The organism is Trichocoleus sp. Lan (genome assembly GCF_039961855.1).
In the GTDB taxonomy this organism is placed as follows: Bacteria; Cyanobacteriota; Cyanobacteriia; order Cyanobacteriales; family FACHB-T130; genus FACHB-T130.
This window is the reverse complement of the sequence record NZ_JAMPKA010000030.1, coordinates 1-57,671: the sequence shown is the minus strand read 5'-3', so window position 1 is coordinate 57,671 and position 57,671 is coordinate 1. Positions and strand designations below refer to the sequence as shown.

Genomic DNA, 57,671 nt, shown 5'->3' with positions numbered 1-57,671 from the left:
TCAGTGGCAGCTAAAGTAATAGTCGCAGTAGTTATAAAGTTTGAGAAAGTGCAGCCCAATAAAAGAGTAGAGGAACAACCTGCGATCGCTTTCAGCAACCGGATACACAAGAAGAACTGCTCGAAAAAACTTTAATCTTCAACGGCTATGAACGATATTGAACAATAGAGCTAGCCGTTGAAAGGCTAAAAAGTGAATTGCACTTGTATGTAAATGAAGGAGAATTATCACAATGTCTACCGAATCCAACAAAGCAATCGTTCGGCGCTTCTACGAAGAAGTTTTCAATCAGCGCAACGTCGATCTTATTGATGAGCTAGTTTCGCCCGAATTCAACAATAACGATCCGACTCCGGTTGCTTCTCGCGATCCTGAATCGATGAAACAGTTTATTCATACGATCACAATGGCATTCCCCGATCATCACCATCAGATTGAAGATTTGATTGCCGAGGGCGATCGCGTCGTTATGCGCTGCACTCTAACCGCCACTCACAAAGGCCGATTTCCAGGATTTCTAGAAATGCCACCAACGGGAAACTCAATTTGTCAGAGACAAATTCATATTTTGCGAGTGCAAAATCATCAGATTGTAGAGCATTGGGTGGTACGAGACGACATGGCGATGATGCAGCAGCTTGGTGTTCTTCCAACAGGTATATCTGTTTAGCAACATAACCTCATAAAGATTTGCCCCTGGTCAAATGAGAACAGCTTGAAATAAAGAGAAACCCACGATGATTCATCATCTTTTGATCGCCGCTCAAAACCCAAAACAGGTTGCTTATGTTTTAGCAGAGCTGTTTCAGGGAGAAGCCTTTCCGTTTCCTGATGCTCGATATCCTGACAGCTACGTTGCCCTGACTTTTGATATGCATGGAACCGTTGTTGACGTGCATCCCTTCACGACTGAACTCATTCCTGGCTCTCAAGATGACACGATGTTTCAGCGTAGACAAAATCCTGATGCATCTCCCTATACCGCTACCCATGCAGCAAATTCAGTCCCAGCTAGCGAAGAGCAAGTTCGGGCGATCGCTGCTCGTGAAAATTGGCAGCTAAGGCATCGCCGTGGTTTGTTTGAAGTCATTGAATTCTGGATCGAAAATCGCGTTTTGATTGAACTGTTGCCGCCTACGATCGCTTCTGGCTACCTTGCTTTTATGGAACCCCATACATTAAAGCAATTCTTTGCCGCGAAAGCTGCATCCACTGAGCAAAAAACTTCCCACTAATCAGCTATCGGGAGAGTTGTCAATGAAAACTAAACTATTTGAAGACGTACTTCAGTTCTGGTTTCCGCAGTCATTCGACCAGGATCAAGCAACATTAGTTCGTCAGTTTTACTGGTGGTTTCGCGGAGGTGGAAATGCCGATATTATCCAGTGCTTTTCGCCTTTGCTAGAACGGGCAATACGAGGTGAACTAGATGACTGGTCGCACGAACCGCGATCGCGTCTAGCGTTAATCATTGTCCTGGATCAGTTTTCGCGAGTCATTCATCAGGGAACGGCTCAAGCATTCGCTCAAGATTCAAAAGCTTGCTCATTGGCATTAGAAGGAATCGAGATCAATCATTACGCAGCACTTGAGACTCCCTGGGAGAAAACCTTCTTCTTTCTGCCGCTAGGACACTCTGAAGATCTCAGGAATTTGGAACTCGTAACCAAACTGGGAGATAACCTCATGCAGGAAGCCTCGCCGAACGATCGAGCCTTGCTAGAATTCTCAGCAGAACAAGCGCACCGACATCGGGAGGTGATTGCTCGATTTGGTCGCCATCCCCATCGCAATGAAGTTTTAGGGAGATTATCCACTCCCACTGAGCTTGAGTATCTGGCTACAGGTCAACTGGTGCATACGCGATCGTTTCCGCCTCACCTACAGCAGCTACTTTAAAGCAGATGTCTGTACTTGAGTATAGAAATAAGCAACCTGAGTTCGGGATAAGTTGAAACCCGAATTCTACCGTCATAGAATTCAGCCGGTTTTTACGTAGCTCAGTCATTTCAAGCAATCATTAACCCTTGAGCGTCCTTAACCAGAACTGACAGCTTGGGAAAGCTGAAATCCCCTTTATGGCTTAGTTTTAGCAACGGACAAAAAAATGGTCGTCAAGGCTGAAAAGCTTGCTAGCCAAAGCTTCTGTCGAGCAGGCAGTTTAGATACTTGGTGCCTCAAACTGCCCCATTTTGAGCCATTAATGGGACAGTCTAAATTGCAAAGAACGATTTTGTGCCATTTCAGGTTTCTACTGCTCAATTAGGCAATCACCGAAAATGGGACAATTACCTTTGGTGCTTCACTAACGATCAGAATTTTTCCGCTACTAATATCAAGCCTTTATGACCAACGACAATAACGCGAGCGCGATTTTGAGGCACATAAAAATCAACGGCATTTAATAACTTAACTTCGACTACATATCTAAAGACTGAAGTTCTTGAGTCACTTCATCCAAGTACCATTTGTTTCAATAAAGAAGACCACGAACATTCTCAAACAGCTAAATGTCTGGACAAAGTTTTTTAACAGCACTGATAAAAACAGGAAAGCCATCCCGTGAGTCTTTCAGACCTTGTTGTTTATCTCTCACACTAAACGGACGAAATATAGCGAAGCTGTAACAAGGGGAAATCGAGTACAAAATTACGATGTCGGAAGTGACATCGCTTGCCCACTTTAATTTGCCCAGAAGTCCTTAAAGCGCCCTAGAGGCAACTCAGTGTAGCGAACCGTATGCTGAATGTTCTTATGTCCCAAATAAGCTTGAATCACTCTAGTGTCATGCCCTTTGGAAGCGAGATAGAATCCACAGGCGTGGCGTAGCATGTGTAGATGAACTGGGAAGGGTAATCCAGCTTTTTCCCCAGCTATATCATCATCCTCGGCTTTCCCGACTGGCGATCGCGTTCTTCGCAGCGGTTTAAGCATTCTTATCAAGAAAACCAGAATCCTCGATTGGAGTTGAGAGAGGATTTTCTTTCAGGCCTGAATCTCTAGGTCGTACCACCAGGAAGGGCGATCGCACAGCTGTTAGAGCAAGCTAATTTTAACCGCTCCGAATTGATAAAAGTGTTGGTGAAAAGACAACAGATGCGAGAGTAGAGTGACTTTGCTAAATATTTATGAGTTGTATAACTACTTGTACAGTGCCGAATTAAATGACATCGAGACAATTTCGTGTTACTGAGCAAAACTTTCCCGATTGCAGAATTACAGAGAAAGTTTGCTCAACAATCTATCATCTTACTATCAGCATTGCCAAGCTTGCTTAAGCCAAAAAAGCAAGCTTGGTTTAGTTTTGCCTCTTTAACGACACTAATATGTCTCCATGTCAAATAAAAAGTCCCTGTACAGCTTAACTAACGATCGCATTATTGTAGCCCAAGTTGAACTGTCACTGTTAAACCCCGCTATCAACGGTAATAACTCGTTTTCGCGGAAACCTTGAATGTTGTAATCCAAATCAATTCCGTTGACCTGAATTACTGACACAGCTAGCTCTCCTAAAATTCTTGTTGAGCATTACTACCTTTGTAGGACATAGAGTTTTACTTTGATAAAAGCAACTCTTGAGGATTCTCCACTGTTTGACTTGAGGCAGATAACCTTGCTGGTGGAACATTCCGCAGTGATGTAGACAATTGCACTTGGGTTAAAACAGCAGTGAGTAACTCGCTTGAACTATCAAGTATTGTTAATGGCTCTCCGTTATAAATTGGCACGTTGGCTATCCTGACAGTAACCATATCTTGATTACTTTGAACGTACCAATTGCAGACTGGAGATTGGATATATTTGAGTGAATCATCCGTTATCACTCCCGCTTCAACTAAGCCGTCATCAATGTACTTAGTCGCAGCGGCAATGTTGTTATTGTCGCGAGCTAAATTCTTCACTCGCCATACATACTCCAACCAAATTTTTCCTTGAAACTGATACGCTCCCTTACAGTAAGAGGTAATTAGTTCTGTCCACTCCCGCTTTTCTTTAGCCGAAGCTTGCCAACCGCCTCTAGCAGTGCGAATCATCTCGTTGAGCGTTGGAGGTAGAGGAAACTCAAAGGTTTCGATTCGATATTCCTAAGGAGAGCTAACAGGTATTGAGTGTTCATGTCGGGGAGTAACATCAGGTACTGACGGGTTTAACGAGGGGACGGGGAACGCTTCGCGACTCACCGTTTCCCGTTCCTCATTTCCTGCCTCCTTCTGGGTTGATTGTTGTTCTTGCTGATATTTCAACTCAATTCGGTTGAAATATTCCCGTTCAGTTGGAGTCAAAGTTACGCAACGCTCTAGCGACTGTAAAATGTATCGGTCAAATGGGTCTAGACCTACGATTTGGTACAACGCTTCTATACGCGAGTTGATTTCGAGAAGGGACGGCACTTCTGATAAGGGGAGAGGAGTCAAATTGGCATGGGGAAAGCTGCGTAGTTCCATCTCCATCGTCTCAACATTTCGCTTCCACACCTTACACCGCTTCTCATCCACCGATTCTATACGGGCAGGGCGCTGATGCCAGTCAGAAAGTTTTGGTGCGTAAATCTCTACAAGACCTCCTGGCTTTAGGGTGAGATGATGTGAAAGCAAGTTGGACAAGTCATGCTCGCCTTGTGGAGGAAAAAGGAGCGAGCGCTCTTTTAACCGTTGCCGATTCTTTAGCAACGACTGGGCTTGCTTGCTCGTGCGAACCTCTCCGCTAGCAATTAATTCTAAAATCGGGTCGCTCTGGGCAACGGGCTTTTGAGTCAGCTTGAACGCCCTGTCTACATTCTCGTAATTCAAAACACTTCGCAATGCTACGGCACGAGCAAGGTGTCCGTTTTTAAGGGCTTTATCAATCTCTTCAACCACTTTAACGGCTTTGGAGTATGTTTTCCCCGAACCTAACTTCACACGTTTTGCCACACGATCGCGAGATTGCCCAAACTGCTCGCAACATCCAGGAAAATTTTCCTGGATGTCTCGACGGGTTCCCTGTCGAAGTTTTGCACTTTCTTGCTCGATTTCCTTCCATAAAGCGCCTTCCCGCACTTTCTGCTCAATTGTTTTTTCCCTGGTAGCATTCCCCAGCAGCAGCGCTTCTAGCTCGGTGAGAGCGTCCTTGAATTCTTCAACAATCACGGGAATGCTCAACCACCCTAACTCAAGGGCTGCTTTCCAGCGCCGATGACCGCTAATAATCGTGAAATCAGGAGTAATTATTAGCGGCGTGAGCCAATTGGAGTTGCCAATCAATTCCACCAAGTCCGAAACACTTTCATCCTCGCCATAGACAGAAGCGTTGCGTGGGTGGGGCTTGAGGAGTTTGGGGTCTAGTTGATGTTCACCTGGAGCAAGCTTTTGAGTGGGCGATATGTCTGCGATCGCGCTCACCGCAGTGCCAAAGACAATCGCCGGGGTTAAAGTGGCTGTCTCAGAAGCTGTTGCACCCTCTATTTGTACCAAACATTGATAAATGGCTTTCCCCACCGCCAGCGCCAATAGCGGTGGCACGGCATTCCCAACTTGTCTCATACCCCGCCAAATCGTCCAGTGAAAACGGAACCAATCCGGGAAAGAGGACAAGCGAGCGGCCTCGCGGACTGTGAGTACTCTGGCATAGGTGGGGTGAATCGGACGGGCCGCGGTGTGCCGTCCCTTGTCGCTTCCCGTTCCGGCTCTCAAAGTTCGGGCAACTCCGTCCCACTTAGGGCGATAGAAACGGCTATTAGGCTCTGTCGTTCCCGGTGCGGTAGCCTCGAATCGTTCAACAACTGATGGTGTATGACGGGTGAGACAACAGCCTGTGAACAGATGAGGATTAGTTGTGGGTGGTGAAGGGAATACCTGTTCGAGCTTGAGTATGTACTCGGAAGGTTGGGCTTCCAGAGTTAGTTGCTTGTCGTCTAGTTGCAATTCATCAGTATCGAAGAGTTGCGGAAACGCTTCTTCTGATAGAAATATTAAGTCTCCAATCGCCTCCCTAACGGTAACGACTTGAGATACTTTTGCTGGTAACAAAGGACAAACTTGGTGGCGAAGCCCTCCAACAAAGACCCGTTTTCGACTTTGAGGGACTCCGTATTCTTTAGCATTAAGTGTCCACCTCCAGGTGTTGTACCCTACCTGTTGTAGCTGTTCCAGGGAAGGTTCAATTAAACGGGCGTATTTGGACAGCAGCAAGTCGGGGACGTTTTCCAGAACAAAAGCAACGGGTTGAAGTTCTTCGACCAGGCGACAGAAATGGGCAATTAGTTGATTGCGGGGGTCGTCCACATCCCGTTTGCCAATTCGGGATAAACCCTGACAGGGAGGCCCACCAAAGACTAGACCAATTTTTCCATCCCACTCTAACCCTTGTTGGCGCTGGGACAGCTCCAGGAGACGGCGAATCTCAAGTCCCGTCAGCTCTTGCACATCAGCACATAGGACGGACGTTTTGGGAAAGTTTTGAGAGTAGGTAGCGAGAGTCTGTTCGTCTTTTTCAATCGCTAACGCAACATCTATCCCAGCCGCTTTCACGCCGAGGGAGAACCCGCCTACTCCCGCAAATAGCTCCACAGCAAGGGGGGCATTTGGCGAAGCTTTTTGGTGAGTGGTGATGACCCTTTCTGTCATGGTTTAACGCTAGTAGGAGGAGAGAGTAACGTCCATTGAAATTACTAAAGTCATTATATGACAATAGTTATTTTTAAATCTCTCGATTTTCTTGGAACAGAAGGAACAGAGAAAATCGTTCCCTAAGATTTGGCACAATGCTTTTTGAGGATAAAGACATAAAAATCCCCTCCTCTGGTATCGGGAAGGGATGATTAACCAGATTTTTTGGAGGAGAAGTGTGGGGAGCAAATGCTTTCGCAAGCTCTTCAATTCCGAGTTGTTGTTCTATTTATCAATTCATGAGTCCCAAAACAAACTCTTCTTCCATCCAGACTTCTCATCAAGCTCAAGAAAAAACTGTACGAGTTCCACGCCGTTCTCATAAACCCAGCTATGGGTTGACGGATGCTGAAATTACGCCAGAGTTAGGGCGGGAGTTGGCTGAGTTTTACAGGTTTATGACCTCAGGTGCTTTAACATCACCTTCTGTGAAGCCCATCACAGCGGTGACGGCTAAAAACTATCTAATTCAGGTGCGGCAGTTTCTAGGGTGGATGCACCGTCATCGCACTCCGGTTGTACCGCTTTCACAGTTAAGACTAAGCGAACTGTTTTCTACAAGCGGTTTGAGAGCAGAGGAGGCTTTTGGGGAGAAGGCAACCCCCTTACGAATAGCAAATATTGAGGATTATCTGCGATGGCTCAGGCTCGAACGGGAAGTCGCTCCGAGTTACGAATTGCAGGTAGTGAAAGCGTTTATCTGGATAGTAAGGTTTCTTGAACCTGTTTCTACGCATCAGGTTTTAAAGCGCTATTCCCGTGAGCGAACTTCAAGACGGGAGGAAGGCGTGCTCAAGGGACTGCGATCGCTCATGAGGGATATCCAGATACGGGCGAAAACAACTCAAAGGGTAGTAGATGAGGCTTCAAAGCGGATAGACTGGCTGGAGTTTCTCGATTGTGTGAAACAACTGAAGGCGGAGTGTACGCTCATTGGGAAGAGCAATCAACAGCGCTCCAAAAGCGCGATCGCTACTTCTATTCAACGATATTTAATCTTTGCCTTTTTTAGTGCAATTCCGGAGCGCCCCCGCACGGTAAGAGAATTGGAACTCGGACGCACGCTGGTAAAGCGGGATGAGCTGTGGTATTTGGAATTGGGGCCAGAGGATTTTAAAACGGGTAAGACTTACTTAAAACTAGGAGAAAAGCATGTTATACCCATTCCACAGTGGTATTACCCGGAGTTAGAGGCTTGGTTATTTGGCTATGAAGATGAGGCAAAAAATTGGCAGGGTTATGTAGATGAAAAGGGTAATCGCTGTGGTTGGCGGCAGGTTTTTGAACCAACGCACAATTTCGTATTTTTTCAGAAAAATGGCAACCCTTTTACCTCAGTAACGTTCTCAGGTTTTTTTAAGCAGGTAGCTTACCGCTTGACTGGGAAAGCTTGTAGCCCGCAATTGATTCGGTTTATGGCGATCGCTCATATGAGGAATTCCGGGGCGAGTGTGGAAGTAATGGAGTCTTTGGCTAGCTTGATGGGTCATAGCCCACAAATGCAACAGAAAATCTACTCTCGTCATGCTCAAACCCAAAAAAGTACTCTTGCCCTCGATGCACTCGCGACGATTTCATCAGAGGTTCTGGAGTAATCCTCATTTAGAAGGGATAGGCGAAAAATTGATGAACGGAGTGCCATAGACTCAAGCAAAATGTATGGCATCTTGTCAGTTTTCGCCAATTATAAAGATTGATCCCTCCACTCATTCTCACGCTGGAATCTTAACTACAATGCTATGGTTGTCACTCCCACCAGTCGTCCACGATGTCTTCTATCACCTCATACTCTGATGTAATTTGAGCCGCATACTCATCACCCATTTCCTTTGAGTGCCCAAGCAAAGTTCCGAATTGATGGGCAATATTTGATTTCCCGATTTGGCGGATATGTTTCTCCGCAATGTGCCGCAAAGCATGAGGATTCGTCCATCGAGCTTCTCCGAATAAAGCGAGTGTAGCTGTAGCGATCGCTCGACTGACCATGCGCCAGATGCTGGCAACATAATGAGGTTTGCCGAAACTATTCGGGTCTCCCTTACCAGTAATGAAAAATAAGTAATTATGGCTCTCAAAGTTTGTCTTCGCTACTTCCCAAGCAGCAACGCGATTTTCCGCTCCTTGTAGCCTTGCTTCTTCCTGCTCAATGTATTTATCAATCGAAGCTTCTACCTTTTCAGCGACAATTCCTTGTCGAGCCGCTTCTACTCTGGCCCGAATTCGTTCTACTTTGTCAGCACCATAACCCCAAAACTCTGTCCATCCTGACAAAGTATTGACCGACTCGGCAATCAGAGGTCGCCACTTGTACACCCACAAATCAAGGTCTTCGGTCAGAATCGCAGGTAGCTTATATTCACGAGGTTTGTGGGTTCTCGAAGAGAGTTTATGCTCCTTAAGCTTCACCACATAATAAGGAATGCCCTGGTCATCCTCTTGGCGAAACAAAGTTTCTCCAAATTTTAAATGTCTTACCTCCTCTTGACGAACGGGGCAGTAAACCAAAAGCTTCAGAATTAGGTAAGTCTGCCACGCTCTAGCAACGGCGGATTGTGGTCGAGTCCCGTGACTGAGAAACTCTCCAGTTTGTTGATGATGTCTTCCATAATTTGGAGCGCACAGGCTTTGGACGTATTGAACAACCTGTCGAGCTTCCTCATGGGTTAGCTGCTTCTGCTTCCATTTCTTCTGTGTAAGTCCCTGCTTTTCCTGTTGATAAATCTCTGAATATTCGCTTTGTAAGTCCTGTAGTTGGAGAACAATCGGGACATCTGTCCAGTTACGTCGCTGTGATTTATCGTAATTGAGCCACTTAGCGATCGCAATTCCTGTGCCAACCATGTGTTCGCCCGTTGAATGGCTGACTCCACGAGTTTGTGTAGCCCAGTAAGTGTAGTCATCAAGCAGATTTACATCCGTTAACAGCTCCAAGCTCAGTTCAGAGTCAGGATACTCTTGGGCATACCAGCCTAGAAACCGGAGTACGGCTTGTTCATCATGTTGGAATGTAGATGGTTTAACCGGATCGACTTTGGGCTTGCGAACTCTTTCAAATTCCCGACGTTCCCGGAGAGAACGCGCAGTGCGGCGTAGGTTCGGACCTCCCGTTAACCGAAACTCCTTAAATTACTGCATCTGCTGAACAACATTGGGTGGCAATTGACTCGATGTCAATCCATAGGATGCCAACTTTCCCCGCGTCGGTTTTGGCTCTAGCGAGACTCGAAAAGGAGCGACATCCTCTCTTGTAACTGGAACTGGAAATAACTCGCGCCACCAAACTTGTCTCTCCATCCACTCCAAAAATCGCTTGAGAGTAGAACGGTAATTATCTTTGGTGCCTTCAGAAATTTGCCCGTTCTCTATCGCAATTTCCGTCTGCTGATTGAAGATTTCTAAAGCACTTTTGAGTCTGGCAGCTGGGAATTCATCGCAGTACGCGGCAAACTGTCTAGGTTTCAAATTTTCAACTTGAGGATCTAGTTCAGGAATGACATAAAACCTCAAAGCGATGCTGAGGTATTTCTCAAAATCATTGGCAACAAGTTTTGCTTCCTTGGACTTACGCCATAAATTTAGCACATGACTGAGAGAGTAACTTTTCATACATTTTTCTACCTAAGAATAGTACATATATACCATAAAATTTCACTTACTTAACCACAATCCCACGGAGCAGATTCCCGAAGCATGCTTCGGGAATCTTGCTAAAATGCTTTATGGAAAAGGACTTTAGTAACTTTCTTTAGAGTACGCATTCATACAAAAAACGTATGAGCGCATACCTATAGTACTATTGTTCTAGTTACTGAGTAGCTCGTGCCCTTTGGCAGGCCCATCAGCTCAGGGCTTTTTTCGAGAATTCAAATCCATTGGATTATTTATTACCCTTGCGGTCACATGGAACAATACACTCTTGGTCGTGCCCTAAAACTCTGGGAAACCTCTATCGATGCCAAGAATGTTGGCATTAACTTTGATAAGTACCTGAGCATTGCTCTAAGGCAATACGTCTTTCCGGAATTAGAGCCGGTTGCACAAAATTTGAAGGTCGAGGAATTTGCTTCCTTTTGCCATCGATTACCCGTTGCCCAACTCAACGGAGCCTTGGATATTTTCGACCGGCAATTTGAAAAAGCTGTTGAGAAAGGAAGAACATCTCGAAGTACTGGGAGAAACTATCGTTCCACTCTTCGGCAATTCATACAGTGGCTAGAGAAGCAGGCTTGGTGGCATTGTCTATTTCCCGATCCGGTTGCAACAGTTTCTCCGTTTCGAGAAAAGAGTCCTGAATTACCAAAAACTAGAGAACGACATTCACCCTACGGCTTATCTAAAGAGAATCTGCCCAGTCATATTCTTAAGCAAGTTGCAGAGTTCAAAGAATTTCGCCTAACCGGAGGCAGAAGTATACGCCGAACTGCATCCAATCCAAAACAGTCTAGAGAGGATGGAGAAGCCCGTAGACCAAAAATAGACGCTATCCAGCTATCAACATTTAAGAATGATGAGGACAAGATACTAGCATTCTTAGGCTGGTACGCCCAAGAGTATCCTAACTCCAAACTCAAATTGGAGCTGCTGACTGATGTAGACCTACTGGACAAATATACATATTGGGCAATTGAAACACGAGGAGTTTGTCATTCCACAGGTGTAAGTATGGCTAAAACAGCGATTGCGATCGCTAAGTGGTTGAACTATGACAAATCTATTCGCCGCAATTGGTCGGATATTCCACTGATTTTAGATTTACAAGACTTGCGAAATGAGTACGCCCAAGAGTATGCCAAGGAGAAAGAACAGCTTGAGGCAGAAAAAGGCTCCAGCAAAAAGTTAACCCATCCAGAAGCCCGACAAGTAGTTCAATACCTGAGGAATTTATGTGCTCCCTACAATACTTCTCGTGACAAAAAGACAGGAGAACCCAGTAAATATTCTCAAAGACGCAAAACTTCAGCGGTTGCCCGTTCCTGGCAGACTTATTTAATTGTCAAAATTTTAGTTTACTGTCCCGTTCGGCAGGAGGAAATTAGAAAATTGGCTCTTAACGAAACCCTATTCCGTCGAGAGGACGATGAGGGCAATCCCTATTATGAAGCTTACTTTGAGGAACACAAACGCGCTACCCAACACTCCTCTCACAGTAAGCCTCGGCATTATCGATTGCCCGCTATCTTGACCCCTGATTTAGATATGTGGGTGTACAAGTGGCGACCCCTGATTGAGGAATTAGTTAGGACACCAGAGGGATGGATGGAACTTTGGGGCTACAAGCTTGATAAGGTAGAACGCACTCACCAAAAAATCAAAGCTGCCCAACAAGGAATTCTTCCAAAACTTGTGAAAAGCTCAGCAGAAGAATATATCCAGTATCAAGAATGGCGACTGTCGGGAGCTGAGCGACGGATTAATGCTTGGAAAATTGCCAAGAGTAATTTTGAAGCCAATAACCGTTTGTTCTTTATGTTCGGCAAGCACGAAACGGAAGCCTTTGGTAAGCCTTTTGAGGTAGACACCTTCTGGGAAACGGTTCGTCGGGCTTTTGCAATTGCAACACAAAGCTTATTCGGAGAAGCTCGCTGGATTAACCCTCATGCTCTGAGGCATATTGCAGAAAAGCATATTCGCCAACCTGGCCGGAAAGATATTACTGAGTCATTTGGAACACTGATTGGACATTCAAAGAAGATGGGTGATGAATATGCGGCTCAAATTACTTCTGAATATGAATTGATCGCAGAACTTGCAGATGACTGGTGGATAGAGAATATGTAACGATTCCACTTTCCCAATTTTGGTTTCCCTGCCACCTGAGAAGAAAATCTCCTGCACTTCGGATATTTAGTATCGGTGGCTGCGGCAGATGGGTCACTCATTCTCTAACCCTAGCAGCTGCCGCAGTTCCTTTTCGGATGCGATCGCTCCCCCCTTTCACTTGTCTGCATGAAGAGTTATGAGGGATTGGGTAGAGTTTCCTCCAATTGGGACATCATCTTTCCGAAGATCGCGCTCCACGTAAAACTTTTTTCTAGTTACGACCGTTTTTTAAGTTGTTAGCAGAATTTCGCAAGGGCGAATCAACGAGTCAGCCCTAGATTTACGGGGCACTGGTTCATATCAATTAAAACACGATGGCTAGGGAGCGATCGCTAAAGTACCATCCTTGCTGAGATAAAAGGCAAAAGTTTGACGTAGCTTTACTGCTCTCTCAACGTCCCATTGGATCGTCCATATATCGCCCTCACAATATCCTGTCAATAAACACGCTTGTCGAGCTTTTTGTCTTTCGATGCCCTCAACAGATGCGTAGCAATCCAGACATTTATCAAGCGTATCTAGTGCTAAGTAATCATTCCCAAAATTACACACCCATTCGGGTCTACGTGCATCTGGTCTACTTTTGTTGGGTTTTCCATAGCTCGGATCTAGCTGCTTTCGTCGCTTCGCCTCACCCATTACAAATTCCATCCCATTCAATCAATCGCAACTCTGAAACTTTGTACCACTCTGCCTCAAGCCCTGGCTTACCTTCCCGCTCAGCCCAACGAACCAGAACCTTGCCAGGTTGAACCTCTTGAACATACCCATGCATTGCATAGTTTGCGTTGTATGACTCACGCCCAGCCACCGTGTCAAATATCTGAAACTCAACGACTTCAACTAGGGGCTTTTCGGCCTCTACACCTAGTGACAGTTGAGTGGATGATTCTACCTCCTCAACAGCGCACTCTACATCCCCTCCTTCGATCTCATCTTGTCCAACCTCCTGAGCCTCATTTTGAGGTTGGACATCAGGTTGGACACTAGGTTGGACACCTTCAAAACCATTACTCTCTATAGCTTCTGATTCGCACTGTCCGACCTGTCCGACCACAATGGTGGAAACACCTTCTGTTTGTGCGGATTGATTGAAAATATCTTTCTGGGGGGTAGCTTCTTTTTGAGAAAAGTTTTGAGAAAAAGGTTGGACAGGTTGGACAGCAAAGTCTGAAAACATTGGGGTAGCGTCATTTGAGGGTTGTCCAACCTCATTATCTAAGGTCGGACAAGGTCGGACAGGTTGGACAGTAGAGCAAGTGGGTACCCAGCCGTTAAGTCTGCTTCCTTGCCAGTTCATTTTTCTTCTCTCCCAACCCCAGCGCTTCATAATGACGCCGACCCGCATCTGGCTAGGCTTGTCTTGGCGGGATTTGTCCAAGTCCAATGCATTTTGCAGTATTTCAGCGGTCGTGACTTGGGGTAAGTTGCGAACATAATCAAGCACGTACTTCTCCCAAGCATCTGACATATGGAATTCGCTATTAGCTATAGCTGAGAGCGCTTGTTCCTCATCACTTAAATGCCATTGTTCACCCGCTTTGTATGCTGCGACGGCAGAAGCCCAAACCCGATCGCGTTCAGATTCAATCTGCTCTGAGTCGATGCGTCTTTCAATCTTGATAGTCCAGAAACGGCGATCGCCTGAATCATCGCTTAGAAATTCATCACGATTTGTTGTTCCCACGATGACTGACTGCCTTAATTTCGTGATGGGTTCACGTCCATAAGGGGGTCGGTACGTGTCACTTTTGCTGGTCAAGAATGCTTTGACTACATCATCGCCTCGGCGAAGTACCCTTTCTAATTCACTCCACTCTAGGCACCAAAACCGATGCAGTTTGTCGCGCTCATCCTTGTTTGAGACATCAGACATCGTGTCGTCAAACCAGGTTTCATGCGACTCGCGGACTTTAGAGCCTTGGTGCAAGACTCTGAAGAAAGTGGATTTCTTAAAGCCTTGCTTGCCCTGCAAAATGAGCGATGTGTCATTCTGACAACCGGGCTGATAAATCCGCGCTACAGCCCCAATTAGGTAGCGTTTGAGGTAGATATTTGATAGGTCATCGCTTGTACCAAACCAGCGGGTGGCTAGGTTGTCGATGTCAATCGGGGCGTGTTTCCGAAGGCAATTTTCCAGGTAATCTTTAACAGGGTTGTAAGAGTTAGCTTTGGCAATGACGGTACAAATTGCGATCGCTTGTTCCTTGGGGATATCTTCATCCAATTCAATCCCCAATTGGATTGCGATTGTATCCAGTTCTAGAGGCTTCCCGTCAAGTTCGATAATGTTTTTCAGCTCATTTAGCCTTAGATGGTTCCCCCAATGTCGTTCAATAACTGAGTGGCGGTACTTAGTCTTACTTTTTGACTGAGGAATGTCTGGGTCGATGAATTCATCCGGTACTTTCCATTGCTCTTCAAGCTTTTTGCGGAACGTTTTGGTATCCATATCCAAGGCTTTAGCGATCACACTCCAGAAAAATAACTCCACGTTTGGATCATCTTTCAGGTTACGCGCAAAGCACCGGGATTGATTCAAAATGTCTTCTTTGCCTTTATCACTGGACAGGTCGCCACTGGCGATGATTTGTTCTGCTGTCCAGGTGAAAGCGTGTTTTGCTTCTGCTATGTGTGCATTCCAACCTTCTATTCCGTACTTGAGAATAAATTCATCCGGGTCTAAACCGTCAGAGAGCTGAGGAGCAACGTATGGACTAATGCCTACATCCAATAAGCGTTTGATACAAGAACCAATTCCAGCTTTTCCAGCTTCATCAGGGTCTAACGCAATAATTACTCGTTCTATTTTCTGCCGCATCAGCGTTTGTACTTGCTCCTTGGAGAGCATTGCCGCAGCGCAGGCGACAACCCTGGTGTCACCCTGCTGATGAGCTATCGCAGCATCCGTAATGCCTTCAACTAAAATTAATTCCTTGTGGCGAGCGCGAATTGCTCTGTTTAGCAGGTAAGGTGACTCTTTGGTATGTAACCATTCTCCACTTTTATCTTTGGGATTAAACAGAGCATACTTCTTGGGATTCCCTGTTGCGTCAGCCCATGTCTTACTTTGATGCCCGTAGATGGTCAGTGGTTGACCATAAGAATTCGCCCAAGGAAAGGTGATGTAACCTTCCCACTTTTTGGACAACACGCCGATTTGCTGAGCAAGTTCCAGGTCTAATCCCTTCGCTTGCAAGACTTCCTTGATTTCTTTGGTTGAGGTATACACACCGATTCCAAGGTCTTTTAGTCCTGCTTCAGTGAATCCTCTTTCCTCAATTAGATGCTTTCTTTGTGCATCGCCTCTGGGTGTCCACAGAATATCGGCACAATAGTCCTCAACGGCTTTGAGAATGGCTTGACGTGTCTCGCGCCGCTGTGCTTGTTTGATTTGGGCGGGGTTCCATTCACGTTCAGGGAACGGGACACCAGCTAAACTAAACAGCTCTTTGACTGTATCAATCCAATCTTGACCTCTAGGATTTTCATAGCGCCTAACCTTCTGGCTGTAAAGATATTTGATTGGATCTCCTGATTCTTTACCGTTGTGAGAATCCAGAAAGTGCAAATCCTCAAAGACTGCAAAGCTCGTACCTGATTTGCTGTCACCCCACGGTGGATTACCCCGTAAGCAGTTGCTACCCCGTTGGAAATTGTGACCCCCCCAACTGTAAATCTTTTCTGGCGACAAGCGTGGGTAAACTTCGCTCTCTAAAATTTGAACTAAATCAATAGACTGAGCGGATTTAGTTTTTGGATGTTCTTTCGCTGCCCCTTTCCTCTGGTTGTCGGGGGAGACGGGTGCGGACTTGATTCTGACGGTTGTTGATGGTGATTTCGACATGAACGGGTTCCTCACTTTTGATGAGGCAGTCACCCGCCAAAAATTTTTAATCCAATAGAAAAGTTCCGGCGTCTACCGGCGTTCTTCATCAACCACTCCCCGAATTTCACTTGAATTTGGTTTAGCTAATTTGGGATAGGCAGTAGGATCTTTGGGAACTACCCCTACACTTCATGGACAATTACCGGGAGTCAGGGTACCATGAGTGTATTGAAAAACATATGTTTGGGTTGGTGAGTTATTTTTTGCCGATAACTTCGGTTCTTTCAAATGAACCAAGTTTTAGCGAGTAACTTACCTCCTTTTTTTTGCTGATTTTTGGGCTGATTTTTCAGTCATTTAAATGACTGAAACAAATATCCACTAAGGGATACATTCTTGAACTTGATACAAAGGTACGATCGTCTTTATACTACGCCTTAGCTTTATTTGTAAAGGTCGAATAATTTGCGACGTTAATGTCTGTTGCCATTATTGCGGGTTGAAAGTAGATATTCCCAGATGCGTCTGATTTCAACTTGATTTTCAACTATCACTGCTCTGTCTCTATCGGCGTTCACTTGCGACACCCTCAATGCTTGTTGATGCAGTCGGGCAATATCTAGCAGTTCAGACGTTACGCGCTGTAAGTCTGTAACTGTGGCAGTGTTCGTCTGTTGTTGATTTCTCAACTGAGCGATCGCTTCTGCATGAGCTTCAAGCCTCTGGTCAATTTCGTCTAATTTTTCTGGTGTCATAGGTTTTGGCGTGTTCGCTGATTATTCCCCTTTGCTAACAGTCGGTGAAGGGGTTGCTTTTGGATGCTGGTGTTCAACCTCCTCTAATCGCTCTTGTAAAAGGATTCTGACCTTTTTGGATAGCGATAATTCTTTCCATGCAGAATCAGAGCGTGCATGTTCTATGCGCTCTCTTAAGCCTTCTAAGTTAACTGGGACACGGTTTGCCATGTCCATAAGTTTAGCCTCTCTGATACATAGAGAGTTCGCTTGAATTTAGTTTTTTTGAATTGAGTTAAAATGATTCACCTTAATTTACTTATGCTATCGTAGCAGACGTTGTAAGGATAACTATTTCGGCGCACCGAAATGTTTACTTTTCCGTCTGTTGCTGAGAGTGCCATCTGGTTCCAGCATGATAACGATCGCATGAGGCAGCGTCTACTGCTACATCTGCTGCCTGACGACACCCGAAACTTCCAGCATTACCGTGGGAATTGGCACCAGTCGCCCTACGGTGGTGTAGCGACTGTTTCCTACAGGGGTTGTCGTTGAGCGTTCCCGAAACCGATTCATGGTGATGCGAAACCAGTCTCGCGTTTTGGGCATTGGCAATTTATATAGAAGCCGAGTGTTCACGAAATAGTAAAACAGCCAGTCTGCCTCAGTGTACAGGAAACAGCCGAGAGTTCCTTTTTCTAGATTGCTGTGGGTTTCAAAGAAGAAGTTGTTGGTCCTATTCCAGCGATCACCTTTGACTTCCACCAAAACTTCACCCTTTTGGGTTGTCCAAATCAAGTCAATATCTCGACTCTGAAAAGCTGGATCATCCTCAACGTTGATGACGCTAATGGTTCCTGGTTGAGCGCATAGCCAAGCATCTATGTCAGCAGCAGCTTGTTTTGCCACTTCCAACCCATCGTTCATGCTGTAGCTCATCGCTTTATCTCTTGTACTAGGCAAAGCATATTGGATGACTGCTGCATTTCAACCCTAGCACTGGTGTTGTTGTTGAAGACATCGACTAGATGAGCTGTGCCTACACTCAGAAAACTTGTACCAATTAGCACACTTGTGGCAGGTCACGATACTCTTGCAACTACATCTGTGGGTCTACTCGTTGATTGGGTACTTCAGGACAACGCTCAACCCGTTCTAGTTGGTAGCCTTGCTTTTCTAGCTGTTCCACAAATTCATTCGGGTCAGAGTTAGTTTCTGGTTGTGGTGATGGCTGTGCTGAGTGCCTGACTTGCTTGAGTTTAGCTTTCCGTCCCATTGGCTTGTTCTGTTTGTAGCTGTGCAATCAATTTTTCCAGCGCTTTTTACGTTGGCTTTTATCTGGGTGTCTGCTTCTCTAACTTTAGTACAAAGGATGCGATCTCTCACTTCTCCACTACTGGTTCATCAAAATTACGTTTTTCCCCGCAGACCTCTTCAATCGCACCGATCACCTCTGACCACTCTGGCTCGGTTTCTGGTGGTTTATCCTGTAAAAGCCCCACCAATCGCGTCAGTTTCAAGGCTTGGAATGGCTCTTCTCCTGCCTCCAAGAGTTGGCGTTCTAAAGTTGGATTGTAGTTTTTGGCTGTCAGGGCAGCATACTCGGTGTCAGTAATGCCGAGGTCGTAGATGGGTGGCTCTGTCATCGTTTGGGGTTATTTATGTAAAACATCCTTTGACTGTAACCAAATTCCTCGATGCTCAGAACGGGCAATTTCTTCAGCTTGAATGATTCCTGCTCGATTTAAACAACCAGATGAATAGGGGCTGTAGTGGTAAGCCAGTCCAGCCATCACCATTTCTTCATTGAGAAACTTCTCTTCGTCTGGGTTGCTTGCATTAGCACTGACAAATACCTCACCAATCATTCGATTCGAGCGATCGCGTCCGGTGGGGATGACAATTACTGCGCCTTCGGCTTGCTCAACGAGTCCCTTGAGATAGTTTCGGGATTCGACGGCTAGGGAGTCCGGTACATCAATCCCGCATAAACGTAGTTTCTCCTTCTTCCAGCCAGCGGTGACAATCATGCTTTCACCCGTTAAAACCTGTTGAACTTTCCAATTCTCGGATTGGGGTAAGGATGGGTTGCGGTTGGCTGTAATCTTGGCAGGATAACGAGGTGGGGCTGCATCAGCGCTGTCGTAATCGGGTCGGGCTTGAAGCGTTTGTTGCCATTGCTGGTAGACAATCAACCCAATCATGGCGGCGATCGCCATAAAAGGCAGGGCATGAATCAGGTGTTGAGCTTTGAAGGGTTGCATAGCCTTACTATATCCATCGCGCTTTCTTTCTTTAGGCATCCAGCTACTTTCTTCCAGGTATATTGAGGGGTAATCAAGTTACTGTCCTTTGCAATTGCGCTCCCAAACCGAGTTTCGGGACTATTCCACCACAGATGCTTTGCGGCTGTTTCTCCTTGGTAGCAAGCTGGCTCACTTCCGCTGCCAAGTGGTTGTAAAACCGAGGATATCTGTATCCCGCTGACTTGTTGATGTATATATTTATTCACAAATACAAAAGTGAAACTACAACTAAAACTTGATGAATGTAGAACAACAAGTTAACTCTGCTTATCCAGAAAATTTATTTGTAAATATTTTTTACCTACACTGAAGTTCTGCATAAAAGTCAAGAAAAAGCCTGACTAATATTTGTAAGCTTTAAATTGAGGAAGTTTAAAATGGCTAATATCAATATTCCTGATTTACATCCTGTTAATTCCGAAATGTTTGCTGAGCTGTTGTCTGAAGAACAAGCTGCTATTGTTGGAGGTGGTCTTTTGGGAAAAATAGCTGGGGGAATTCTCGGAGCTGCGGCAGGAGCTGCGGCAGGTTGGCCTAGTGGTCCTGGTGTAGTAGGGGGAATTATTGTTGGAGCTGGTGTTGGAGCTGGAATTGGAGATGGAATTGAAAAATCCATAAAAAATTAGTGGACTGAAATTACAGCTAGGCTCTAATAGGAAAAATCAATAGCATCCCAAGTAGTTAATTGCATATTTCAGAGATGAACCGTTAACCTCGCCAGCCACAGGGCGAGGTTTGTTGTTGTATTTGGTATGAAATTGAGACAGGTGAGTAGCAACCGAGCCAAAACATACGCTAAGCCTAACTTTGCCGCCAAAGAAAGTGGATTAGTAGTTGTGGAAATACTTCAACCCTTGAGAACCCCGTAGACGAAACTATCTAACATTGCTGAATTAAGAACATTTTCGGCAAAGTAACCGATTTTAAAAACTTATCATTTTGGCGTTTTAATGGGTCTGGGTTTCTCAGAATTGTTTGACTTTGCCTCTAGTAGGATTAACCCTGGTTTTCTCCCGTTCATTTCAGAGTTGCGAAACACGTATACCCCTAAGAACTTAGGTAGTCCTAAAGATGTAAGGATAAGAAGGTAGAGTTACTGCTGTTGTTCGATGTCCAATCCCCATCCTACTTGTCCTGCTTGTGAGTCTACTCATACCGTGAAAAATGGGAAAATTCACAACGGCAAACAGAACTTCAAGTGCCGTGAGTGTGGCAGACAATTTGTGCAAGACCCGCAGAACAAGATCATTGACCAAACTACTAAAACCCTGATTGACAAACTGCTGTTGGAGAAGATTCCTGCTTCTGGAATTGCTAGAGTGACGGGTGTTTCAGAACCCTGGCTCCAGAGCTATGTCAATGGGAAATACGAAGCGATTCCCCGACAAGTCGAGGTATCGGCTAAAAAAAGGGGCGCTTGACGATTCAATGCGACGAGATGTGGTCATTTGTGGCTAATAAGGGCAACAAGCAATGGATTTGGTTAGCATTACATGTCAATACCCGAGAAATTGTCGGCGTGTACGTCGGCGAACTGACAAGTCAGCGCTTCGCTATCGCTCTCGTGAGGGTGCCCAAGGATTATGGGACAGCTTGCCAGGGGTGTATCGACAGTGTGCCGTCTCCTATACCGATTTCTGGTCTGCCTACAATGAGGTTTTCCCCAGCCAACGACATTGCTAGTGTGGGCAAGGACAGTGGTCAAACAAGCTTAATTGAGCGCTTCAATTGCACCTTACGGCAGCGAGTATCCCGGTTAGTGAGAAAGACGTTGTCGTTTTCCAAGAAGTTAGAGAATCATGTTGGTGCAGTGTGGCACTTTGTCCACTACTACAATGCATCCTTACATCTTTAGGACTACCAGAACTTAATAGCAGCGCTCAATGTTAATTTTTTTTACTTCACATAATTTCTTAACTTTTTTTCCTGAGTAATTAGTAGATGTGGCTGACATGGCAAATATGAAACTTAGTCATTTACTCTCTTTTAGCTCACTTATATCAGGACTACTGATTGCTCAATCTCCTGCAATAGCTGTTCCGGGCTGGGCACAGACATCGAGACATTTAAATGTACATCCTAGCTCATGTACGAGTTACGTTAAAGACGCCATCCTAAAGGTGACAGGCAGCACAGCTACTTTCGATGCCATCTCCAATACTACCTTTTTGATGACAGCATACCCGCAAGGAACAACGGGAGTTTTCATGTACTGCGTCAGCAATCCAAAACCAGTTTGCAAAGGCCCAACATCAACCTTGTTGGTCGTCGCTTTCAGCGATAATGGTTCGGGAGAAGCTGAAATTTGGAGAGATGCATTAAACAACGCAGTTGGCGACCCTGTCTACATCGACTGCGGAACCAATACCATTGAAGTTCCCTAAAAAATCTGGTTATAGCTTTTCAGTTTTTTAGAAAAAGGCGTTGTCATGACATGCTTTCAGTTGCCATCTATTTTTTGTAGTGTTGCAATTGTTGCCTTACCTGGAATTGCTTCTGCTGGGCCAATGGAATCTATGTATCCTTTAGTGGCAAAAAATTCTAATCCCGTTTGTTATGTGCAACTAGATAATGGAAGCACTTTGGACTTGTCTAGAATTTGTGGCTTTGAAGAAAACTATTACAGTTCTGTCAATAGCCCCTTAAACATTTCAGGCGGTAGCTTAAGTGTTTCTAGCAGTTCTAGTCTGTGCATGAATCCGGAAGATAGAGCTACCAATGGTTCGCGTTGTGGAGCTAGCTCCCCTAGTGTTGGACTAAGGGAAAACCCAGGGAATATAGTTAATAGTTCTAGTGGAAGTTTAGGAGTGAGTTCTAGTGGAGGCCGAAAATCGAGAAATTGATTAGGTAAAAAAAACTCAACTCAAAACTGAGCGGTAGTTTATGAGGTGAAATGAACAGTAGATACTATTGGCGAAGTCAAAACAATCGCCTAACCGCCTCGATATCTTGTAGCCGAATTCAACTAAATTTGAAGATTTCAGGAATTTTCCAACATATTGGATACTACTCACCCCTCTACATTGCGGATTTTTTCTAGGAAGTGTAATTCCCAAAAAAAATGTGTCAATCGACATTTCTAAAGCGGTTGCGGCTTCTGATGTTGATTTAGGGTGCAATATTGCCGATAAATTGTCTGAATATTGCACCCTAAACTTTTAGGGTGCAATAATCAAGGTTATGGCTGATTATTTGCACCCTAAATGCCATGCCGAGAAAAAACCCCTCTGACTTCTCCCCCAAAGAAGGCAAAATGGAACCGGGATGAACTCGAAGAGATGAAAGCGATTATCGACGGGTTACTACAGGCAATGGAACCGATACCGGAGCCGATTGAGGAGGCAGCGTTCCCTAATCAGGGTCGGGGACGTAACGGCAGTATTGGTTACTTGGAAGAAAAGATAATTAATGGCTGTGGTCCCTATCGATATCTACGCTATTGGAGAGCAGGGAAGCGAAAGTCTGTTTATGTAGGCAAGGTAGAGAGTCCGTGCAATTAATTAGAAAAGCCTTGATGTAAAAATCGGACTTTTTTGGGGCGTCCTCTTTATGGGCATTTAATCTTGATACAAACATTGAAGCCTTTCGCCTTGACAAGTTTTTGAGGCATTTTACACTTATGATGAATCTGGCTCGGTTGAAAACTTTAGCAGCTACGTTTGTTTTAGTCTTATTGCTTCAGGGATGCCCGATTCAGGAGCCATCTTCAACAACACAAAGACCAACGCCGCCAGCCCCAACCGCCACTCCCAAACCATCACCTTCCTCAACGAGCATTCATCTCAAATTAGGCAATCCGAGTAACGCCATCAGCAGCGTTGCGAATCCTGATAACTACCTGATGGTGAAGCCTCAATATGTGTTGTCTTATAACAGAAGCAAGGGAACTGCAAACTGGGCTAGCTGGCAGCTGAACCAATCGTGGCTAGGGAACACCGACCGCCAAGACAACTTTCGCCCTGACCTAACACTCCCCACGGGTTGGGAGAAGGTGACGCCAACGATGTATTCGGGATCTGGATATGACCGGGGGCATATCGTCCCATCCGCTGACCGCACTCGGAGTGTAGAGGATAACGCCGCCACATTTTTAATGGTAAATATGATGCCCCAGACACCTGATAACAATCGAAACACCTGGGGCGACCTAGAAGAATATAGCCGGGAGCTAGTGAGGCAAGGCAAGGAACTTTATATCATCGCGGGACCATTCGGCACTCAAAAGCAACCGCTTAAAGGTAAGGTCGTGATTCCCTCATCAACTTGGAAGATTATTGTGGTGCTGGATCGCCCGGGCGCTGGCATCAACAACATTACTGCTAACACTCGCCTGATTGGGGTGAATATCCCTAATCAAGATGCAATCGATAATGATTGGAGAAGATACAGAGTCAGTGTTGATGTCATCGAAAAATTGACGGGTTACAACTTCCTTTCTAACGTGAACCCTTCTATTCAAAAGGTGATTGAGTCTAAGGTAGATAGTGAAACTATCAGCGTGAATTCTGAACCGACACCTCAAAGACAACTCAATTCAGAATCTCCCACTCCCACAATCACAGCACAAGCGGCAGTGTAGTCCGGCTTATCCTGATGTCTGTATTCCACCTCCACCCCCAGACTTGAATTGTGGCGATGTTGAATTCAAAAACTTTAAGGTATTGCCACCAGACCCACACAACGCCTGATGGAGGAGACAATGATGGCTTTGGGTGTGAGCGCTAAACAGTTTTAAGTTTCTATCACCTTAGTAGACAACCCTGCTAAAGCACCCGCGGGAGTTTGACCCACAATATAAACATCAATCTCTATTTCACCCAGGCGATATACTTCTGGGTTACTCAGAATTTGTTTGAGGGTTTGCACGAGAGCTTGGTACTTCTGGAGCGTAGCTTTTTCCTCTTTAGAGTACCAATCTTGTTCAGTCGTTGCCACCCTAAAGAAATTATCAACAGTTGAGACTTCGATAGGCGTAGTTTGAGGATGACCTGTCTGTTGCAGAATCTTTTGTGTTGTCAGCGGTTGTAGTTCTGAGGATTCCCACAAGAAAATCTCAAAGGGATAGTCAGACTCACTCATATATAGCAAGCCATTGGATGCTGATTTTAGTTGGTCAACGATTTCTGAATTGTTCATGGAATTGCCAAGTGCGATCGCTTACACACTATCATCCACCCATCTACAGTGTGGGCAATCCCAATGCACCGGGGGCGTTTTCTTCATATCAAACGGCATCTCGCACTGCGGACACCTACCCGTAAACATTGGGTGATAGTCCAGCATCTCCAACTGTTGTAGGGGTGTCCAACGCGGTTTCGGTTGCTTCATTAACTCGCCATTGTAATAACTGGCTCCCTCCGGCTCCCACAATTCTTCTGGTTCGGCGTTAGGGTCTGGAATGAAGTTTGGGCAGGTGTCATTTTCTACCCCAGACGGGTGAACAGCACAAATAAAGTATGGATTGTGGGCGTATAGCAAACAGCGATCGCACTCGGGAATTTTTGGCATAGCACTAAAGCAGTTTATTCAAGTTTCCCCTAGAACTAAGGGCGAGCGCACCTTGCATCTGTCACTTTTTTTCTAGGGGATTTATCATTAGCTGGTTAGTACGAGCAAGAAACTCCATTGGAACCTAATCAGCTTGAACTGTTCTCGGCAGCGCAGCCCCCTTCCACTCGGAAGAACAGACCCAATATGCTGCTAATGGACGCTGATGCTCTAGTGAGGTGGAAAGGACAGATTGCTGCTCACCAGCAACGCGCTAGGGACAGTAAGCCAGCACAACAGGTTACATTATTAGATTTCGCAGAGCTTGACTTTCCACCAGCGCATTGCGAGCCAGACCGAATAGATCCCTTCAGCCTCCGCCTGTGTCCGACATTGTTCTATCGGTTGCCAGTGGATGGAGCGGGAGAGGCGTGCATTTATTTTGTTCTGGATAACGCTGCTGGACTTATCCTCTACATCGGTGAGACGTGCCAGTCTTCCAAGCGCTGGAAAGGCACCCATGACTGTAAGCGGTACATTGAAAAGTACCAGGATTTACACTATCAGTACGGCTTGAAGACAGCCGTAAGTATGGCTTTTTGGTGGGATGCACCAGCTAAAGTTCAACCCCGACAGCAGCTGGAGCAAGCGCTGATTCAAAAATGGAAGTCGCCGTTTAACAAGGAAAATTGGCAGCGCTGGGGTCAACCATTTGGGTAAGGGCGATCGCGCTCTAGCGAATCTCCGAGAACTGGACAGATTACTGCTTTTCCAGATACTTTGTGGTATCAAACCGTTTAATCAAATCTCTAATGATCCGCGGGTTATTGGCCCTTAGCTCCACTTAAGCCGTTAGGTAGTGCTGAGCTAATTGGCTCAGGTCAATCTGTGTCTTTCCTCTGCTCTAACCATTCACCCAATAAACTTTCTATTAAGCGACTTAAATTTATATCGTCCTGGCGCTGCTGCTTCTTGTGTATGAGGTTTGAGTAGTAATAGTAACTAACCCAGTGGTTACTATAGATTAAAAGCGGCATATTGCCTACAGTTGTAAATTTCAATACTAATTTCTCCAACAAAGTATCTTAATAATGTGAGTCGTATAGGGACAGGGTAATTACTAAAGGGGCTTCTCGATGTATCTGGCTAGGAAAAAAGTGACGGTCATTGCTTTGACAAGTGCATTCAGTTTTTCAAGCGTTTTTGCCCCAGCTTTGGTAGCTGTCTCAACGCTTATGAAAATTAATGTAGCGAATGCCGCTAATCGACCAACTACTATGTCAATGAATGGCATGGTAACGACCCCTCACTATTTAGCTTCTCAAGCTGCTTTAGATATACTCAGACAGGATGGAAATGCTGTAGATGCTGCAATCGCGGCTGCATCAACGTTAGCAGTAGTTTATCCGCATATGAACAGTATTGGAGGAGATAACTTTTGGTTAATTTATAATGCTAAAACTCGCGAATTAAAAGCCTTAAATGCCAGCGGTAGAGCTGGTCAAAAAGCAACAATCGACTTCTATCAAGCTAAAGGTTATACAAAAATCCCCTCCAGAGGCTATTTAGCAGCCAATACAGTACCGGGAGCGGTTTCTGGTTGGGGAGAAGCCTATAAATATGCTCAACAAAGTATGGGGAATAGTCTGTCTTGGAGTCAGCTGTTTGATTCTGCCATTAGCTATGGAGAAAATGGCTTTCCAGTAACTCCTAGTCAGAACTATTGGACTAAAACGAATATTGATGAGAAGGACAAAGAATTCCGCAACCTTCAACGCTTTCAAGGCTTTAAGCAGACCTATCTTAAGTCAAACGGTGAGTCTTACCAAGCTGGTGAAGTCTTTAAACAGCCACAGCTTGCTAAAACCCTGAAAGCAATTTCTGAAAAAGGAGCTGTTGAATTTTACAAGGGTGAAATTGCTCAAAATATTATCAAAGATTTAGCAGCTAACGGAGGTATTTTAACTCTAGAAGACTTTGCATCACACACGGCTGATTGGGTTGAGCCGATTTCAGCAGACTACCGTAAATACAAAGCATATAATTTTCCACCCAATACACAGGGAATGGCTTCTCTCTCGATTCTTAACATCCTCAACAACTTTGACTTGAAGAAGATGGGGGAAGGCACAGTTGATTACTACCACACGATAGTAGAAGCAACAAAACTTGCTTTCGCTGACAGAGACAAGTATCTTAGCGACCCAGCCTTCGTGAATATTCCTTTGGGTACGCTTCTGTCTAAAGAGCATGGTAGGGATTTAGCAGCACGTATCAAGATGAGAGTTGCTGTTAAAGAAGCTAAGCTCCTCGATCCAAAAGGCGATACGGTCTGGTTGGGTGTGGTTGATAAAGATGGCAACGCTGTATCTTTAATTCAAAGCATATACCATGACTATGGAGCGGGGATTGTTGCTGCAAATACGGGAGTTTTGCTACAAAATCGAGGGAGTTTTTTTTCTCTAGATCCAAAGCATGTTAATCATTTAGAACCGCGAAAGCGAACTTTTCATACTTTGAATCCGGCAATGCTATTTCAAAATGGGAAACCCTATTTAGTCTATGGAACAATGGGGGGAGAAGGACAGCCACAAACTCAAGCTGCTCTTGTAACTCGGATTGTAGACTTCGGATTTAGTGTCCAAGATGCGATTGAAGCCCCGCGATGGCTGCAAGGTCGTACTTGGGGAGCCTCCTCTAATGACCTTAAAATTGAAGGACGAGTGCCGCCAACTGTGGTCAAAGAGTTAATTCAAAGAGGTCATCCAGTCAAGGTAGTAGATAACTACACAGATACAATGGGACACGCAGGTGCAATTCTCATTGAGCCGGCAACCAATATAAAATATGGTGGTGCCGATCCACGCGGGGACGGGGCTGCTGTAGGGTATTAACGAATATTAGATAACAAATTATTTGGGAAATTCCCAGCTTTTGGTGAAAAGCATTAATTGAGCGCTCTGTCCCACGAGTGTAGTGTCAATTAGTTGAAAAAAAGTGCCACAAAGCACATGAGGTGGAAATTCAAGCGTTATTTTGCCCCGGTGGCAGCTTCGCTATATTTCCCCCTGAACGAATCTCTTTCCCTCTGCTGCCCACAGTTCTTCCGGTTTGGCAGGGGGTTGGAAGTCGAGACAGCGATCGACCTCTTGATTTCGGCGCTCCGAAATCAAGCTTCATTCGGTAGGAAGTCGGAAGTTGAGACAGCGAGCGCTATCTGGTTCCGTAGGATGTATGGCAACACTATAAAAGGATTACTCGCGATCGAGCGAGAGCGCGATCGCGCTCTCTCGATCTTCGCCATAGTCTCGCAGTTGGTTTACTCAAGTTTCTGCCAGAACTGAGGGAGATCGCACCTTTTCTAGGAGTGCGATTGCACTAACACGTTTCAACTACGCCGAACGTTGAACGACATCTAAGCGCTCGCTCTGTTGCAAATTCTTGAGAATGTCAAAACCTCCAGAGCCAAACAGATGTAGCACTTCCTGCGCTCTGGTCATAGAAACATAAAGCTCTCGCTGGGATCTGGTTTGATGATCGCCAACTCCAAACTGCTGCACCCAAGGAATCAACACCGCTTTAAATTCCAAGCCTAATGCAGACTTAGCGGTAACGATTCTGACGCCTGGGCGCTGAGTGCTGTAATCCGATTTATCCTGGTTGACCCAATAGGAACCAAAACCCAACCGTTCGAGCTGCTCCATTAAATAATCGAACGAAGCTTGTTCGTGTTGACCCTTGTAGCGATAGATGATGGCGATGTCTTTGGGTTGGAAACCTTCTAAAACAAGTGTCTGAATTTGAGCGATCGCCGCTTCAACCTCAGCCTGACGATTGGGTAACAGGTGCAGCATGGGGCGTTGACCGTTCCGTAGCGCCGCACTCGGTTTAATCACCGGAAAGGTCACATCATCTACATCCTCGTCCTCAATATTGGTTGGCTGTACGACACTCCAGGCTGCTGAAAGGATTTCTTCCGTGTTGCGGTAGTTTTGATTCAGCTTTTTGGTGCGCCCTTGAGCTTTGATGCCAACGGATTTCCATGAAAACTGACGCCGTTGGTAAAAGCTTTGCGAGCCATCCGAGACGATCGTTAAATCTCCATTTTCCGGATCTTTGAGGGCCGCCGTACAGCATCGAAACCAACTGGGTGAAAAGGTGTGTGCCTCGTCAACTAGAACCGCATCCCATTTCAGTTCTAGGGGAAGTTGTTCAAGCGCCTGCAACAAGCGAAGGCCTAAATCTTCGTCATAGTCTTCATCGGTGTCATAAAACCGGGGATTGGGCAGTATGCCAAGAATTGATTTTGCCCATTTATGAAAATGGATAATCTCGATCCGTTCCCGATACAGGGGGTTGCTGTCTCCTGCGATCAGCGAACGCAGGTAAGCAGCCAAAGTAATGTTAAAACAAAGAATTAAAACTTTTTGGTTAAATAGTCCACTAGCGAGGGACTTGGCACGCGAAAGCAGAATCAACGTTTTTCCCGATCCAGCGACTCCACAGAATAGACGATGACCAGAATGAAGCGCTCGCGCAAGTTGCTCTTGTTTGTAGTCAAGAGCTTTGATGATAGTTGCGTTGGGTTTGAGGTGAAACCCTTCTGGAACGCTCTTAAGTGTGGCGGGTTCTGTTCTAAAGCCGACTTCTGGGTGGATAATACCGCGAATGGTATGAATTTGGTCGTCACTCAGGGGCATAAAGTTGAAGCGCACAGTAAACATATTGCTTAAGCGCTTCATCAATGCTCGTTCGTCAATGCCGTCCCATTCTAGAAGTTCATCGCGATAAGCAACCTGAGGTTTTTCTAATAGTGGGTAAATATTTCCGTCTCTGGCTTCAGCTTCCGTAATGTTGGTCATGATTGCACCCACACCTACGGGAAAAGTCAACTTGCCCTGATAATCTCCATCATCTTGAGTTAAAACTGAGTAACCTTTTAGCTTATTTATCAGAGCATCTTGATAGCTCTTAGCCTGTCTCAATGGAGATGGCTGACTAAGAGTTTTGCTGTCTTGTTCAATTTGAAAAAACTGATTATCGGCTTGGATAATTTGGCTAGCACTCCATCCCTTGACCTCCAGTATCAGCAGTCCTAGCGTTGGTCCTAAAACAATAAAGTCAGGGTACAGCCCATTCACTCGCGGCTCATACCAAACATAGCAATCGTCTGGTAATTCGTAATGCAAAGTCTTGTAGAGGCGCTTCTCCCCTTGGCTGGCTTTTGGTGGGACAGAATCGGGAACCATTAAAGCCATAAACAATATCTCCTAAAACTCTCGTTAAACAGCGCGATTCCCTCTTTTCCCAGAGATCATGCTTTGGGAATTACGAAGAGCGAACGATATATCATCTGCTACACCCTAGCTCTGCTAGAACTTAACCAGGTTCAGGATATTTACTGAAAACTCCCTGCATTACGAATTCGAGGAGAGGATTCGGGTGGAGAATTGAAGTGTTGCGATCGCTCGTCACCAGCTCCTTAAGGATTAGTCATCACCGTTTGGTTAAGATGGTTGGTGAGCCTCGATGAGCGCGATCGCTCCTCACTTTACTGTTACCCCTTTTCGCATCCAACCCCATCGCTGTCGCGGTCGAAGCCATGCGGATCGGGAGGCAGAACCTTGAAATTTCGATAGGAGATATCTGGGCAATTCAGATCCGGTGGGCCAGGGGGAATGCAGACGCCTGGATAAGCTGGACTACAGTTTTGTTGGGCAGATGGGGCTGGTTTGGGCTTCGTATTAGAAGATGGCTGATTACTTGTTGATTGCCCCTTCCTAAAATCCCACGGCATGACTGGCTTGGGCTGATTCCAGAATCCCAACTTTTTCTGCTTGGCTTGGGCTTCAGCCTGAAGGTACTGATTCTTTGTGGATGCACAGCCGCTGAGGTACTGGCGATACACGACAGCTTGCCCCTGCTTAACCATTTGCAGGTTTACTGACTGTTTTCCCAGGTACAACTCAGCGACAGTCCGCCCGTAGCGATCGCGCTCAATCTCCCGAACCTGCACGGCTTTACCAGGGGGGAGAAGTTGTTTGAGCTTCGCCGCTGATTGCTGACCCCAAGGGCGCTGTCCTGTTTCTGGCGCATCAATGCAAGCCATCCGAATCGTGACAACCTTCCCTTGGCTCTTGACTCGGAGCGTATCGCCATCGCCGGTGCTGACTACTGTTGCTGTGGTTTGGGCAGAGGCGGGGATGGTTAAGGCCAGGACTAAGGCAGCGGCAGTTGCGAGTTTGTTCATCACACATTCTCATCTGAGACAGTTCTAGTGTTCCCAGAACCTGAAGGGCGATCGCGCTCACTCTCTCTCAGCGTCCGGATTTTATCTGCCGTCGAAGTTAACGATAAATATTTAGTGATTCGCGATATGGCTTATGTGTGGCTGCTAAAGTTTGGGGTCAATGCTGATAATAAATTGGTTGATATTGTTGATGTCCCCAGCGGAAAAAGCGATTTAGTTTGCCCCTATTGTGGAGTCAAATTAGTTGCTAAGAAGGGTCAAGTCAAAGAACACCATTTCGCTCATACTGGGCAAACCTGTCGTTCCGTGACGGTTAAGCGAGAGTTTCCTAGCCTCCCACTGTATGACAACTTTAATATTGAGCTATCAGGGCAGGCACTACAATTGCTCGAAACACTTTGGAAATCCTGTGGAACAAATGGCTGGAGTATCCCTTTCTCAGTTGACCTCAAGCCATTAATCAAAGCCAAACTATTGCAGAAAAATCCTTATCAAAATCCTCCCGGCTACGAATTTACACAGCTAGGGATGATTCCAGTGGGAGCGCTGCCCTTGAAAGAATTCAATCAAGTTCAGGAGCCGCTTATCCTAAAGAAATTAGCTGATATAGAACGGCAGGTGGAACTCGCCAGAGTCCTAAAATCCTTGAATCTGAAAGAAAGAGCAGTTGATTTATGGCTATACCGGACTCAGCTTAGAAGAATCCTAGAGCATCGTTTGTACTATCTAGAAGTAAAAGCTGATAGTGAAACCCTATATAAAATTGGCATAACCAAGCGAACAATTGAAGAACGAATGCTAGAAATTAGGCGAGATTTGCGCTCGCACTACAAAACTGTGAAACTTAAGGTACTGGGGACTTGGGAACACAGGGGCAATGTTGAACTGTATTTCAAGCATCGTTACCAGCCGTTTAATTATCGATTAGGGAGCTTAACTGAATACTACAAGTTTGATAATGAGGCGAGTGCAGTATTGAATGATTTAGAACAGATGCATCTCAAATGTCTCAGTCAAGTCGAACTTGATATCTTGGCGGAGGATGTTACGTCATCCCCTGCCAGAACTGAAAGTTATTGCCTGTGAAAACTAGCCTTTTTAAAGACAATCACCCCTCAATGACAATGCCTCAACAACCAAAACCAGAACATGACATTACACACCTAATGTCATGTTCTGGCTAAGCTTGGTTGCGTTCAATCTAGTTGGCTGCCAGTACATTGCGCCACAGGACCTTGACAGCCCTCCCTTGCTTCGCCTTTACCTTCGGTATTTGAAAGATGGAGGAGATTGGGTATTTTGTTTTGGTGATAGGACGAAAGGAATTTTAAAACCAGAATCATCATAAATTTACTAAAATCAAACGTTACTTTACAACAACTTTATTTTTATGTCCCTGAATATACGTATTATTGAAGGGAAATACTCAAATAAGGTTTATTAAATCTAAAACTTCATGCCTTTGACAATAACTGCAACAAGCATTTTTATTGCTAGCACAGTTAAACAAAGAATGAGGTATGAAAGCGATCGCTGTCTACCCTAACAAATGTAAACTACTGCTGTCCGTGCCTATGCGGATAGACTGATACAGTCTGCGAACCTGTTTTTTTAAAACACACAAAGGTATTTAAAACCATGAAAAATTTATCAGTGGCTACTGCCGGAGCAGCATTTATCGCACTAGGAATGCTGGGAGAGATACAACAAGCTTCAGCAGCTTCCATCATTCAAGATCAAACTGATGGTGCCTATCAAATACTGGCTTTTTCACCTATCGGTCAAACGTTTACAGCAGAAGATACTTTCATTAAATCTATAGGGTTTTATATTAAAGATTTTAATCCAACTGCTGCACCGAATGATTTTTCTATAACCATAAACCTATACAAAGGAACAAGTGGTGTTTTCTTAGGAAGTGGAGTTTTTGACGATCTTGTTGATGGATTTGAGGGGTATGCCGACGTAGATTTTTCTTATATTGCTTTAACGGTGGGTGATACTTACACGGCGATTGTAGAAGATGATACGGTTCGTTGGGGTTTGAGCATTGCCTCTGATTTAGGAGATCCGTATCCAGGTGGGGTTGCTATCACCAACGGTAATCTACAAGACAATATCGATACACGATTTCGCGTGTTAGCAGCCGAAACCGAAAGCGTACCTGAACCAAATTCAGTGCTAGGTTTACTGGCGTTTGGTACTTTAGGCGCAGGCTCGTTTTTGAAACGCCGCCAAAAGAAGCAATTAGTTAGTAGCGTTACAAGCAATGTTTAATATTTAGCCTGTTAACATATATTGTAGGTTTGCTTCTTGAAATTTCCTGCTAGCTGGAAAGGCGATAGTCTGTGGGGACAATTCTTTTCAAAGACAATAATAACGATGCTTCAACAACCAAAACTAGAACTTGACATTACACCTCTAATGTCAACTGATGCTTAAATCCCTGCGAATTGGAAGGGTATGGATCTGCTCCATACCCTTCGTGGTCAGCGATCGCTTTCTGCTCTTGAACTGCTGAAACATTGATCAGGTAAAACACTCATCCACTTGGATAAATAATTTTATTTCAATCGCTGCGGGCTGGGCGCTCGCGCTTATTCTAAATTCCCTGCTTTTTTAACAGCTTGTTTCAAGTCTTCAAAGGTAATATTACCCTCTTCATCGTGGTACGTCGCTAGCAGTACCTGGGGGCTAGTACCTGTTTCTGCTGAAATGACTGCATTTAACGCAGGGCTTAAATAAAGCTCATTACTCGATACTTTGCCATCTCGATCCCCATCCAAGGTATTAAAAAGAGATTGAAGCTCTTGCTCAGTTGCCATAAGTTTCTATTTGAATTAGTTTTTTCAATTCAATATCCCAGAATCTTGAAAAAGATGCAAGGAAAGTTACCTCTTACCCAGGTAAATATAAACTAATGCTGTCGTTGGGGCGTGCGTGCAGATATCTGGAAGTAGTTGCTACCGATTCATGCCCAATGCCTGCTGTACCAGATGAATTGGCGCGCCCCTGTCTAGTAAATGCGAAGCGTGGGCATGACGCAACAAGTGCGGGCTGACCTTGCCTTTAATTCCAGTAGTGTTGCAATGCACCAGATATACTCCAGACTCTTACATTGCGTCCTGACTCACCCTTTCTATAGTGCCGTCATCGCTGACGGCATAACAGGTATCTTTTGTGCCGCTCCATAACCGCTGCGCCCTTTCAGCATCTGACAACTCGTGTTCGGAGATCGCCAGGACAACATATTTCGAGCCATCCTCATTACCGAAGAGCCAATTGTCACCGTAGAGGTGTGCTAGCAGTTGTTCGCGTCGGGAAGAAATAAGCGTACTATTTTCAAGCCACTCATCTGGAACGCGATACCAATTTGTGAACGTCTGCGAAGAAGCTAAAGCGGGGATGTAGCCGCTTAGGTAGTCATCCCAAAAGCTCAGTGTGTCGGTAATCGTCAACCGCAGGTATTTCATGCTTGTTTCCCCTCCCCGATGCCAATTGAGCTTAGGCAATACTACCTCAAGTTTATTTATAAAATACAACTCAAGTAAGATACCTAAATCAAAAAAAATAGTGTATAAATCTCGGTTATTTTTTTTAAATGAAATCAAAAAAATGTTTATAAATTACTAAAAAAACTTCATATTGTTTGTATAAAGCAATGTCTAATAAATATGAAGATTGAATAAAGATTAAAGCTTAACTAGATTAGATTTTAAAAAAAGCTGTATATCTTAAGTTATTGGCGGAAGTTAAATTTTTAAGAAAATCGCCTAGTATTACTTGTTTAAACAAACTGTTGTAAAAATACAGGAAGAAATTATGAAAACTTTAGGGTTCATCAGTTCAACGCTAATAGCTACATCTTGTGGTTTGTCTATATTGGCGACAATGCAAGGCGCAGATGCTGCCAACATTACATATGAATTTAATCGCTCATTTACAAATACACTTCCCGGTTCTAGCCAAGGCATTGGTAGTGCTATAGGAACCATAACTACAAATGGTACTTTAGGGAATGTAATAATTCCTGGTGTAGAAAATTTTGACTTTTTTACTGATTGGAATATTACTCTGACTGTTGACTCAGTATCAGCTACATTAACTCCTAGTAACTCTAGCTGGTTTGGCAGAGGACTTATTGTTGCTAATCCTAATGAGTTAACATTAAATCTTATTCCAGTTGAAGCTGGGATAAACGATGCAGTATTTCAACTGATAGAAATTATAGGAGATCAGCAGATAAACGTATATTCCTGGCAGTTCGTTCCTCAAAACATTCAGCCTATATCGGAGCAAGTATTTGTTTTTGGGGAGTCAATTGCTAATCCTTCTCCGCCATTTTTATATAGTTTGCCTGCTACCACTCCTCCGGCTTCAGTACCTGAACCTTCTATAGGGATGGCCCTTCTTGTTATTGGTGGTTCAGTCCTGAAGAGGAGACCTAAAAAGTTGAATACATAATATTAGCCACGGGATGCTAATTTTTGCACAATGGACTGTAATCATATGTGGATGGTAGAGTCTACACCCAAAGAAATCGGCAGCACTTAAAAAACGTCGCATAGATGGATGAATATATTTGAAGGGTACAGAACTTTTATCTTTCACAAAAAGGCGGACCAAGAATGCTAAGAGCAATCGCCTTTCTAGGTGTAGCGGCGATCGCACCCAAAAACCTTCACCAACCAATCATCGATACCGCCTTGCGCTTCTGCTCTGGCGATACTTCTAGATACCGCTGCAAAGTACCCAGGTCGTTGTGACCCGATATCTCCTGAATGTGCCTCAGCGGTATCCCGGCATTGTGCATTTGAGTCAGAGCAGTGCGCCGGAAGCTGTGGGTACTGACTCCCTCGACAAAGATGCGCTGGCACGCATCCTTCAGAATCTTATCAGCCATGAACCGACTCAGGTGTTCCTTCCCTCTGACCCCAGACGGAAACAGCGCCCCTGCTTGAGCGAGTTGGTATTCTGCCAGTATTGCCGCGAGTGCAGGTTGAATGTCCACAACGCGGGTTTTCAGTTTTCCCTTCGTGGTAGACTTCCTGAAAGTCAACGTTCCACTTCTAATGTCAGTAGTCTGGAGCGCCAGTGCTTCCGACACCCGACACCCGGTAAAAAGACAGATGCCAAACAAAGCGCGATCGCGTGGCGACTTAAACCCATCGGTGAACAACCGCCTCAATTCATCTGAGGTGAGGATTTTTCCTTGCCCGTTGCCGCTAACCTTCATGGTGGTATTTTCTAGTTAATCCCCAGATTACACGAAAGGTGGATTTCGTGGAATAGATGCTCAAAAGTATAGCGCTAGCGTTGGTTTAAAGATTTCAGATCGCCGGATTCAACTGAGCTTATCAATCCCGCTCCATCCACTTCACGAGAGAATCAGGGTTTGGGGCGTAATCGATGATTTTTGCTTATGCCTGCGCTGTTATCACCGTCATCAAGTACAATTTGTGACCCTAAATTTGTAACTAATAGTAGAGTCGGCATAGATGCCAGAACCAGGTTCCCTCTGGTGTCCACAGTTCTTCCGATTCAGCAAGGAGTTGGAAATCTTGACAGGATCTTCCTCTAGACTTGGGCGCTCCGAAGTCAAGCTTCACTCGGTAGGGAGTCGGAAGTCGAGACAGCGATCGCTATCTGGCCCGTGGAATGCATGGCAACACTATAAGAGAATTACGAAGAGCGAGCTAAAGCGCGATCGCGGCTTATCTCTTCAAGACTGATCCGGCTGCGATGAAGGATGTGATCGCGCTCCCTTCAAGAGCAACGGCGCAAGGTAGAAGCGAAGCTTGCAGGGTGCGGTCTGCGCGATCTGCGGGATGACTTATGCCTTTGAAGCAATAGACCTCATGGAAAAGTCGCAGGTGCGATCGCCAGTCGGGAAATATAGGTTTCCTGGATTGGAAGAAAATCCTCTCTCAACTCCAATTGAGGGGAGCGATAAGCATTCCTAAACCACTGCCCTGAATGCGATCGCTCCAAGTTGCTGTACTTGAATTTTTGAGAAGACTGAGCGGAACTAGCTGCGACCCCTAAAATGTGGAGTGAATTTAGTGATTCCTGCCGCTAGTGTAGTTTCCACAATATCGGCAGCTTTGTCCAGCCCTCCAGTGTTTTTAAGTGCGACCGACATCTGACGTGTAGCATCCTTATAACTTGGGATACTCAATAGAGCCTCTATTTTGCGACGCACGTCAGCACTATCAAAATGATTTTTGTCTAGCTTTAAGGCAACCCCTAAGTCCACAACACGTGTCGCAAAGTAGTGCTGATCTCCAAAGAAAGGCAAGGCTAGGATCGGTTTTTCCCAATACAGCGCCTCGTTAATGCCATTTGGGCTGCAATGACTAACAAAGAAACGAACTGCTCGATGAGAGAGAACTGCTTGTTGCGAAACAAAGTGTTCGATGCGGAAAGAGGATGGTAGCGATGGAAGAATCTGCTGCTGACTCTTGGGCAACGACCAGAGTACCCGGAATCTAGTGTCAGTAAGTCCCTCTACTAATGCTTTAGCCTGCCAGGGTTCAAGAGTAGCAAGAGTACCAAAAGCGATATACACCACTCCTGTATTTTCTTCGCCTTCTTCCAACCATTTACTTAAAGAAGGACTGAGAGGCTCAAGTGTTTTCGGAAAAATTGGCCCGACCATTTGCACATGGGGAGGTAGCGGACGTGGAATCTCAATACCAAAAGCTGTGCCTACTATCATGGGGCGCTTGCTAAAAGGGTCGTCCAATTTCTTACGCTCAAGACATTGACGACGAACTTGATTGAGCTTTTTCAGGGTGGGTAAAAACTGCGGCAACAGCCAATAGGGTTCTAAGAAATTCAGACAACGTTGCCATAAATTCATGTTTATGGAATAGGCTGTGCCGAAGCGAGGATACTTAGAACTAGTCTTGACAAAGTTACCTAAAAACCGAGTTTGAATAATGTACGGCAGATTCATCTGCTGAGCTAAATCCATAGCTGGAATAACAGCGCGATCAATCACTAGAAGATCCGGACGGTGCTGCTGAAAAATAGGTACCAACGTTTTGTACATCGGAACATACCGCTCGATTAGCCCATTCAACATCATCCTTTCACCACGCCATATTTTCGGCTCTTGACAAACTCTTTGCCACACCGACTGGGTTGTGTCAGAAAAGTTTTCATTAGTTGTTTCTATTTTTGGTTCCCAAGGGATAAAAATAGCACCAGTATTAGCAATCCATTCCTTAGCCTCCTCAGAAATAACAAAACTGACTTGGTAGCCCCTGACAACCAACTCTTGAGCCAGCGCAATCATTTGATTAGCATGACCACGTAGAGGAAGCGAAACAAACATTACATGTTTTTTCATCTGCATTCATACCTATCTATTTCATTAAAAGCGGGTCAAAGAAAAGGAATTTTTCTTCTATTGTCGAGCGAGGGAACGAATAAATTCCGGAATAATGTCTTTTTAATTAGTTCTTTTGCTGTGTTTGAGCCAAGACAGGCTTTCCTGTAGATATGACCTGTTCTACAATATCGGCGGCTCGACTGACTCCACCTGCACGAGCGATCGCATCTTGTAATCTGATTGCATTGTTTTTGTAAGACTCTTCAGTCAGTACCTGTTGTATGGCACCTCGAAGCTTGGGAACACTTAATTGGGATAAAGGTACAAGCTCTCCTGCTCCTGTCCAAGTTATACGTGCGGCAATTCCAGGTTGGTCATTGGCAATCGGAATTGCCACCATCGGCACTCCATTGGTGAGGGATTCCAGAGTGGTATTCATTCCTGCATGAGTAATGGTGAGTGCTGCTTTTTTGAGCAGTTCTAGTTGAGGTGCATAACTGACAACTAAAGGCGAACCGGGCAATTCTGGTAGAGATTCCGGACTACCTGAACCACCCAGAGAAATCACCAACTGAGCATCTAACCCTACACATGCCTCAGCAATACGGTGGAAAATCTCCTGCTGACGATTCTGTAAAGTGCCCATCGAAGCGTAAATCAGTGGTTGCCCAGTTAATTTCTCATAGGGGAAAGACACGGATTTCCGTCCTGTTGAGCTATGGTAAGGGCCGGTGAAATGGAAGTATTTGGGCAAAGTAGTGCGAGGAAATTCCAATTCAGCTGGCTGTTGACTGAGCTGAGCCAGTTGGGAATAGAGTTGATTGGGATGAGAATGCAGAGGTAACTTCCATTCTTTGCGATAGTCATTTATCAACTCTCGGATGGGTTTCGTGATGCGACTGAGCAAAGAGTAAGCCATGCGATTCCGCAGACGTGCCCACCAAGCGGGATTGTAACTCCAGGGGGTGTTAAAGGGGGGAACAGTTTCCTCCCGATTTAGCAGTACCGCACTGCACACGGTAATGAAAGGAATCTCTAGGAGGTCTGCAACAGTCCCTCCCTCTGGTGAAGATTGGTCTACTAACAGCGCCTCTACATTCGCTTCTTTGATGGCTTGCGGGCCATCTCGCAGGATTACAGCCGCCCCCTGCTTCAGCAAATCGATAGTATATCGTAGGGCAGTTAACCCACTGAGTTCCCCTAGTTGGGCAAAGGATTGAGATAATGCTCCTGCTGGAAATTCTGCTTCTCCAATTGCCCAGAAATCTAATCCTGCTGCTACTGTCTTAGGTTGAGCGTCAAGTAATCCGAAAAGAGTAACGCGGTGACCACGTTGTTGTAGTTCGCGACCTAACGGGAGCATCGTGTTGAGATGGCCAGTTTCTGCCGGACAGATAATACCAAAGTGGGTCATGAGATTTTCCCTATTAAACTAGCAGGAGTTGATCTGTAGGTTTTGAATCATCTTCTGTCAGAGGGTTTGCTAATAGCAATTTCAAACCGTATCAAAACATGATTGAAGGATAACTGAGGCTATGTTTAAAAAAAAATCCCTCATAGTAAAATTTAGTTAAGACTGTTTGAATTAAAAATTAAGAATAGATTAATTAGGTATATTTAGTAACAATCCCAGGTGATGCGAATTTTGATACCCCCCTCACCATATTGGTCTGTGTTTGTTGGGTGATCAGCTATCCTTCTCTATTCATTTTCATTACCATACCATATTACACATGAGCAATTTTCGCTAAAGTATTGCATAAGTCACTCCCTGCTTTTCTCCTAAATTAAACATGCTTAGATGTAATTAAATGTAAGTAAAATCAACTTATACAGTTTTCCTTATCGGTAACGACCCTAGCAGACCATTCAGCAACAATTGATTTGACGCTTTGACTTTGGTTGTTGGAGGATTAGAAGGTTACTTCTGATCCTCCGGTGGAGGAGTAGAAGCAGTGAAGTGAGCTGCCTCTTCGATAGCGCTCGCCTCTGGGAGTTTTGTAATGGGATTAGTCGCTAAAAAGCTGCAATAGATATTTTTGCTTCGCGAACAATCTGAAGCGGCAGAGCGTTGGAAGCTATTACTCATAAAGTCTTCATCCTCACTGTGAAAAGTATTTAATCAGCAAATTTTTGCCAGAATCCCCCATCTGATGTAGTAATTACTCAATCTCCTTCAAGGTAAGTGGTAAAGGTTTTGTCCGCCCGTTCTCGCAACGATTGACGCTTTGAAATGAGACCTCTAATTTTGCGCCAAACTTAACTTGTGACAAACAGTTCTAGGCGTTGCCGTGTTTCACGCACCAGATATGCTAGCTCTGATTAGGTGATCGCAGGCATAAATTTAAATCGTTGTATTTCTTTTATCTTTAACATCTGATGTAGCGATCATCCTTCTTTTGTCACAAGTTACAAAGGTTTTCTATTAGACTTCTGTGTTACAAACAACGATATGCGCCACCTCGCTTTAGTAGATTTTCTATTGGAGCATTTTAATGAGATTCCGCTAGAGATTTAAAACCTACTGTGTCCTTCTAATTTAGATTCATAAGGATACTCTGCCAAATAGTCAATAACGGATTGATATTATTTGACCGAAATGTTTTAAGTAATTTCAATAGCGAAATATTTTTATTAATTTTAAAAGGTTAGGAGAGGTTGAACGTCTCTTCCTAGCCATTTCAATATCGTTTAACTGGAATATTTTGATTATAAGTCTAACTTCATTTATTCAAGAAAAAGATGTTAGAGAACGTTTCAATCGATAGATAGAGTTAACTGAATAAAGGCTGGAAGAATTAAAAGTCCTTAAAAATAACAAGGGTTACAATCGCAATCCCCGCACCCGCATAAAATACCCCACTGGTGCCGCCAATGTTCAAAACAACTCCCATGAGCAGGGGACCTATTATTCGTCCTACGTTACAAAATGTCCCGTTTACCGAAATTACCGTAGCTAGATACTCCTTGGACGATCGCGCCGCCACGAGTGATAAGGTGATGGGCGAACAAATCCCAAAACCAATTCCAAACAGTACGGTTGGGATTAAGAGGAACCAGAGATTGGAGGCAAATGGAACGCCCAATAGAGCTAAAGCATAGAAAACGAAGGATGCTCTAATTAAAGTTGTTTCTGGAAACCGTCTTGCCAGTCGTCCTACTTGCGAAGCTGTGATCGCACTTGCCACAGGTATGCTGGCAAGTATCAATCCAATTACCCAACTAGATGATTTGAATGAATCCGCTATCAAAAGTGGTAGATAAGTTCTTAGGGCTCCGTAGAGGAGCATGAATTGAGCGGTGCTGGCAATGAAAAGTCGGGCAAGTTGACGATTTTTAAAGCTTTTCAAGGCATTGAGCAAATTCACATTGAGAGGTTTTTCACCTGTCGGTTCAGGATTTTTGAGTCTAAACCACACCAGCAGTGCTACTGGGATAGCTGCCAAGGATAGCAAAAAAGGATAATACCAGCCTATAACTGCCAATGCACCGCCAATAATGGAATAAATTGCCGTGCTGGCAGTGATGATACTGGTGTTGTAACCGATGGCAGTCGTGCGTCTTACTCCTGAATACAAATCGCTAATCAGGGCAATGGTGAGAGAATGCAGAGAGGCTGCACCAATTCCCTGAAGGAAAAGGAACCACAGCAAAAAGTTAAAGTCACGGGCAAGGGCGCAAGCTGTGCCAGCAATTCCAAACAATACCAGGGAAGGAACAAGAATTTGCTTTCTGCCAACGCGATCGGCAAACACTCCCACGACTGGACCTAATGCAAGAGATGGAAACGAGAATACTGATATTAATAAACCAATCTTTTGTGGGGGTACGTTTAATGCCTGGATAATCTTGGGAAAAGCTGGAGGGATGCTAGCAAGTACGAGAAAGGTGATGAGAGAAACTGTAAAAATAATGAGAAGGTTTTTGTCTTGATAGAGTCGTGTTTGGTTCTCTTGCTGATGCTCGGTGCTTGCTGATGGCATGAAATTGGTCTCTGCAATAATTTCAACAGCCAAAGATATTACTGGACTTTGGACAAATTTATCCAAAGTCCAAAACTGAACAGTCCTGATGTTGACCCCAGCCGAGGCTTAATCAACTTGCCTACTGCACCCGTTGACACTTGGGTGTCAACGGGTGTCAAGCCGGTGCAACTCAAAATCAAAATTAACCTGTCATTGGTATTGTGAATAGCTGGTTACTATGCAAGGGCAATGACCTGTTACGCCGTAACTTCTTGTAGCTTAGCCCAAGTCTCGTCACCAACTTCCCCATCTACTGAAAGACCGTACTTCTGTTGAAACGCTCTTACAGCCTTTTCGGTACGGTCTCCAAATATGCCATCAGGTGTTTCAGATAAGAACCTAGCTGAATGTAAGCTGGCTTGTAAGATTCTAACCTCATCCCCTTGTGACCCGTTTCTTAAGATAGCTGTCGCCATGTGTTTAATCTAACTCCAAATAAGGTGAAAACAAAATTGAAGCTCATTTTTTAAGTCCTTCAATTTTTCCTAATTCTTAATAGCTGCCAGCTCCTCCTCCTTATACACTTTTCTCACAAGCCTCACGATAGCAGCACTATCAACTATGTCGAACAGTTATAGATTGGAAGCAGCGCGGCTTTGTCTGCCAATTGCTCCTAAATGACCCCAACGGACAATCATCACAAAAAAAAACCGACTTCTCTGGCAGACGTTGAGCCGAGATACGTGCGAGAATTGCCCATTGAAGTTTAGCCCATATGGTTTAAACTTCAATGGATCATCCATCTACTGGACTTGGGTGTGTAACTTATCCCAGGTTTTAGTGCCGACAATTCCATCTATAGGGTTTACTTGAAAATCTGTTTGGAATTTCTTAACAGCTTTTTCGGTTGCTGACCCAAATTCTCCGTCAACGTCTAAAGGACCATAGTTAATCTTATTCAGGATTTCTTGCAAATATGTGACTTGATCACCTGTGCTACCACTACGTAAAGTTGGCAGAGCTTGAGTAGACATAATGTTCTCCTTTGATTAATTGAGCTTTAGTTACCAATATCTTCATTAAACTCTGCTAATAACTGACTTACTGCCTGAGTATTACTGACTTGTCCTGATTTCGTAACTGACTTTTACTAGGTATAATTTCTAGGAGTTTCGTGGGACAAGCCATGCCGCGATCGCTTAGGGTTCGTAGTGGGTGCATTGAACAAGTCAAATTGGCTCTCAGGCGTAACGGCATTCCCAGTCAAAGAGCTTTGGCTGAGAATGCAGGACTGTCTCTAGCTACAGTCAGCAACTTCCTGACAGGTAAACCTGTTGACCGTGCGAGTTTTGTAGAACTGTGTCAGACGTTGGCACTGGAGTGCGAACAGATAGCACAACTGGATGTTGTACTTGGCTCCCAAACAAAAGATGATTTGGCTAAAGCAAGGATTGCGACCAAACACCAGGACTGGGGAGAGGCACTTGATGTCTCACTGTTTTATGGACGCACGGAAGAACTCACTACATTAGCGCAATGGATTGTAACTGACCGATGTCGCCTAGTAACGGTACTGGGCATGGGCGGGATAGGAAAAACGGCTATTGCAGCCAAGGTAGCAGCACAAGTGCAGCATGAGTTCGAGTATGTGATTTGGCGAAGTCTACGCAATGCCCCACTCCTAGAAACGCTCACTTGTGACCTAGTTAGCTTTGTGTCTGACTTTCAGGAAACTTCTGCTGAGATAGAGCGGCTGATTCATTACCTACGCTCCAAAAGGTGCCTGCTGATTTTAGACAATATGGAGACCATTCTGGAGGCAGGTGAGGCAGGACAATTCCGCAATGATTATGAAGGATATGGCGAACTGCTCAGAGTGATGGGAGAAACCGCCCACTCTAGTTGCATAATCCTTACCAGTAGAGAAAAGCCAGCTATTATTGCTGCAAGTGAAGGCGATAAGCTGCCAGTGCGATCACTTCGCTTGAGTGGTTCCCGCGAAGCCGCTCGCGCATTGCTCACTGCCAAAGGGCTGATGGGTGATGAAACCCAAAAACAGCAGTTGTGTGATCGCTACGGCAACAATCCGTTGGCTGTGAAAATTGTAGCTACATCGATTCGAGACTTATTTGATGGGGAAATAGGGGAGTTTCTGCCAGAAGATACTTTTGTCTTTAATGGCATTCGGCGATTGCTAGAGCAGCAGTTTGAGCGCTTCTCGCCTCTGGAGAGAAGCATCATGTACTGGTTGGCGATTAACCGTGAAGGGACGGCGATTGCCGAACTCCAGTTAGACCTAGTGCCGACTGTGCCTCGCGGAAAAGTGTTGGAAGCTCTAGAAAGTCTGCGGGGGCGATCGCTAATCGAGAAGGCTACACCTACGCCGCTGGCAAAGCAGTCTAGCCTCTACACGCAACAACCTGTGGTGATGGAGTATGTGACGGAACTCTTAATCGAGCTTTTTTATGAAGAGATTGCTACAGAAGAACCCGGATTATTGCTTAGTCATACTTTGATAAAAGCAACGGCTAAGGACTATGTCAGAGCTAGTCAGATTCGCCTGATTTTAGAGCCGATTGTAGATAGACTACACGCTATATTTAAGTCCAAGAAAAATATCAAAAATAAACTGCAAAGGATTTTAGTCAAACTCCAAAAAGAATCTTCTGCCTCATCAGGTTACGGAGGCGGAAATATTATTAACTTATTGACTCAAAGCAAGATTAATTTAGCCAACTATGACTTTTCTCATCTGACGATAAAGCAAGCCGACCTGAGACAAGTGAATTTGGCGGGTGTCAATTTCCAGAACGCCGCTTTTGCTAACTCTGTCTTCGCTGAAACCTTAAGTAGTGTTTTGTCGGTAGCCTTTAGTCCAGATGGCAAACTGTTGGCAACAGGCGATGTAGATGGTCTGATTCGCTTGTGGCAAGTGGCAGATGGTCAACAACTTTTGACGTTGAAGGGGCATACGGGTTGGGTATGGGCAGTTACTTTCAGTACCGATGGTAATACTCTAGCCAGTGGCAGTAATGATACCTCGGTACGGTTGTGGGATGTTGCTGAAGGCTACTGTATGGGGGCTTTACACGGTCACACCAGTGCAGTCTGGTCGGTCAGCTTCAGTCCAGATGGTAATACTCTGGTCAGTAGCTCTCAAGACTGCTCGATCCGGTTGTGGGATGTCTCACACGATAGGTGCCTCAGAGTGTTACATGGTCATACGGGTGGGGTATGGACAGTTACCTTCAGTCCAGATGGTAATACTCTAGCTAGTGGCAGTAATGACACCTCGGTGCGGTTGTGGGATCTAGGTAACGGTGAAGCTTTAAGAGCTTTGCACGGACACACCAGTGGAGTACGCTCAGTAGCTTGGAGTCCCGATGGTCAGACTCTGGCTAGTGGCAGTAATGACGCCTCAGTGCGGCTGTGGAATGTGCGTGATGGGGAAGTCTTAAGAGCTTTGCAAGGTCACACCAGTGAGGTACGCTCAGTAGCTTGGAGTCCCGATGGTCGTACTCTGGCTAGTGGCAGTAATGATGTCTCAGTGCGATTGTGGGATGTCGCTGAAGGAGACTGCGTAAGAGCTTTGCACGGTCATACTAGTGGGGTACGCTCAGTTGCTTGGAGTCCGGATGGTCAGACCCTGGCTAGTGGCAGTTACGATCAAACAATTCGGTTATGGGATGTGCCACAAGGTAACTGCCTCAAAGCTTTGCACGGTAACAGTAGTGGGATACGCTCAGTCACCTTCAGTCCCGATGGTCAGACTCTAGCCAGTAGCAGTTTAGATTCCCTGATTCGATTGTGGGATGTCGTTGAAGGAGGCTGTGTAAGAGCTTTGCACGGTCACACCAATGCGGTATATTCGGTAAGCTTTAGTCCGGATGGTCGTACCCTGGCTAGTGGCAGTGATGATTCTTCTGTGCGGTTGTGGGATGTAGCTCATGGTCAGTGCCTAATAGTATTGCAAAGTCACACCTGGGTTCACTCAGTAGCTTGGAGTCCGGATGGTCTTACCTTAGCCAGTGGTAGTAATGACGCCTCGGTACGGTTGTGGGATGTACCCCAAGCTAGCTGCGTTAAAACTTTGCAGGGTCACACCAGTTTGGTCTCCTCAGTCACTTGGAGTCCGGATGGTCTAGTGCTGGCCAGTGGCAGTAGCGACCAAACTGTTCGGTTGTGGGATATGCCGCAAGGTAGCTGCTTCAAAGCTTTGTCCGGTCACACCGATTGGGTATGCTCAGTAGGTTGGAGTCCGGATGGTCAAACCTTAGCTAGTGGCAGTAATGACTCCTCGGTGCGGCTATGGAATGTACTGCAAGATAGCTGCCTCAAAGTTTTGCATGGTCATACTGGTGGAGTATGGGCAGTAGCTTGGAGTCCCGATGGTCTTACCCTGGCTACTGGCAGTGCTGACCAAACAATTCGGTTGTGGGATGTTGCCGAAGGTAACTGCCTGCAAGTTTTGCACAGTCACACCAGTTGGGTGCGCTCAGTAGCTTGGAGTCCGGATGGTCAAATCTTAGCTAGTGGCAGCCAAGATGAGACAGTCAAGCTTTGGGATGTGAAAACGGGCGAGTGTCTTAAAACCCTGAGAGCAGATCGGCTCTATGAAGGCATGAACATCACAGGTGCGATCGGATTAACGGAAGCGCAGAAGGTAACCTTGAAAGCGTTGGGGACAGTAGAGGGTTAAAGGTAAACTTATTCGCAAGTTATTTCCTCGCATTAAATACTGATAATTTCCATTATTTCCGTCGTGTTGAGTCTGGATTTCATCTTTTTCTCGGCTCTGAGTGATTGTTAACCTGAGTTCGGGATAAGGAAAGGGGCAGGTAGTAAGCTGAAAATAACTTCAAATCCAGCAACCTGCCCTATGTTTAGTTTAGAAGCTTTGTTCTGCCATGTAGATGATTTCTGTAAAGCATTTGAAGCACAATGGCACAAAAGACTACTTATAAATGGAGGAATCAAACGTAATCGGGCTAAAAGCCTGTGCCTAAGCGAAATAATGACAATTCTCATTGCATTCCATCAAAATCACTACCGGAATTTCAAGTATTTTTATTTGAATTACGTCAAACAACATTGGAGTTGGGCTTTTCCAGGACTGCCCAGTTATCAAAGATTTATTGAATGGATACCATCTAGCTTGATACCTTTGTGTGTCTATCTCAAGCATTGTTTTGGAACTTGTACAGGTATCGGTTTTATCGACTCAACTAGCTTGAAAGTCTGTCATAATCGTCGAATTTCTCAACACAAGGTGTTTGCAGGTTTAGCCGCTCGTGGAAAGACTTCTGTGGATTGGTTTTTCGGTTTCAAACTTCATATTGCCGTCAATGAACTTGGTCAACTCTTAAATGTGAACCTTACTCCTGGTAACATCGATGACCGTCAACCAGTTCCTGATTTACTGAGTCAGCTTTTGGGCAAAATATTTGCTGATCGCGGTTATGTTTCTCAAAAACTGGCGGCTCAACTTTTAGAAGACTTCGGGATTCAGTTTTTTGCTAAACCTCGGCGCAACATGAAAAACAAGTTGATGCTTCTTCATGACAAGCTTTTATCCCGTAAACGCTCCATTATTGAGACTATTAACGACCAGCTCAAGAATATTTCTCAGATTGAACATTCAAGGCACCGTAGTCCCGTGAATTTTTGCGTTAACGTTTTGTGTGGATTAATCGCTTATTGCCATCAACCTAAGAAACCCAGCCTTCAGATGGAGTGGCTTTTATCTCAAAGTGCTTAACCCAAACTCAGGTTTGTTAGGAGAATTGTTGAACGATGTCCTGATACCGCAATTAACCGATAAGGAGAGCCCCTAAACCACCGTTTGTACGACAGAATTTTTAGAGTCGATACAACAGACCTTAAACCTACTGTTACCGTGTCTCATAAACCATCTTTTTATCTATGTATCATGAAACAATTAGTAAATAAGTTATGAGACATTTTTAATGGAAAAGAATGCACCAACCAGTGCCACGGGGGAGATCGCCAAAAGAGAAGTAACAGGCTTTTAGAACTTACAATTGCTGGCATTCAGCCAGATGATAAATTTTTGACTTGGGCGGCATTAACGCATGAATTACGTTTGGTTGCCTTTCACTATGATGAGACGATCGGTCTTCCCTTGCCTCTCCACTTGGCTACATAAATGGAGGAGTATGTTTTGTTGATTGATGTTGATGAAGAAGTAACTCTTGAATGAAAGTAATTTCACCAGCTTCAAGCTCCCCCAAAACGAACGTTGAGTGAAGGGTTGCTTGCTCGTCACTTCTCCTGTGCCAGTCGTTCAATCCCCAATTATCTCATTACTTTTCTTCAATGAGGGATTCCAGCTTTTGCAACAGTGTCTGAACCCGCCTCCACTTCTTGGGATTCTCCCATAGCTTCGCGGCTCTTAGGCGACGGGTTGTGGCATCAAATTGAGATAAGGGGGACTCAATATCAGTTTTTGGTTGAAGGGCTTGGAGGCGTTCCCTGATTTGGCTAAGGGATAGGTCTTGCTCAATTGCGTCCTCTAACAACGATTGTCGTGCCTCGTCGCTTTTGAGCCGTGCGATCGCAGTAGCTTTGGTGTAGGCGATTTTTCCTGTTTGGAGGGAATTTAAAATATCTTTGGGGAGGTTAAGCAAGGGAAGGCGATTAGATACAAAGGACTCCCAAGTAATTGACCCCAACTTTTCAAAGACAGCTTGAATGGTTTGCCCTTGCTCATTCCCCATAACGTTATGGGGAACTTTTCCTCGTTGTTCGTCACGCATCCGGTATAGCAGAGAAGTGACTTCCACACTCGCCACATTGAGGCGGATGGCTAGCAGTTGTAGGATGCCTTCTGTCTCTTCAACCGCGTTAAGATCTTCTCGGAGCAAGTTCTCTACGAGGCTAATCTGGAGCGCTTGTTCATCACTCAGAGAGCGGATGGTGACGGGGACTTCTTTAAGTCCAGCCGATAAAGCCGCTCGATAGCGACGTTCTCCGGCAATTAATTCGTAGCTTGAGTCCTTGTCCGGAAGGGGACGAACCAGTAAGTTTTCCAAAACGCCATGAGCCTTAACCGACTCAATGAGCTGCTCCATTTTCATCGGGTCGAAGTAGCGGCGGGGTTGAGAGGGTGGAAGAGTAATGGAGTCTAAAGGAACCGTTTGAGGGGCGGTTTCGGACTCCTCTTTTCCAAACAAAACATCGAGATTGGCTTTGCCTTTGTAGGGGCGATCGCTCTTACGGGGCATTGAGTTGCTCCATCTGTTGGGCTAGCTGGTCCAAGATTTTGAGGACAGGGTGCTTGGATTCATGAACGGCCAAGGGAACCTGCTCTTCGGAGGCGTCTACAAATGCTGTCAGTCGCGGAATTGGTTCATAGACCGTTCCTACCGTTGCCAACTGTTCTTGGATTGCCTTAAGAGTGCGTTTGTCTTGGGAGTTACTGGCGGCATAGCGAGAGGGAACAAAGCCTGCTATTTGTAATTGAGGATTGCCTCTCTTTCTAACTTGAGCCACCGTTTGCAAGAGTAAGTTAGTTCCCTGGAAAGCTTTGTAGTGTGTCTCGATCGGAACGAGAACGTGAGTGGCTCCAACCAAAGCACTGTAACTCAACAGTCCCAAGCTGGGTGGGCAGTCAATGAGGATAAAGTCATAATCGTCTCGGACTTTGTCGAGCGCTTCAGACAGGCGAACCTCGCGAAAATCCATATTAACAAGCTGGATTTCAGCAGCGCTGAGGATAATGTTGGTGGGAGCAAGAGCCATGCCGTGAAGGGAGGGCAGGATGAACAGCGGCTCCTCATTGATCAGGGTGTCAAATAGGGTCTTCTCCAAACTATTAGGGTCAATGCCCATGAAAGTGGTTAGCGAAGCTTGGGGGTCGAGGTCGATGAGAAGAACCTTGTGACCTCGTGTTGAGAGTTGATAGCCTAGGTTCTGAGTAATCGTCGTTTTCCCGACCCCACCCGCTTGATTGAATAGTGCGATCGCTTGGCTCATCTGGTTGGTTGCGTGGCACATTTAGCTTGAGTGCCAGCATAGCGTGAATGGGTGGCTTTCCTTCACCTTTATCTGTCTGAGCGCACGCTTCGCGTCTAAATCCTTGGGCAAAAAGATGCTAAACGTTTGTCGCGAATTGCTCAATTAAAGTAAAAAGATGGGAACTGCTGACAATTTAAGCGGTTTGTTCCTCCTTAGGAATCTTGTGTGACAAACTCTATTTAACCTTTCATGGTTAAAGATCGGTTGAGTAAACCGTCCTAGAGTAGAGCCGCCTCTTTTGTACTCCTCCCAAAATGGATGTTAGTCAACTACGGTTGAGTGAGCAGCCTAACAAGTCGCTGCACCAGAACGTCGCAGAGCCAGTCATTATGACTAACAAAAGCCACCATGTCCGGTGAGCTTAATCGTTATGCGGCAGTACGGACGGAGTCACGATGGTAAATATATTGTGCCGAACGATCTGTTGGACATCTATTTGGAACAAAGACCGAGAGGGCGTAGGGTTAGAGCATCTCCTCCTAACTGAGCGTATGGCTGACAGCGTCGTGCTTGCTTTCGACGAGGAGCATAGCCCCTTCCGGCTCACCTACCGCTTGACCTGGGACGAATCATGGCGGCTTCGTGAGTCCCATTTGGTCGCTACGACGGGGCACTCCACCAAATCGCTGAGTTTGCGAACGGACGGTCGGGGCCATTGGCGGAATGGCGATGGTCGAACTATTGACGAGCTTGATGGCTGCGTGGATGTTGATATCTGGCCAACCCCTTTCACTAATAGCTTTCCGATTCGCCGCGAGCCGATGGCGATCGGTGAGCGGCGGCAGTTCCGCATGGCCTGGATTTTCGCGCCAGACCTAACGGTTCAACCGCAACCTCAAGCCTATACGCGGCTGGCAGAACGGCTCTACCTCTTCGAGAACCTCGATGGCAGTGGCTTCACGGCACAGCTTCCCGTGGACGAAAATGGCATCGTGTTAGACTACCCAGATTTGTTCAGCCGGGTGATAAACATTGGGTAAATGACAGAACAGTTACCTGAGCAGCCAGGAACACAGGTAGAGTGCAGCGTCAGCCGCCTAACAACGGCGTGCACCCAACCCGTGACACGAAGGCTCTCATGCAAATCAATCTCTCAGGTGGGTGGATGATGCCGGACGTTAGGCTTCAAACGTAATGCTCTATCTGGAGACACAACCTGTAGAGAAGCCTTGCGTCGATTAGTATCCTAAACATACTGGAGTAGCGATTGCCCCAGAATTCCCATAGGTGCCAATATGACTGTTATCACTCCTGAACGTCTCATCGTAGAAGAAACCCCTTCTCACACCGCTCATGAACCAGATCGTACACTCTGGATTAGCGCAGCAGGGTCTAGTTAGCTAATTCGTGTAAGAGATCTATTGAAGCCAATTGCGAAGCGCAAGCGCGACGACAAGTCGTTCGGATCGAATCGCTCTGTCCAAGACAAATGCCAATGCGATCGGTTCGGCTATTCATCTCATAACAGGTAGATCGCAACAGCATCCTGATCAAACCACTTTTTTGTGATGGTAAACGTTGAACCAAGATTTCTGACAATAGCATTGCAGATTTGGTTATGTTACAAGCAGTGGCTGCATTTCGCCCAAAACTGTAGGAATAAGCTCAGACACGGTTGGGTGAATAGGTACGGCCCATTGCAGGGTGGTGTAGGGCTGGTCAGCATTCATCATATCGAGCAGTCCGTGAATGGCCTCATCGCCGCCTGTGCCTAGGATTGCAGCACCGAGAATGCGGTGGGTTTCGGCATCAATCACAATTTTTATAAAGCCCTGGGTCTCACCCTTCTCGATCGCCCGACCAACCCGCGTCATCGGTCTTATGCCCATGAGCAGCGGACGACCTGAAGCGCGCGCCTGCGCCTCTGTCATGCCAACGCGCCCTAGGGGCGGATCGATATAGAGGGCGTAACCGGGGATGCGATCGCTAACCCGTTTGGCAGCGCCGTCGAGCAGGTTAGCCGCGACGATCTCAAAATCGTTGTAAGCCGTATGGGTGAATGCACCCCGTCCATTGCAGTCACCTAAAGCCCAAATACCAGGTACATTCGTGCAGAGCTGATCATCAACCATGATATAGCCGTGGGTGTTCGTGGCAACCCCAGCACGGTCGAGTCCCAGATCGTCGGTGTTAGGTTGCCGTCCGATCGCCAGCAATACGTGGCTACCAATCACCTCTGGTGCACCTTCAGTACAGTTAACCTGCACGGACACTCCTTCCGAATGAGGCGCAAAGGCAATACACTCAGCATTTGTGCGAATATGTATGCCTTCTGCTTCAAAGATTTGCTGGATTGCGGCGGACACATCCTCATCCTCGCGGGTAACAAGGCGCAGGCTTTTTTCAATTACAGTCACCTCCGCGCCTAAGCGGCGGTAAATCTGGGCAAACTCTAGCCCAATATAGCTACCTCCCACCACCACCAGATGCCGGGGAAGACTATCCAGCGCCAAGATAGACGTGTTGGTTAGATAATCGATTCCCTGTAGACCGGGCATCTCAGGTACCCGCGCACGACCTCCAACATTGATGAAAATTTGCGGTGCAGTGAGTCGTTCATCACCAACCCGTAGCGTGTTTGCGTTCTCGAAGCACGCTTGCCCCTGGAACACTGTCAAGTGTTCCATACTACGAAGCCAAGCCTCAAGACCATTGCGAGAGTTGGCTGCAACGGCATCAGCTCGCGCCTTAACTCGCTTCATATCAACCGCAATCTCCCCGGCGATAAGCACACCATAGTCGGCAGCGCGGCGGGCAAGGTGAGCGGCATAGGCACTAGCGACAAGCGTTTTAGTCGGTGTGCAGCCCGTATTGACACAGGTACCGCCAATCAGATGTCTCTCAATTAGCGCCATCCTCATTCCTGCGCTGGTCAGTCGTGCAGCCAGCGGTGGCCCTGCCTGACCAGCGCCAATAATCAGCGCGTCAAAAGATTGGGTCATCGCAGTAGCCCCACTACTAAAATTGCTCCGCCAATCGCGACAGCATCTTCGATCAGTGCCGCCGGTAAATCACGACCAAAGGCAGTCGCAAGCTGAGAACGCACCGCCGCACCACCCAACGTGCCAATCACCGCACCCACAATGCCTGCCACTAAGCCGCCCCAAAGCATACCGCCATCAACTCCTACCACGGCTCCCGAGAGCGCACCACTAACTAGGCGAGCCCCAAACTGAACAGGTACTTTGCGGCTGGGCGTAGAAGGCAGCTGATCGGTCACGAATTCGCCCAGAGCCAGCACGGAGAGAATCCAGGGTGTGAAGCGGTAACCCATAAAAGCGAGCCAGCTCCCGCCAAGATTGAGGTAACCCAAATAGGCCGCCCAACTTGTAGCAGCGGGTGCAGTCATGGCGCGCAGACCCGTAATAATGCCGATAACCAGAGCAAGGAAATAAACCATCGCATCTATTTAGATTTGTACTAGGCCGTTATTGACAACCAACATCCATGCCGTTCCAACTAACGAAGACCGCCTGTAATATATAGCGTCTCGCCAGTTATCCAGGCTGAATCGGAAGACGCGAAGAAGACGACAGCAGGGGCGATGTCCTGCGGCTGTCCGATTCGACCCAGTGGGGTTAGCGCTTCAATCTGTTGGCGACCTTCGCTTTCGGTGATTCCCGCTGTATGCGCGCCTTCCGTTTCCACCATGCCAGGATTGATGGAGTTAATGCGAATATTGCGTGAACCCAACTCTTTGGCGAGTGACTTCGTAATGGCATCGACCGCCGCTTTTGTGGCGTTATAGACTAAGCTGTTTGCGGGCGCGAGGGTGCTGACGATCGAACTGATATTGATAATGCTGCCGCCCGACGAACTGAAGTGCTTTACACCTTCTTGTGAAGTGAGGATTAATCCCAGCACATTCAGATCGAACTGCTTGTGGAAGTGCTCTTCTGTAATGCCTTCAAGTGGGGAAAATTCATAAATTCCAGCATTATTAACCAAAATGTCAAGCTTGCCGAATGCTTGCTGCGTCTCTACAAAAAGATGTTTAATTTCTGCACTGTCGGTAACATTTGCTTGGACTGCGATCGCCTTTCCACCTGTACTAACAATTTCGTCAACTACGCGATCGGCTCCTTCTTTGCTAGATGCATAGTTGACAACAACGGCTGCACCTTCGACTGCTAGATGTTTGGCAATCGCGGCACCGATTCCTTTAGATGCCCCTGTGACGACTGCAACTTTCCCGTCTAATTTTTTCATGATTGCAAGCGTAATAGGTATGAAGTTTGAACGGCTTACCCGAAATAGGTACAAACGACGAGAACTATTTATTCAAAATCGTTGACAGTAATGTTTTAGGTAAACACCTTTAGCATCAAGACTTAACGAACTCTAGCAGGTCGGTATTGAGCTGTTCCTTACTCGTGTCACCCAGGCTGTGAGATCCACCGGGATAGATCTTTAGGATTGAATTCTTAACAAGCTTCGCAGACATGAGAGCAGACGCACCTATTGGTACGATTTGATCGTCATCGCCATGAATAATCAGCGTCGGCACATCGAACTTCTTTAAATCCTCAGTGAAATCCGTTTCCGAAAATGCCTTGATGCAATCATAGGCATTTTTATATCCAGCCATCAGACCTTGCATACACCATGAATTGATTAGCCCTTGGGAGACTTTGACACTGGGTCGGTTGAACCCAAAGAATGGACCACTTGCCAGATCCAAGAAGAACTGCGATCGATCGGCTAAAAATGCTGCGCGAAAGCCATCAAACACCTCAATGGGAAGTCCTTCTGGATTTGCCTCCGTCTTGAGCATCAGCGGCGGCACTGCGCCCATTAACACCGCCTTGGATACCCGTTGAGTGCCGTGTCGTCCGATAAAACGCGCTACTTCACCACCACCCGTCGAGTGCCCGATCATCACCACATTCTTTAGATCTAGCGTCTCGAAGAGTTCTGCCAAATCGTCAGCATAGGTATCCATATCATTGCCAGTCCAAGGTTGGCTCGATCTTCCATGACCCCGACGATCGTGTGCAATACAACGGTAGCCCTGCGCGGCAAGAAAAAACATCTGCGATTCCCAAGCGTCCGCACTCAAGGGCCAACCGTGACTAAACGCGATTGGTTGCCCGGAACCCCAGTCTTTGTAGTAAATTTCCGTGCCATCTTTAGTAGTGATGGTACCCATGCTTTCTTCATCCTTGGCTGTGCCATATAGTGAAGGAATGCTTGTGAGCCTGATTTATGTAATAATTTTTGATGTGTTCGTGGATTAACTCTTATTTAGTGCGATCGCTCTTCATCTTTGTGGACACAATAGGCTGACTTAGCACAAAACCCTAAAATAAACACTAAATCTTAATATTTGTACAGTGACTTTTTGTTGGTCATGGAGACACCAAACAGTAGACCTCCTGCACGAATAGCAAAGTAGTGTGCCAGTTCGCGCTCGGCACCAGACAAAGCAAGGTAAATTCTGGATAGAAGCAGAGCGAAAGTAGCCATGCGATATACAGAGTTAGAGCATCTATCCCAAGCTGGGTTTAAGCGTTGGTGTGGGGTCAGTCGTGCTACGTTTGCTCAGATGGTGGAGGTATTGCATCCGAATCTAGAACGTCGAGGACAGCGCGGGGGACAAGCTTGCGCTTAGCGCCGAAGACCAGTTACTCGTAGCGTTGGAATACTGGAAAGAATACCGTACTCAGATTCATATTGAGGTAAGTTGGGGCATCCATGAAACCACCGTAGGCCGAATTGTACGCAAGGTCGAAGATCTGCTGAGCGATTGCGGCAAGTTTCGGGTCCCCAGCCAACGGCAGTTGTATCAACCAGGGTGGAAATGGAAGGTAATAATGGTGGATGTGGAGGAGGTGAGGAAAAAGTAGCGAAGCTGTCACCAGCCGCCACACAACGGTTGTAATCTTTAAACAGTATCGATTTCAAAAGTAAAACCGTGTTTGTGTGTAGCAATCACCTTTTTTTGTAAGGATGAGGCTGTCCTAGTGAAACTCTTCTTTAATTAAAATAACGTTTAGTAACCTAACCATGAGGTTTTCAGGCCACAAAAATTCGATAGGTTTAATTAGGACAGTGAGCACCATTCTATTCAAACCTGAAAAACTTCTTGTTTGAGACAAAATCAAGAAATTTTTCTAGGATGCTGACAGAGTAAGCTTTTCAAGCGGCGTGTGGCGGCTGGACAGTCTTGCTACTTTTAGCCCTAATGCCAATACTTTCTGTCGCTCAGGTCGGTTATCTCTTGAACCTGATGCAGACTCTCTAAAAATCTCGATTACTTCAAAATTTGCTCGTGCCGCATAAGCGAGTAAATCTTTTTCTTGGCGATCGCAATCTTGTTCGCCCGTACTCACTCGGCAGTAAATGACTGATTTTCGTAGTTTGATCTGTCCCATTTAAGGTTCATAAAATCTAGCGGCTGAAATCCTTATCCCAGCGCTTTTTTAATGCTTCTTTTATTGTCCCATTTAGGGAAGTCTTTTACTGGGACAACTTGCTCAGTCAAGTAGCTGTTTTAGTTAAATGTTTAGTTAAGTGTCTAGACAATCGGCTAGTGATTAAATGAGATGAACCGCTGTAGCGTGTATCAATCGTTTGCGATCGCGTCCGAGAATCGAAGGCGATCGCTGCCCAAGTTCCAATTGGAACGTGAGAAGTCTTTGCTGCCTAGTCGTTTAATCGGGTAGGTGAACAGAGATATCTTGGCTCTATTTCCACTGATGCGATGGCTTTGAATTTAACGAGGGCGATCGCAACTTGTGTTTGATGAAGTAGTGAATGACGATGTCTCCTCTTTCCTATGAAACAATCCCCTCATTTGAGTGCCAATTAGCACTTTATTGAGACGGGTCTTCGTTAATCTCGAATTGTGCGATCGCTTACACGCTATCATCCACTCATTCGCACCGGGAGCAATCCCAATGTACTGAGGATGGGTTGTTCATCTTAAAGGGTTTCTTGCAGTAGGGATACAGACTCGTAAACAGCGGAGCGGGGGTTACTCAGCTTCCCCAATCAACGTATATGCAGCCCAAGCGCTGGGTTGGTTAGGATACTGTTTCATCGTTGTCAGCATCGCACTCCGCAAAGCTTGCGCCTTATCCGAGTTTTGTTGCAGATTTCGATAAAACTCAGTCATCAACAAGGCAGAAGGATTATCGGGTATCGACCACAAAGTGACGATAACACTAGGGACACCCGCCGTAATTAAAGAGCGAGACAGTCCAATCACGCCATCGCCAGTCACTTTACCTTGCCCAGTGTCACAAGCACTCAAGACAA

General features: G+C 45.7%; 55 protein-coding genes and 4 pseudogenes (1 of these 59 running past the window's edge). 23 read left to right on the top strand and 36 right to left on the bottom strand.

All coding sequences use genetic code 11. The annotated features are described in order from the left end of the window. The 4 genes from NDA03_RS22620 to NDA03_RS22605 form a co-directional block, all read left to right on the top strand. A protein-coding gene (locus tag NDA03_RS22620) for a VOC family protein (protein ID WP_348239211.1) crosses the window boundary here: on the top strand, positions 1–19 show its 3' end. The gene continues 437 nt to the left of window position 1, outside the view; the window shows 19 of its 456 coding nt (coding positions 438–456); its start codon lies beyond the left edge, outside the window; its stop codon occupies positions 17–19. A gap of 213 nt (positions 20–232) precedes the next feature. After that, a complete protein-coding gene (locus NDA03_RS22615) occupies positions 233–670 on the top strand; it encodes an ester cyclase (protein WP_348239210.1) in 438 nt (145 codons plus the stop codon). A gap of 67 nt (positions 671–737) precedes the next feature. Continuing rightward, a complete protein-coding gene (locus NDA03_RS22610) occupies positions 738–1,235 on the top strand; it encodes a hypothetical protein (RefSeq protein WP_348239209.1) in 498 nt (165 codons plus the stop codon). A 22-nt stretch (positions 1,236–1,257) separates the two neighbouring features. After that, positions 1,258–1,899 (top strand): DUF924 family protein, encoded by a 642-nt coding sequence (locus NDA03_RS22605; protein ID WP_348239208.1) that lies wholly within the window; start codon positions 1,258–1,260, stop codon positions 1,897–1,899. A gap of 440 nt (positions 1,900–2,339) precedes the next feature. Here NDA03_RS22605 and NDA03_RS22600 read toward each other — a convergent pair. From NDA03_RS22600 to dcm, 4 genes and pseudogenes are all read right to left on the bottom strand, one after another. Then, positions 2,340–2,608, bottom strand: a pseudogene (locus NDA03_RS22600) (DNA cytosine methyltransferase); the annotation flags it as partial. 74 nt (positions 2,609–2,682) lie between these two features. Beyond that, positions 2,683–2,874: pseudogene (locus tag NDA03_RS22595) on the bottom strand (tyrosine-type recombinase/integrase); the annotation flags it as partial. Between the two features lie 680 nt (positions 2,875–3,554). Further along, positions 3,555–4,034 (bottom strand): hypothetical protein, encoded by a 480-nt coding sequence (locus NDA03_RS22590; RefSeq protein WP_348239207.1) that lies wholly within the window; start codon positions 4,032–4,034, stop codon positions 3,555–3,557. Between the two features lie 51 nt (positions 4,035–4,085). Then, positions 4,086–6,605, bottom strand: a complete 2,520-nt coding sequence (gene dcm, locus NDA03_RS22585) for a DNA (cytosine-5-)-methyltransferase (protein WP_348239206.1) — start codon at positions 6,603–6,605, stop codon at positions 4,086–4,088. A gap of 281 nt (positions 6,606–6,886) precedes the next feature. Here dcm and NDA03_RS22580 point away from each other — a divergent pair, with 281 nt between their 5' ends. Then, on the top strand, positions 6,887–8,242 hold the full coding sequence (locus NDA03_RS22580) for a hypothetical protein (RefSeq protein WP_348239205.1): 1,356 nt from the start codon (positions 6,887–6,889) through the stop codon (positions 8,240–8,242). A 151-nt stretch (positions 8,243–8,393) separates the two neighbouring features. Here the strand turns inward: NDA03_RS22580 and NDA03_RS22575 are convergent, their stop codons facing one another. Both NDA03_RS22575 and NDA03_RS22570 read right to left on the bottom strand, forming a co-directional pair. After that, the gene (locus tag NDA03_RS22575) at positions 8,394–9,578 is read right to left on the bottom strand and encodes a hypothetical protein (RefSeq protein WP_348239204.1); all 1,185 of its coding nucleotides are present in this window, start codon (positions 9,576–9,578) and stop codon (positions 8,394–8,396) included. Positions 9,579–9,773: 195 nt separating this feature from the next. Continuing rightward, complete coding sequence (locus NDA03_RS22570; RefSeq protein ID WP_348239203.1) at positions 9,774–10,253, bottom strand: hypothetical protein; 480 nt, start codon at positions 10,251–10,253, stop codon at positions 9,774–9,776. A 294-nt stretch (positions 10,254–10,547) separates the two neighbouring features. On the opposite strand from NDA03_RS22570, the gene NDA03_RS22565 reads away from it, so the two are divergent. Then, positions 10,548–12,425, top strand: a complete 1,878-nt coding sequence (locus NDA03_RS22565; protein ID WP_348239202.1) for a hypothetical protein — start codon at positions 10,548–10,550, stop codon at positions 12,423–12,425. A 360-nt stretch (positions 12,426–12,785) separates the two neighbouring features. On the opposite strand, the gene NDA03_RS22560 is transcribed toward NDA03_RS22565, so the two are convergent. From NDA03_RS22560 to NDA03_RS22530, 7 genes are all read right to left on the bottom strand, one after another. Next, entirely contained in the window at positions 12,786–13,118 is a 333-nt protein-coding gene (locus NDA03_RS22560) for a hypothetical protein (RefSeq protein ID WP_348239201.1), read from the bottom strand. Further along, positions 13,099–16,314, bottom strand: coding sequence for a VapE domain-containing protein (locus NDA03_RS22555; RefSeq protein ID WP_348239200.1), 3,216 nt, complete (start codon positions 16,312–16,314; stop codon positions 13,099–13,101). The genes NDA03_RS22560 and NDA03_RS22555 overlap by 20 nt, the downstream gene beginning before the upstream one ends. 455 nt (positions 16,315–16,769) lie before the next feature. Next, entirely contained in the window at positions 16,770–17,051 is a 282-nt protein-coding gene (locus tag NDA03_RS22550) for a hypothetical protein (protein WP_348239199.1), read from the bottom strand. A gap of 426 nt (positions 17,052–17,477) precedes the next feature. Further along, positions 17,478–17,969, bottom strand: coding sequence for a hypothetical protein (locus tag NDA03_RS22545; protein ID WP_348239198.1), 492 nt, complete (start codon positions 17,967–17,969; stop codon positions 17,478–17,480). 160 nt (positions 17,970–18,129) lie between these two features. Further along, complete coding sequence (locus tag NDA03_RS22540) at positions 18,130–18,306, bottom strand: hypothetical protein (RefSeq protein ID WP_348239197.1); 177 nt, start codon at positions 18,304–18,306, stop codon at positions 18,130–18,132. 106 nt (positions 18,307–18,412) lie between these two features. Beyond that, positions 18,413–18,676 carry a hypothetical protein gene (locus tag NDA03_RS22535; protein WP_348239196.1) on the bottom strand — a complete coding sequence of 88 codons (264 nt, stop codon included), beginning with the start codon at positions 18,674–18,676 and terminating at the stop codon, positions 18,413–18,415. A 9-nt stretch (positions 18,677–18,685) separates the two neighbouring features. Further along, the gene (locus tag NDA03_RS22530) at positions 18,686–19,333 is read right to left on the bottom strand and encodes a thermonuclease family protein (protein ID WP_348239195.1); all 648 of its coding nucleotides are present in this window, start codon (positions 19,331–19,333) and stop codon (positions 18,686–18,688) included. 380 nt (positions 19,334–19,713) lie between these two features. On the opposite strand from NDA03_RS22530, the gene NDA03_RS22525 reads away from it, so the two are divergent. From NDA03_RS22525 to NDA03_RS22500, 6 genes and pseudogenes are all read left to right on the top strand, one after another. Then, positions 19,714–19,962: a hypothetical protein gene (locus NDA03_RS22525; protein ID WP_348239194.1), complete on the top strand. Its 249-nt coding sequence runs from the start codon at positions 19,714–19,716 to the stop codon at positions 19,960–19,962. Between the two features lie 483 nt (positions 19,963–20,445). Further along, positions 20,446–21,191, top strand: a pseudogene (locus NDA03_RS22520) (IS1 family transposase). Positions 21,192–21,288: 97 nt separating this feature from the next. Further along, a complete protein-coding gene (locus NDA03_RS22515; protein WP_348239193.1) occupies positions 21,289–21,720 on the top strand; it encodes a hypothetical protein in 432 nt (143 codons plus the stop codon). A 45-nt stretch (positions 21,721–21,765) separates the two neighbouring features. Next, positions 21,766–22,179, top strand: a complete 414-nt coding sequence (locus NDA03_RS22510) for a hypothetical protein (protein ID WP_348239192.1) — start codon at positions 21,766–21,768, stop codon at positions 22,177–22,179. A gap of 360 nt (positions 22,180–22,539) precedes the next feature. Continuing rightward, a complete protein-coding gene (locus NDA03_RS22505) occupies positions 22,540–22,836 on the top strand; it encodes a hypothetical protein (RefSeq protein WP_348239191.1) in 297 nt (98 codons plus the stop codon). 119 nt (positions 22,837–22,955) lie between these two features. Beyond that, on the top strand, positions 22,956–23,915 hold the full coding sequence (locus tag NDA03_RS22500; protein WP_348239190.1) for a DNA/RNA non-specific endonuclease: 960 nt from the start codon (positions 22,956–22,958) through the stop codon (positions 23,913–23,915). A 152-nt stretch (positions 23,916–24,067) separates the two neighbouring features. Here the strand turns inward: NDA03_RS22500 and NDA03_RS22495 are convergent, their stop codons facing one another. Together NDA03_RS22495 and NDA03_RS22490 are read right to left on the bottom strand one after the other, a co-directional pair. Beyond that, positions 24,068–24,472 (bottom strand): nuclease A inhibitor family protein, encoded by a 405-nt coding sequence (locus tag NDA03_RS22495; protein ID WP_348239189.1) that lies wholly within the window; start codon positions 24,470–24,472, stop codon positions 24,068–24,070. 21 nt (positions 24,473–24,493) lie between these two features. Beyond that, on the bottom strand, positions 24,494–24,844 hold the full coding sequence (locus tag NDA03_RS22490) for a hypothetical protein (protein ID WP_348239188.1): 351 nt from the start codon (positions 24,842–24,844) through the stop codon (positions 24,494–24,496). 117 nt (positions 24,845–24,961) lie between these two features. On the opposite strand from NDA03_RS22490, the gene NDA03_RS22485 reads away from it, so the two are divergent. Further along, positions 24,962–25,543 carry a GIY-YIG nuclease family protein gene (locus tag NDA03_RS22485; RefSeq protein WP_348239187.1) on the top strand — a complete coding sequence of 194 codons (582 nt, stop codon included), beginning with the start codon at positions 24,962–24,964 and terminating at the stop codon, positions 25,541–25,543. Positions 25,544–26,058: 515 nt separating this feature from the next. Beyond that, entirely contained in the window at positions 26,059–27,717 is a 1,659-nt protein-coding gene (gene ggt / locus NDA03_RS22480) for a gamma-glutamyltransferase (protein ID WP_348239186.1), read from the top strand. A 498-nt stretch (positions 27,718–28,215) separates the two neighbouring features. Here ggt and NDA03_RS22475 read toward each other — a convergent pair whose 3' ends face one another. Both NDA03_RS22475 and NDA03_RS22470 read right to left on the bottom strand, forming a co-directional pair. Then, positions 28,216–30,081 (bottom strand): 3'-5' exonuclease, encoded by a 1,866-nt coding sequence (locus NDA03_RS22475; protein ID WP_348239185.1) that lies wholly within the window; start codon positions 30,079–30,081, stop codon positions 28,216–28,218. A gap of 299 nt (positions 30,082–30,380) precedes the next feature. Then, entirely contained in the window at positions 30,381–31,073 is a 693-nt protein-coding gene (locus NDA03_RS22470) for a thermonuclease family protein (protein ID WP_348239184.1), read from the bottom strand. A 27-nt stretch (positions 31,074–31,100) separates the two neighbouring features. On the opposite strand from NDA03_RS22470, the gene NDA03_RS22465 reads away from it, so the two are divergent. Both NDA03_RS22465 and NDA03_RS22460 read left to right on the top strand, forming a co-directional pair. Beyond that, positions 31,101–32,159, top strand: a complete 1,059-nt coding sequence (locus NDA03_RS22465; RefSeq protein WP_348239183.1) for a competence protein CoiA family protein — start codon at positions 31,101–31,103, stop codon at positions 32,157–32,159. Positions 32,160–32,711: 552 nt separating this feature from the next. Continuing rightward, positions 32,712–33,350 carry a PEP-CTERM sorting domain-containing protein gene (locus NDA03_RS22460; RefSeq protein WP_348239182.1) on the top strand — a complete coding sequence of 213 codons (639 nt, stop codon included), beginning with the start codon at positions 32,712–32,714 and terminating at the stop codon, positions 33,348–33,350. Positions 33,351–33,486: 136 nt separating this feature from the next. Here the strand turns inward: NDA03_RS22460 and NDA03_RS22455 are convergent, their stop codons facing one another. The 4 genes and pseudogenes from NDA03_RS22455 to NDA03_RS22440 all read right to left on the bottom strand — a co-directional run bounded on the left by NDA03_RS22455 (position 33,487) and on the right by NDA03_RS22440 (position 34,546). Further along, positions 33,487–33,615 carry a hypothetical protein gene (locus NDA03_RS22455; protein WP_348239181.1) on the bottom strand — a complete coding sequence of 43 codons (129 nt, stop codon included), beginning with the start codon at positions 33,613–33,615 and terminating at the stop codon, positions 33,487–33,489. Positions 33,616–33,670: 55 nt separating this feature from the next. Beyond that, entirely contained in the window at positions 33,671–33,898 is a 228-nt protein-coding gene (locus tag NDA03_RS22450) for an EF-hand domain-containing protein (RefSeq protein WP_348239180.1), read from the bottom strand. A 73-nt stretch (positions 33,899–33,971) separates the two neighbouring features. Next, positions 33,972–34,150: pseudogene (locus NDA03_RS22445) on the bottom strand (tyrosine-type recombinase/integrase); the annotation flags it as partial. 36 nt (positions 34,151–34,186) lie between these two features. Next, positions 34,187–34,546, bottom strand: coding sequence for a hypothetical protein (locus NDA03_RS22440; RefSeq protein ID WP_348239179.1), 360 nt, complete (start codon positions 34,544–34,546; stop codon positions 34,187–34,189). A gap of 310 nt (positions 34,547–34,856) precedes the next feature. On the opposite strand from NDA03_RS22440, the gene NDA03_RS22435 reads away from it, so the two are divergent. Beyond that, the gene (locus NDA03_RS22435; RefSeq protein ID WP_348239178.1) at positions 34,857–35,537 is read left to right on the top strand and encodes a hypothetical protein; all 681 of its coding nucleotides are present in this window, start codon (positions 34,857–34,859) and stop codon (positions 35,535–35,537) included. Between the two features lie 217 nt (positions 35,538–35,754). Here NDA03_RS22435 and NDA03_RS22430 read toward each other — a convergent pair whose 3' ends face one another. Beyond that, on the bottom strand, positions 35,755–36,309 hold the full coding sequence (locus NDA03_RS22430; RefSeq protein ID WP_190416165.1) for a site-specific integrase: 555 nt from the start codon (positions 36,307–36,309) through the stop codon (positions 35,755–35,757). A 592-nt stretch (positions 36,310–36,901) separates the two neighbouring features. Here NDA03_RS22430 and NDA03_RS22425 point away from each other — a divergent pair. Then, positions 36,902–37,036: a hypothetical protein gene (locus NDA03_RS22425; RefSeq protein WP_348239177.1), complete on the top strand. Its 135-nt coding sequence runs from the start codon at positions 36,902–36,904 to the stop codon at positions 37,034–37,036. 65 nt (positions 37,037–37,101) lie between these two features. On the opposite strand, the gene NDA03_RS22420 is transcribed toward NDA03_RS22425, so the two are convergent. The 4 genes from NDA03_RS22420 to NDA03_RS22405 all read right to left on the bottom strand — a co-directional run bounded on the left by NDA03_RS22420 (position 37,102) and on the right by NDA03_RS22405 (position 42,392). Further along, positions 37,102–38,433 carry a glycosyltransferase gene (locus NDA03_RS22420; protein ID WP_348239176.1) on the bottom strand — a complete coding sequence of 444 codons (1,332 nt, stop codon included), beginning with the start codon at positions 38,431–38,433 and terminating at the stop codon, positions 37,102–37,104. 100 nt (positions 38,434–38,533) lie between these two features. Continuing rightward, entirely contained in the window at positions 38,534–39,823 is a 1,290-nt protein-coding gene (locus NDA03_RS22415; protein WP_348239175.1) for a glycosyltransferase, read from the bottom strand. Positions 39,824–40,571: 748 nt separating this feature from the next. Continuing rightward, entirely contained in the window at positions 40,572–40,682 is a 111-nt protein-coding gene (locus NDA03_RS22410) for a helix-turn-helix transcriptional regulator (RefSeq protein WP_339380892.1), read from the bottom strand. Between the two features lie 525 nt (positions 40,683–41,207). After that, on the bottom strand, positions 41,208–42,392 hold the full coding sequence (locus NDA03_RS22405) for an MFS transporter (RefSeq protein WP_348239174.1): 1,185 nt from the start codon (positions 42,390–42,392) through the stop codon (positions 41,208–41,210). A 48-nt stretch (positions 42,393–42,440) separates the two neighbouring features. Here NDA03_RS22405 and NDA03_RS22400 point away from each other — a divergent pair, with 48 nt between their 5' ends. After that, positions 42,441–42,599 carry a hypothetical protein gene (locus NDA03_RS22400; protein WP_190416195.1) on the top strand — a complete coding sequence of 53 codons (159 nt, stop codon included), beginning with the start codon at positions 42,441–42,443 and terminating at the stop codon, positions 42,597–42,599. Positions 42,600–43,177: 578 nt separating this feature from the next. Here the strand turns inward: NDA03_RS22400 and NDA03_RS22395 are convergent. Next, positions 43,178–43,408 carry a peptidoglycan-binding domain-containing protein gene (locus NDA03_RS22395; protein ID WP_190416193.1) on the bottom strand — a complete coding sequence of 77 codons (231 nt, stop codon included), beginning with the start codon at positions 43,406–43,408 and terminating at the stop codon, positions 43,178–43,180. Between the two features lie 140 nt (positions 43,409–43,548). Here NDA03_RS22395 and NDA03_RS22390 point away from each other — a divergent pair, with 140 nt between their 5' ends. Continuing rightward, complete coding sequence (locus NDA03_RS22390; RefSeq protein ID WP_348239173.1) at positions 43,549–47,073, top strand: NB-ARC domain-containing protein; 3,525 nt, start codon at positions 43,549–43,551, stop codon at positions 47,071–47,073. A gap of 180 nt (positions 47,074–47,253) precedes the next feature. After that, entirely contained in the window at positions 47,254–48,132 is an 879-nt protein-coding gene (locus NDA03_RS22385) for an IS982 family transposase (protein ID WP_348239172.1), read from the top strand. Positions 48,133–48,697: 565 nt separating this feature from the next. Here NDA03_RS22385 and NDA03_RS22380 read toward each other — a convergent pair. Together NDA03_RS22380 and NDA03_RS22375 are read right to left on the bottom strand one after the other, a co-directional pair. Beyond that, positions 48,698–49,618 (bottom strand): ParB/RepB/Spo0J family partition protein, encoded by a 921-nt coding sequence (locus NDA03_RS22380; protein WP_348239171.1) that lies wholly within the window; start codon positions 49,616–49,618, stop codon positions 48,698–48,700. Then, positions 49,608–50,369, bottom strand: coding sequence for an AAA family ATPase (locus tag NDA03_RS22375; protein WP_348239221.1), 762 nt, complete (start codon positions 50,367–50,369; stop codon positions 49,608–49,610). The genes NDA03_RS22380 and NDA03_RS22375 overlap by 11 nt, the downstream gene beginning before the upstream one ends. A 437-nt stretch (positions 50,370–50,806) precedes the next feature. Between NDA03_RS22375 and NDA03_RS22370 the strand changes: the two genes are divergently transcribed. After that, entirely contained in the window at positions 50,807–51,391 is a 585-nt protein-coding gene (locus NDA03_RS22370; protein ID WP_348239170.1) for a putative glycolipid-binding domain-containing protein, read from the top strand. A gap of 576 nt (positions 51,392–51,967) precedes the next feature. Here the strand turns inward: NDA03_RS22370 and NDA03_RS22365 are convergent. From NDA03_RS22365 to NDA03_RS22350, 4 genes are all read right to left on the bottom strand, one after another. Continuing rightward, positions 51,968–53,353 carry an FAD-containing oxidoreductase gene (locus NDA03_RS22365; RefSeq protein ID WP_348239169.1) on the bottom strand — a complete coding sequence of 462 codons (1,386 nt, stop codon included), beginning with the start codon at positions 53,351–53,353 and terminating at the stop codon, positions 51,968–51,970. After that, positions 53,350–53,811 (bottom strand): DUF4126 domain-containing protein, encoded by a 462-nt coding sequence (locus NDA03_RS22360; RefSeq protein WP_348239168.1) that lies wholly within the window; start codon positions 53,809–53,811, stop codon positions 53,350–53,352. The genes NDA03_RS22365 and NDA03_RS22360 overlap by 4 nt, the downstream gene beginning before the upstream one ends. Positions 53,812–53,870: 59 nt before the next feature. Further along, positions 53,871–54,620 carry a glucose 1-dehydrogenase gene (locus tag NDA03_RS22355; protein WP_348239167.1) on the bottom strand — a complete coding sequence of 250 codons (750 nt, stop codon included), beginning with the start codon at positions 54,618–54,620 and terminating at the stop codon, positions 53,871–53,873. A gap of 115 nt (positions 54,621–54,735) precedes the next feature. Next, positions 54,736–55,560, bottom strand: coding sequence for an alpha/beta hydrolase (locus NDA03_RS22350; RefSeq protein ID WP_348239166.1), 825 nt, complete (start codon positions 55,558–55,560; stop codon positions 54,736–54,738). 315 nt (positions 55,561–55,875) lie between these two features. On the opposite strand from NDA03_RS22350, the gene NDA03_RS22345 reads away from it, so the two are divergent. Next, complete coding sequence (locus tag NDA03_RS22345) at positions 55,876–56,022, top strand: hypothetical protein (protein WP_348239165.1); 147 nt, start codon at positions 55,876–55,878, stop codon at positions 56,020–56,022. Here the strand turns inward: NDA03_RS22345 and NDA03_RS22340 are convergent. From NDA03_RS22340 to NDA03_RS22330, 3 genes are all read right to left on the bottom strand, one after another. Beyond that, positions 56,019–56,315 carry a hypothetical protein gene (locus NDA03_RS22340; RefSeq protein WP_348239164.1) on the bottom strand — a complete coding sequence of 99 codons (297 nt, stop codon included), beginning with the start codon at positions 56,313–56,315 and terminating at the stop codon, positions 56,019–56,021. The two genes, NDA03_RS22345 and NDA03_RS22340, sit on opposite strands and share 4 nt — an antisense overlap. 209 nt (positions 56,316–56,524) lie before the next feature. Further along, complete coding sequence (locus NDA03_RS22335; protein ID WP_348239163.1) at positions 56,525–56,785, bottom strand: recombinase family protein; 261 nt, start codon at positions 56,783–56,785, stop codon at positions 56,525–56,527. Positions 56,786–57,387: 602 nt separating this feature from the next. Continuing rightward, positions 57,388–57,671: CHAT domain-containing protein (locus NDA03_RS22330; protein WP_348239162.1), on the bottom strand; the 284-nt coding region annotated here is incomplete at its 5' end.

Excerpts from the sequence above, each read along its gene's own strand:
- NDA03_RS22565 (WP_348239202.1), top strand. The coding sequence starts at position 10,548 with ATGGAACAATACACTCTTGGTCGTGCCCTAAAACTCTGGGAAACCTCT.
- NDA03_RS22535 (WP_348239196.1), bottom strand. The coding sequence starts at position 18,676 with ATGACAGAGCCACCCATCTACGACCTCGGCATTACTGACACCGAGTAT.
- NDA03_RS22360 (WP_348239168.1), bottom strand. The coding sequence starts at position 53,811 with ATGGTTTATTTCCTTGCTCTGGTTATCGGCATTATTACGGGTCTGCGC.
- NDA03_RS22405 (WP_348239174.1), bottom strand. The coding sequence starts at position 42,392 with ATGCCATCAGCAAGCACCGAGCATCAGCAAGAGAACCAAACACGACTC.
- NDA03_RS22415 (WP_348239175.1), bottom strand. The coding sequence starts at position 39,823 with ATGACCCACTTTGGTATTATCTGTCCGGCAGAAACTGGCCATCTCAAC.
- NDA03_RS22540 (WP_348239197.1), bottom strand. The coding sequence starts at position 18,306 with ATGGGACGGAAAGCTAAACTCAAGCAAGTCAGGCACTCAGCACAGCCA.
- NDA03_RS22555 (WP_348239200.1), bottom strand. The coding sequence starts at position 16,314 with ATGTCGAAATCACCATCAACAACCGTCAGAATCAAGTCCGCACCCGTC.
- NDA03_RS22355 (WP_348239167.1), bottom strand. The coding sequence starts at position 54,620 with ATGAAAAAATTAGACGGGAAAGTTGCAGTCGTCACAGGGGCATCTAAA.
- NDA03_RS22385 (WP_348239172.1), top strand. The coding sequence starts at position 47,254 with ATGTTTAGTTTAGAAGCTTTGTTCTGCCATGTAGATGATTTCTGTAAA.
- NDA03_RS22515 (WP_348239193.1), top strand. The coding sequence starts at position 21,289 with ATGGCAAATATGAAACTTAGTCATTTACTCTCTTTTAGCTCACTTATA.
- NDA03_RS22605 (WP_348239208.1), top strand. The coding sequence starts at position 1,258 with ATGAAAACTAAACTATTTGAAGACGTACTTCAGTTCTGGTTTCCGCAG.
- NDA03_RS22395 (WP_190416193.1), bottom strand. The coding sequence starts at position 43,408 with ATGTCTACTCAAGCTCTGCCAACTTTACGTAGTGGTAGCACAGGTGAT.
- NDA03_RS22550 (WP_348239199.1), bottom strand. The coding sequence starts at position 17,051 with ATGACACCAGAAAAATTAGACGAAATTGACCAGAGGCTTGAAGCTCAT.
- NDA03_RS22375 (WP_348239221.1), bottom strand. The coding sequence starts at position 50,369 with ATGAGCCAAGCGATCGCACTATTCAATCAAGCGGGTGGGGTCGGGAAA.
- NDA03_RS22350 (WP_348239166.1), bottom strand. The coding sequence starts at position 55,560 with ATGGGTACCATCACTACTAAAGATGGCACGGAAATTTACTACAAAGAC.
- NDA03_RS22545 (WP_348239198.1), bottom strand. The coding sequence starts at position 17,969 with ATGAGCTACAGCATGAACGATGGGTTGGAAGTGGCAAAACAAGCTGCT.
- NDA03_RS22560 (WP_348239201.1), bottom strand. The coding sequence starts at position 13,118 with ATGGAATTTGTAATGGGTGAGGCGAAGCGACGAAAGCAGCTAGATCCG.
- NDA03_RS22495 (WP_348239189.1), bottom strand. The coding sequence starts at position 24,472 with ATGAACAATTCAGAAATCGTTGACCAACTAAAATCAGCATCCAATGGC.
- NDA03_RS22590 (WP_348239207.1), bottom strand. The coding sequence starts at position 4,034 with ATGATTCGCACTGCTAGAGGCGGTTGGCAAGCTTCGGCTAAAGAAAAG.
- NDA03_RS22505 (WP_348239191.1), top strand. The coding sequence starts at position 22,540 with ATGCCATGCCGAGAAAAAACCCCTCTGACTTCTCCCCCAAAGAAGGCA.
- NDA03_RS22425 (WP_348239177.1), top strand. The coding sequence starts at position 36,902 with ATGACTTATGCCTTTGAAGCAATAGACCTCATGGAAAAGTCGCAGGTG.
- NDA03_RS22525 (WP_348239194.1), top strand. The coding sequence starts at position 19,714 with ATGGCTAATATCAATATTCCTGATTTACATCCTGTTAATTCCGAAATG.
- dcm (WP_348239206.1), bottom strand. The coding sequence starts at position 6,605 with ATGACAGAAAGGGTCATCACCACTCACCAAAAAGCTTCGCCAAATGCC.
- NDA03_RS22345 (WP_348239165.1), top strand. The coding sequence starts at position 55,876 with ATGCGATATACAGAGTTAGAGCATCTATCCCAAGCTGGGTTTAAGCGT.
- ggt (WP_348239186.1), top strand. The coding sequence starts at position 26,059 with ATGAAAATTAATGTAGCGAATGCCGCTAATCGACCAACTACTATGTCA.
- NDA03_RS22460 (WP_348239182.1), top strand. The coding sequence starts at position 32,712 with ATGAAAAATTTATCAGTGGCTACTGCCGGAGCAGCATTTATCGCACTA.
- NDA03_RS22530 (WP_348239195.1), bottom strand. The coding sequence starts at position 19,333 with ATGCCTAAAGAAAGAAAGCGCGATGGATATAGTAAGGCTATGCAACCC.
- NDA03_RS22365 (WP_348239169.1), bottom strand. The coding sequence starts at position 53,353 with ATGACCCAATCTTTTGACGCGCTGATTATTGGCGCTGGTCAGGCAGGG.
- NDA03_RS22510 (WP_348239192.1), top strand. The coding sequence starts at position 21,766 with ATGACATGCTTTCAGTTGCCATCTATTTTTTGTAGTGTTGCAATTGTT.
- NDA03_RS22470 (WP_348239184.1), bottom strand. The coding sequence starts at position 31,073 with ATGAACAAACTCGCAACTGCCGCTGCCTTAGTCCTGGCCTTAACCATC.
- NDA03_RS22610 (WP_348239209.1), top strand. The coding sequence starts at position 738 with ATGATTCATCATCTTTTGATCGCCGCTCAAAACCCAAAACAGGTTGCT.
- NDA03_RS22615 (WP_348239210.1), top strand. The coding sequence starts at position 233 with ATGTCTACCGAATCCAACAAAGCAATCGTTCGGCGCTTCTACGAAGAA.
- NDA03_RS22580 (WP_348239205.1), top strand. The coding sequence starts at position 6,887 with ATGAGTCCCAAAACAAACTCTTCTTCCATCCAGACTTCTCATCAAGCT.
- NDA03_RS22335 (WP_348239163.1), bottom strand. The coding sequence starts at position 56,785 with ATGGGACAGATCAAACTACGAAAATCAGTCATTTACTGCCGAGTGAGT.
- NDA03_RS22430 (WP_190416165.1), bottom strand. The coding sequence starts at position 36,309 with ATGAAGGTTAGCGGCAACGGGCAAGGAAAAATCCTCACCTCAGATGAA.
- NDA03_RS22570 (WP_348239203.1), bottom strand. The coding sequence starts at position 10,253 with ATGAAAAGTTACTCTCTCAGTCATGTGCTAAATTTATGGCGTAAGTCC.
- NDA03_RS22500 (WP_348239190.1), top strand. The coding sequence starts at position 22,956 with ATGATGAATCTGGCTCGGTTGAAAACTTTAGCAGCTACGTTTGTTTTA.
- NDA03_RS22490 (WP_348239188.1), bottom strand. The coding sequence starts at position 24,844 with ATGCCAAAAATTCCCGAGTGCGATCGCTGTTTGCTATACGCCCACAAT.
- NDA03_RS22420 (WP_348239176.1), bottom strand. The coding sequence starts at position 38,433 with ATGCAGATGAAAAAACATGTAATGTTTGTTTCGCTTCCTCTACGTGGT.
- NDA03_RS22440 (WP_348239179.1), bottom strand. The coding sequence starts at position 34,546 with ATGAAATACCTGCGGTTGACGATTACCGACACACTGAGCTTTTGGGAT.
- NDA03_RS22450 (WP_348239180.1), bottom strand. The coding sequence starts at position 33,898 with ATGGCAACTGAGCAAGAGCTTCAATCTCTTTTTAATACCTTGGATGGG.
- NDA03_RS22380 (WP_348239171.1), bottom strand. The coding sequence starts at position 49,618 with ATGCCCCGTAAGAGCGATCGCCCCTACAAAGGCAAAGCCAATCTCGAT.
- NDA03_RS22475 (WP_348239185.1), bottom strand. The coding sequence starts at position 30,081 with ATGGCTTTAATGGTTCCCGATTCTGTCCCACCAAAAGCCAGCCAAGGG.
- NDA03_RS22370 (WP_348239170.1), top strand. The coding sequence starts at position 50,807 with ATGGTAAATATATTGTGCCGAACGATCTGTTGGACATCTATTTGGAAC.